The organism is Vibrio sp. Vb1729, assembly GCF_033338655.1.
Taxonomy (GTDB): Bacteria; Pseudomonadota; Gammaproteobacteria; order Enterobacterales; family Vibrionaceae; genus Vibrio; species Vibrio alginolyticus.
Map to the genome: position 1 here is coordinate 1 of NZ_JAWOTB010000002.1, position 57,671 is coordinate 57,671.

Sequence of the window (57,671 nt, forward strand, 5' to 3'; positions counted from 1 at the left end):
TTTATAGGACACACAAATACCTAAAGTGAATACTAGTTATCACGGCAATAAGCAGTAAGCATGCCATTAACTTTCTTCTGCAAAATCAGCTAGGTAGGATGATAGTAGTGTATGCCGATACAATTTTTTATTTATCGAGCCAAAAAGTTGGGTATAAATCCAAGAAGTTGGTCGGTGTTGGCTGTGGTCTTTGTGTACGGTCGCTGTTTAGCTGAAGCGATACATATGGTGTTTTTACCCGTGAACACATTCGTAGTGGGCACGTTGTGGATGTAATAGTTCTAAGAAGTCTTTGCCCCATTATAAGACAGAGTAAATACTCATTCATATCCTGTTAGTTGGTTTTTTCCTTACTAAAAGTAATCCATTCTCTAATGCTATTGTTGTTAATCCTCGTGTTGTATTACGGGGGCTCTTAAGTTATCAACATCGTACACAGAACCACCATGTTGTATTTATTCAACATGGTGCATTTAGAAAGAACGTCTTCCCCCAACGGTATCCTTAAACCTTGCTCGAGGAGCTTTGCCATCCATCATCCGTTTAAGGTTCGCAGGTATAAATTGACTTGAATCGAGAGTTTGCCAACTTGCTTCACCGTTTTCTTCTGGCGTCCAATTGATGGTTGGTACGTTATCTTCAATCGCAATGGACAAAATATTGAGTTCACCGAGAGCAACCATAAGGTTCTGACACAAGAGGATTTTGAGCGGATTTTAGAGCAGGCTGAGGAATGGGAATGGGAAAAGGCGTCATTGTGACGCCTTTTATTTTTTACTCTTTGAAGCAAGGAAGCCCCTGCTCTTGGTACCACCTTTTAATTTCATTAACAACTCCCTCTGGCGAGTCATCTTGATCAGGTTTAGGCCAAAATATTAGGTCGGTCCCATCAGGGTGTTTAACAATTTCTGAAAAATGTAAGATAAGTTTGTCCTCCTCACTTTCAGGTAAATCGTTATCACATATTGTGCTGACAAAATCTTTAAATTCAGCAAATGTATACTCGGAAATATTATTTTTTAACTTCATTTAATTCTTACCAAAGTGGATTCTCTTGTGATGTTTAGGAGTAACGACTGCAAGGTTATCAACATGGAAAACAGCTCCCCCCTTAGATATCTCATGTTGGTGATGGATCTCATATCTGATCATTTTTCCATAGTGTTCACCTTTTGGAGCTATAGGAGATTTACCGGAACTAATTTTCTTTTGGTTCGTTCTGTTGAATTGCGCCATAAGCACACTATCTTTAGAAACCTCTATCCAGAAAGCTTTTCGGAACGCATCAAAATTACTAAATTCTTTCCCTCTCAGCTTATCAGCTATTTGAGAGGGTATTGGGGCTCCTAAGTCCTTACCTGCACCTGCCAACCAAATGCCAAAGATATCTTCGCCTTTCCCGGTAACGACTCCGGGCTTATCTCTCGGGCTTTCTTTGTAAACCACATAGAGCGGAGCAATACCTGAGCTTTCAGGGAATACCAAGATCGCATCGCGCCAGTCTTTCTCTTCTGGCGCAGGCGTAACGGTGACGTTAGCATCGCTATCCGAGTGGATTGGCGTGACCAGTATATCGTCTTTTTCAAACCCATCACTATGATCGGGGGTAGTTTGCCAACTTGCTTCACCGTTTTCTTCTGGTGTCCAATAGATGGTTGGTCCGTTCTCCTCAATCGCAACGGACAGCTGGCTATTATTTCCCTGTTTCACGTATTTGATGGGGATGCGCGTGTCGTCTACATGATAGCCCTGCACGTGCGGATAAAACTCCCCATCTTGGGGCTCGGTAATGTGGACACGAACACGGCTTTGCGCCGTGGTCACTTGGCGTAAATCTTGGTCTGTATATTGGGTGTTATCGCCAAACAAGCTTTGCTGCATGGCAAACAAAGCGCCAATGCCTTCTACTTGCCAGCGGTAGCCCTCAACTATCTTATCTTTCAATGTGCCGGCCAGTTTATCCAACTGCATCGCCGCAGTTTGGGTTTGTTGCGTTTGCTCTGGTGAGCCAGCGACAGCGGCGGAACTTCCCATGGCCATTTGTGCTTGTGTTGCTTGAATGGCGGGTATGACAGCAGCTGGGGTCGCATTCGCTTGCGCAAAGAAGAATGACCAAGGCCCGAAGTTACTGATTGACTCTTGTTGGTCGCCAATTTCAATACACCCTTCTGGCCTGATGCAGGATTTAGCGAACACGAGCGAGCTTGTGGCGTCTTTTAAGTTAAGGATGGCGACATCACCTTCTACAAAATCGGCAGCGTTGATAGCTCGATATTTGGTCAACCCAAGTAAAGGATCGCTGTGCTGGTAATGACTGTTGCGGATGTTGTTGTAGGTTTGCGGGTGCAGAGGCGGAAAAGTGTTCTTTTTGTCTGGTGCTTGTTGTTGCTGTGCTTCAGCAACAACAATTTCATCACCAATTGCGAGTGATAGAGGGTCGGCCTCAAACACTGGGTTAAGCGAGAGCAAGGCTTTAGCTCCCATACCATACCGTTCAGCTATGCTCTGCCAGGTTTCCCCCGCAACTACGATGTGCGTTGCTGCGGTTTGTTCTGCTTCCGCTTCATCGTTGTAATCTTCTGCGCGTGCTTCTTCCGGCTGTTTACCTGCATCAAACAGTGCAGGAATATCCAACTTTATCCCGTTTTCGCTCAGCCAATCTTCACTAAGATTATCGAGCTCTTCACGCGTGATTTGGCGCTCAAGATAAATGATGTATTGGTTCTCAAGGACTTGGTTGGCCAACTTCCAATACACCAAAATAGCGCTTTGATCCTTGGTAAAACCGCGCTCGTCATTGAGCGTCTCTTGTGTCGATCGCGTAGCGTAAAATGCCCATTTTTCTTGTCCGAGAATTTTGTACTCTTGGACCAGTTCACCATCATTAAAGTGGTAGTAATAGCCCTCTGTCGGCAAGCCTAGGCGTTCGCCCAATCGCACAGCCGGAACGACAGGTATAAAACCTTCCTCAGTTTTATGGCTGCCGGCTTTTTGTAGTGTGATTGATTCCAATGGTGTCAGCCCGAGATTGTCGTCAGCGATGTGGATATTTAAACGCTTTGGCTCATCAAACACACATAACGCTGTGTAGCGGGTACCTTGCTCGGTATTGGCTTGCTCCCAGCGGGTTACCGCGTTCTCTTTTTCAGTTTTCGCTAAAGCAAAGTCATTGTGCACCATTTTCTTTATGGTGGCATCCGAGCAGCCGACTTCGAAGCTGTACTCAAATTCCTTGGTGATTTCCTCTTCACTTTCGACTGCGATCGGCTGTGGCGTATAAGCTCGTTCGAGTGCCGCGGTCTCTCCAATACGTGTGCTGTATCCTCCCGTTGCTCTGGAGATTTTCGTCTTTGCTAACAACTCCTCAGCCGCATCATCCGAAAATGCAGAGATAACCTCAGAGTTCAGCCGCCATGTTTTAGGACCAATTGGGTCGTTGTAACTCAGAAGTGCGGGAATTTGAGGTGTATCACTCACGAGTACGAGCTTACCCTCGTGGAGGTGGTGTTTTAGCTGATCAAAGGTAAGATGAGCAGGAATGGCAGAGGCGATATCTGCTTCCGCGAGGTTGTGGAAGTTGCCCTCTATCAACCCGAATTCATGGGACATTACTTCCGACAGTGGAAGGGTTTTATACGACACACAAATACCTAAAGTAAAAGCCAAATATCACGTCAAAAAGCGAGAAGCGTGCCATTTAATTTTTTAATAAAATCAATTGTTTGGAATAATAGTAATGTACGTCTATCCAATTTTTTGGTTATGGTGCCAATAAATTGGATATAAATCCAAGAAGTTGGTCGGTGTTGGCTGTGGCCTTTGTGTACGGAATCTGTTTAGTTGAAGCGATACATATGGTGTTTTTTCCCGTGAACACATTCGTAGTGGGCACGTTGTGGATGTAATAGTTCTAAGAAGGTTTTGCCCCAAAATTCGTTAGGTTAAATACCCTATAAAGTTAAAGAGCCTGCGTTTACCCTACAAAAAGTCATTTAGTAGAATGAAACTTTCACGATTTGGGCCTTTTATATGTATGTTTTGCTTGTCAAAGCGTCCGTTTTAGTAGCGAAACTAGCTAAACAACTTGTTGGAAGTGGACTAACTGCGGAAAGTATTGCTACCTTACGTTTATCTCAAAATAAAGCTGACTACCTGTGAACGCTTTTATGCGTTGGTAGAGGGTATTTGACGGTCTTAATAAAATACGGGAACAGCCATGACATTATCAAGAACAAGGCTCATGAAAGCAACAGCTCAAATTCTTGGCACTTTACTCTGTTTAGCCTTTCTTACTGGCTGTGAACGAGCAACGGAAGGGTTGCAATATGCCAAAAATCGTGATGGTTCAGATGACAAGTCAATACTTATTGGCTACAACGGTAACGACACAGATGTCGTCATCCCAGATTCGGTCGAACTTATTAATGGGGGGACATTTTATGACAAGCAGCTCACCAGCGTGGTCATCCCAAAATCGGTTACTATAATTGGAAGACAGGCATTTGAAAAAAATAAACTTACTAATGTGGTTATACCAGATTCGGTGACCTCCATTGGGGAGCGGGCGTTCGCTAAAAATAATCTCACTAGCGTTACTATTCCTGATTCAGTGACCTTCATTGGGGAGCGGGCATTTAATAAAAATGCAATATCAATAGTTAACAATGTCCCATCAGATGGTATTATTTTTGCTCGTAATGATGATGGCACTGAAAACAAAAAGATCATAATTTCCTATGGTGGAGCAAGAAAAGAGATTGCTATACCAGATTCGGTGATTACTGTTGATAGTTGGATGTTTGCTGAAAGTCAGCTCACCAGAGTTACTATTCCTGATTCGGTGACCTCCATTGGGGAGCGGGCGTTCGCTAAAAATAATCTCACCAGCGTGACTATCTCAGATTCGGTGACAGCTATTGAGTACGAGGCATTTCATGACAACCAGCTCACCAGCGTTACTATTCCCGATTCAGTGACCTCCATTGGGGAGCGGGCATTTTCTGACAACCAGCTCACCAGCGTTACTATTCCTGATTCAGTGACCTCCATTGGGGAGCGGGCATTTAATAAAAATGCAATATCAATAGTTAACAATGTCCCATCAGATGGTTTTATTTTTGCTCGTAATGATGATGGCACTGATAACAAAAAGATAATAATTTCCTATGGTGGAGTAAGAAAGGAGATTGTTATTCCTGACTCGGTGACCACAATTGGAAAGTATGCGTTTTCTTCTAACAATCTCACCAGCGTAACCATCCCAAATTCGGTGACCACAATTGGAAATAGTGCGTTTTCTTTAAACAACCTTACCAGCGTAACCATCCCAAATTCGGTGACCACAATTGGAAATAGTGCGTTTTCTATAAACAACCTTACCAGCGTAACCATCCCAAATTCGGTGACCACAATTGGAGAGCATGCGTTTGGAGTGAATCAGCTCACCAGAGTGACAATCCCAGACTCGGTGACCTCCCTTGGTAACAGTGTGTTCGCTGATAATATGCTCACCAGCGTAATTCTCCCTGATACATTGACCTCGATAGGGAAGCGGGCGTTTGCTAATAACAGGCTCACTGATGTGGTTATACCAGATTCGGTGACCACCATTGAAACTAGGGCGTTTAAAGGCAATCAGCTCACTGATGTGGTTATACCAGATTTGGTGACCACCATTGGAAGTGATGCGTTTAATGGCAATCAGCTCACCAGTGTGGTTATACCAGACTCTGTGACCATCATTGGATATGGGGCGTTTCTTAACAACCAGCTCACCAGCGTGGTTATACCAGATTCGGTGACCACCATTCACAATTCTGCGTTTATGAACAACAAGCTCACCAGTGTGGTTATACCAGACTCTGTGACCACCATTGGAAGTGATGCGTTTTATAACAACCAGCTCACCAGCGTGACTCTCCCAGCTACGGTGTCTTCTCATTGGGCAGCGCCGTTTGATATTGGTGTAAAAATTAATGGAAATTAACAGTTTACAACTTATCTCAAGTGCTTTACAGAATCTAGAGATATGCCTTTCCCCTACTAAAAGTTATCTGAAACTAGCAATTGTCAAAACTAAACGGTGCTGTGTGACCCAACCCTTTTAATGGTTGCTATCTTATTGATTTATCGTTGAAGATTAAAAAAGAAAGAAGGCATTATTTCGCCATGGAATACGGACAATCGCAGTATAGAAAGCGTTAGCTGCAATCAGTATATAACGAGTATTATCGAAAATAATGTCTATGGGTTTAATCGGCACATAACAAGGCCTTAAAGTCGGATTCGTAACAGTTGGCTCGATTCCGCTTCGCTTCACATTATAGCCAACAATTACTCACCGTTTAAGGCTGCGTTAAGCGCTTACCAGAGATCACATAAACATAACTAGGAGTAATGATGAACAAAGAACAGGCTAAAAAACACATTGAAGAGAATCTGAATGACGGGGACTCGCTAATAGGTTTTTTTCAGGCTGTAAGCCCACCAAATATTTGGCTATTCTTACTGATTGGCCCTCTTTTCATTCTAAGCATGAGAACATACTTCTTAGCTGTTACTGAGAAAGGTGTATCTTTCCACAAATTGAGCTTGTTAGGTAAATTTAAGGAGCATGATTTTTTTGACTTTGGTGACATTGAAAGCGTAAAAATAGGAAAAGGGCTATTACAAAGGCCTATGAAATTCACATTCAAAAACAACCGAAAGATTAAAGTAAAAGCACAATTAAAGGGAGTAGAAAAGGTCGCAAAATTGTTGCCGGAAGTTCAAGAACATATTGAGAGCAATATACCTTTAGTCCAATGATTATATTTCTTATCGCAGTTGTGACTTATGTCGGCTTATTGATTTTCATAAAGCCTGCTCCGAGTAGTTTGAAGGCTGTTCCAATTACCTATAGTGAAAACTTTAAATTTGTTTGGGCTTCTATATGTTCAGGGGTTGTAATTCTTTTTATATTTCTTCTGACAACAAACTTTGGTTTCATTTCCGTAGATGAGAGCCTGTATCGAACGTTCGCACTGAGTAATGACATTGATCAGTTTTTAAAGTGGCCGTTACAGTCAGTATCGCACTTATTTATCCATGGTAACCTGATTCATCTCACTGCAAATGTTATTGGCTTAGGTCTAGCATCTGCTTATGAACGCAGGGTTGGAGCCAAGAGGTATTTGGCAGTACTTCTTGTGAGCGGCTTGGCATCTATACCATCTATACTATTCTATTCGGAAAATATTCTAGTCTGCGGGATATCGGGTGGTGTTTTCGGACTGGCAGCTGCTTATTTTACAGATGAAGAGGAATTAACCACCAAGGAGTGGCTTTTAGCGATTTCACTGTTCCTGGTTTTGGCAATAGTGCTTGCCCTAGATTCAGAGTTCAAAGGTGGTTCTAATAAAGCGTTAGATATGAAAATTGATCACATTGGCCATTTTTTGGGAGCATTAGGCGCAATTTTGTATTGCCGCTTAAAGCCACTGCGCTTAACAAGGGCAAGCACCGGAAAAATAAAAGCTCCGGCTTCACCTCCACTTTAATTTTCCGGTGTTGCCGGCGTTAGGTAGCTTGAGAATAGAATCTTGTTCAAAGTTAGAAGAGCTGAACTACATTGGAAACATGAATGAATCTGACTTAAAAACAACGCTCTCTGTTTATAACGAAATGGATTCGGCGAAGCTCACAGAGGAAGAATTGGTTTTTATAAAAGAACTCGATAAACGCCTTCAAAACTACAATCTAGAGACTGATTTATTGCTCATATACGAAAAGTTGAAAGTAGAACAAAAGAAGTGAAGTAACAAGAAGCATAATACAAGAGGTGGTTTTAACCACCTTTTCTTCGCATGGTATTAGAGAAGGAAATATAAACGCTAGATAAGAGGTAGATGGTAGCCCTATGAACAAGCTACCAATTCTGGCATTTGTCGGAAGGTCCACAAAAAGAAATAAGCCTATAGCGTACAAAAAAAATGTTACGCTAATCAATATATTATCTATTTCCATTTCTATTTGTTTCCAGAACAAAAAAACTATTAAAAATGGTAAAAAAATGAGTTCCATTTATATCTCCCCCTTCATATAAAAGATTATTGTATCACTATTTAATTACTAATTTAGTAAAATCGCTGGCAAGCCATTATCCAACTTTTAGTTAGCTGGTGAAGGTCGGTCATGGGGGTGATGATAATTTTCCAAAGCTTCTCAGATTGAACTTTTATCCATGGTACTTTCAAGCTAGAAAGTGTCAAAATATGAGTTATTGGTCATAAACAACTCGTTGGAGTATGCACTCACATGCTTAACAATATTATCTCTGCAAACTCTGCTTTATTGTGTTGTGTTTTTTCGCCCACTTTCTCAACCTCTGGAAGTGGGCTTTTTCATTTTCCCATACCTCAAGTTATTCATGTTTTACTAATGTTCAAATTTCCGAAACTCATTTGTGTCCAACTCTGAGTTATGCGGGGTGATAATGTTCTAGTACTTGCTCTATGCGAGAGGTTCGTATCCAGCAATTTCCGGTAGACAAAACATTTCTCTAGACCTCGCTCTGTCGAGCCATTCGAATGCTTCAGTGACACCATACGCCTCAACTAGAAACTCAGCTAGTTCATCATAAAGCAACGCAAAAAGACTCATCACGAGGTTGTCAAAGTAGTTTGTCTTGTCTGCGATATGCATGAAGTTCTCCCAAACATCAGCATTCCTGCTATTGAATGCTGCCTGTGCGTCTATTAGCTCTCTAGCATAGATTGTTACGTAGGTTTCAGAAAACTTCTTATCGTAACCAAAGTAGAAGAGAGCATTTAACCCAGCTAGTTTTTCCGGCGTGAGGTGTCCATCCACACGCTCCCAGAAGTTTTGCTTAAGCTCATTGTCTCGATATATGGATTCTAATATTGAGTTGATATCCGGATTTGTATCGCTTAAGTCAAGCTCAGTGCGCCTATTAAGTATTTGGGGATGCAGTTCCATCCAGAAATCTAGGAACCAAAGTAAGTCATTCTCGTCCAATCCTTTTAGGGGCAATGGCGCATCTATTCTATAAGCAAGTTCGTAATTAGATTGAATGATATTTATAGCACAAGATAGGTCTCGACTGCCGAGTGAATACTTGTCTCTTAGGGTTAGTTTGGTTTCTCTAAATGATTCGTTCACCCATACTGCTCTGGGGGGCAAGTCGTTAGCCAATGAGAATAACTGACACCTCGATAGTTTCTTGGTGAAGGTGTTTAGCGAATACTCTTCGGTTAGGTATTCCGTTAGCCTTAAGAGGCTATCCAAGCCTTGTTCAAGTGCATTAAACTTTGCCTTGAGTACAACAAAGTTGATTATTTGCACCTCAGTTAGATGCCGTTGGCTATCGATATCGAAAGCGTACCTAAAGGTTTGTCCGGTGGCATCAATCTCGGCAACGTCAAGAATAGTCGGTTCTATTTGGGCATTCACGTTCTTGTAGCGCATATCGATGTTTTCGGATGTACCTTTGAAGAACGCCCATATATTGCCTAGGTCATGAGAGCCAGAATAGTTAAACTCGACTTCTACACTTATCATTTTCCCAATGGTTTCCAATGCTTCTATTGCTCCTTTTAGACGTAACTCTATTGAATGACGCATATTGAAACAAACAGGGTAAACCATCTCATCTACGCTCAAGTCGATATCCCTCGTTTTTAGGACTTGGTCTATGATGAGGTTGGCTGCCTTTGAGAAGCCCATGGCATACTCCACATAACTCGGTGAGCCGTTATCACCAACACAAGCGTTAGCCCAAGCTGGCTCACCACCACAGAATGTAGCGTTATTTTTCCTCATGCTTTGAATTCCCGTTAAACGTGATTGATGCGAGCTGTACTGCTACTAATGATGCCTAAAACAAATTCCATCAGCAAAGAAAAATCATAGAGTTAAGTAAATAAGAAACTTATGGGTGCAGGTCTTTCTTCTTATCAGTGTTTGGCATACCTGATTTAATTTATTGCAATTTATCTTTTGCTAATTTAGCAAGGTCACTGGTTTAGTTCTGTCCAAGGACGTGTTGACGTCCATCTCGACAAACACGTCCTTGCCCCAAAATAAGCTAGAACAAATACTCTAAAAAATTTGGTGCTTGCGTTTCACCCTACGAAAAGTTATCCGATAGAATGTAACCCAACACTATTGAGCCTTCATTGTGTTTGTTTAATCTGTCAAACTTCCTATTTAATTGGTTAAATCGTCAGGTTATCTTGTTGAGGATAATAAATTACTGAAAATATTGTTATTATCCTTCTTATTCATCAGTAAAACCGACTTCTATGAGATATGAATCCGCTCCTGTAACCCCTGTAGAAAGGCCAAAAACCACTAGAGAAAGAGCAGCTCACCAACGCCGAGAGCGTCAGGAAGAGCTGAGATATACCGCGAGCGATGAAAAACGATGGGCTGAAAATAGAGAGCGCGTTCTTGCTGAACGAAAACCTGCTCAACAAGCGTACGACCTTACGAAAGAAGAATGGAATAAGGACTTACAGGATCAAGCGAAAGAATACCAGTGGGACACCTCACAGCAAGAGAACGTCAGTATTGCCGTACTAACAGTTGAAGAAGCCAACGAGTATTTAGATTTGCTCATCAAAGACACACACGGTCAGCTTTCTACAGGTAAGGACTACACTGGCGTTGGCGTAGGACTCAAAGGGGCTTATGAAGTCGCTAAAGAGCTTGGTGGATGGGGAGCAACCGCCAAAGCCGTCAATATCAATGGTGTAATGAATATTGTGGTTGAGAACTACAAGCCTCGATATTTAGATCTCGGTATCCGTTGGCAACAAGCAACGCCTAAAATGCTTAAGATTGGTCACGCATTGAATACTGTCCAAGGTAATGTCCGTTTTTTGAGAGGCAACATCTATTTAGAGTTTGTGTTTAGTAGTGCGGTCAATGCGGTTGATTACATGCTGCACGATGAGAAGACGCTAAGCGAAGTCGTAGGCCAACTTACGGCGGATGTTGCTAAAGGTGTAGTTGCTGGCGTGGCCGCTCAGGGAGTGCTTTTGGTTGCTCGTGCTGGTGCTGGGATTTTGTTTGGGTTTTCTTTACCTGCCGCAGTTGGGTTAGGTTTGTTTGTTTATTCAGCATTTAAGATCGGTGGATATGTATCGGAATTAGATAATAAGTACAAATTCACTAAGCCAATGAAAGAAACTGTAGAGGCATTAATTGACTGATCATGTTAGATTTTTTAAAGAAACTTACATTTTTAATATTTTTTACAGGATTTGCGTTATGGTGCGGGTTGGGAGCTTATAATTTAATTCATACTGTAGAAAATGTAGGAATTAACCCCGTAATCAGAGTATCGGGATACCTTAACAATACGTCGTCATTTGTATTGTTTGGTTTTTTTCTTCCTTCTATCCCAATGGGATTACTCAACATTGCCAATGGGATTCAACTACCAAAGTTAACTCTGAGATTAATGCTATTCGGAGCATTAATCTTTGCTTTAATCGGACACTATTTCGATACCTCGTTAAGAAAAGGTATAGAAACGTCAAACTACATCGAATGTACATCTAAGCGAGAACTTACATTGAAGCACTCAAGCCGTATTTATGTTCTTCCACCTGCAAAGTGCGATGATTTAACTTAAAGACTTTTTACTGCGAACCCAGCCAATACTTTTTCTGGTGCGATGTTATTCATCGCATCAGGACTTCATAAGTAAACTTACCATACCTGTAGTTATTGATAGTTTGCTAATCTAACAAAGTCACTAGCAAGCTTTTGTCCAGAAACGTGTTTCATCGAGTGAGCAAGAAAAATTATAAATGCCTAGTGAGCAGTGCGAGCGTAAGGAGTGGCTTTATTATTTTACTACCATTCCCCTTAAATACCCTTTTGGCAAGGTGATGGTTTCACGCAGTGAGGCCATCACCTTGCTAAGCCTTCAGGGATAAAAAAGCGTACACACCAATATACATAGTATGTACGCCTTTCATATTGAAAATAAGCATTGCCAGTAAGGGGCTACCACTCACTCTTTCATAAATAGACATGGTTTTTACTGTATACTTAGCGCTGCACCCTTTTTTTGGTTTAGTTGAACCCAACTACACACGGTTTTGCGCGTAAGCGGCTAACTCATCCATTGAGGTTTGTGCAGCAACTTCACCATCAATGTAGTAAGTAACAAACTCACCATCGCGTACACCCATGAGTGTCGCCTTTTCACCGTTGCTGTAAGTAATATCCATTTGAACAGTGTTCTCATCGATTTGCTGCATTCGCCCCTGCTCAATGACACGGTTATACGCTAATGGTGCAATTGGTGCCGTCGTTAACGATTTATCTAACTGGTGATTGACATCAATGTAAGTATCTACCTTTGTATCGAAGATATGTGGCTTACCATTTAACGGGTTCTTACCCGTCCAAAATTCTAGAGAGTTAAACACGATATAATCCGCTGCGATCGCGACACCATAAACAGGCGCTAAAAGCATATTTAGGCCACCTCGAGCGTAACGGTTGTCAACAGCTTTCAAGTTAAACCCCATGACATAACCTGTCACGGCATTACTACCTACGCAACCTGAAAGTGAAACTGCTACCGCAGTCAATGCACCAATTTTAGCAATTGCCTTTTTCATCAAAACCTCTAGTTAGAAAGTGTGAAACCTCAAATTCGGCGCGGATATTATCGGATAAAAAGTAGGGTTAAAAGTCCGTTTTTTTGTCCTCCATGAACAGTATTATTTTTAATACAGTCACATTTTTTAAGGCTATTATTGCGCTCTCTTCTCTATGTCTTGTTATGTATTAAACTGATAGAAAAGATCATATTGAAAACAAAAACTTCACACATACCAAAATTTCACGCATGACGATTAAAGTAATTTGTCGTGTCCTTAATGAGAATGATTAGTGCGATTTTGCAGCAATTGTTACATTGCTGATGACGCATTTGACAGAGATGGTTTATGGCCAGAAGTAAAAAAAGCAAAGTGTTTGAGCTCTTAGGACATCAAATACAACCAGGACAACGATTAGAGATCGAATTTGAAGCAGCGAAGCTATATACACATTCGCCTTTATCTATTCCTGTGGAAATCATCCATGGGAAACAAGAAGGACCAGTGTTAATGGTGAATGCTGCTATCCATGGTGATGAGCTTAATGGCGTAGAAATCGTTCGTCAGATCATTAACCAACTGGATCCACAAAAACTGAAAGGCACTGTCATTGCAGTACCTATCGTTAACGTTTTTGGTTTCATCCATAAATCTCGTTACTTGCCCGACCGACGAGATCTCAACCGTTGCTTTCCTGGCAGTGAAAAAGGCGCACTTGCATCTCGTATGGCACACGGGTTCTTTAACAACATTGCCAAGCGTTGTGACTACATTTTGGATCTACACACAGGGGCAATTCATCGCACGAACTTGCCACAGATCCGCGCAAACTTAAGCAACCCAGAAACTCTGCGTATTGCTCAAGCATTTGCAACGCCAGTGATTGTTGATTCAGCATTGCGTGATGGCTCTTTACGCAGTGAAGCAGAAAAATGTGATATTCCAGTGCTCACCTACGAGGCTGGCGAAGCATTGCGCTTTGATCCACTTTCGATCAGCGCTGGTGTGTTCGGGGTTCGGCGCGTAATGCAAGCCATTGGTATGTTGCGAGCGAGCAGGAAAAAGCTGCCTGAGCCTATCATAGCGAAGTCCACCAGCTGGGTTCGCGCGTCAGGTAACGGCATTTTGCGTACTGTCGTTAATCTGGGAGACAAAGTAGAACAGGGTGAAACGCTCGCTTATATTAGCTCTCCTCTTGGTCATGATGAGATAGAACTAAAAGCCCCGAAGCGTGGTTTAGTTATCGGTCAACAAACATTACCATTGGTGAACGAAGGCGATGCAATTTTCCACCTTGCCTATTTTAACCAAGGTGATAATGCTTTAGAGCAAGCAGTCGAAAGCTATATTGAAGGCCTCACTGAATTCGATGCCGAGCCGCTGACCACCGGACAGATACCGTTAGAAACTCAGTAATTCCTACCAAGTAGGCGCCTGATTAGCTCAAAAGGAGCAACAGTGCTCGCACTATCTTGTTTAAAGCCAATAAGCTCAGCGTCCATGATGCTGGGCTTTTTGTTTTATGTACGCTAACGATACTCATCGCAGTTTCCACGAATGGATAAAAAACTTTACAATCCGTCGCAAAAACACATTTGATAATTAATCTCATTATCATTTATTAATCGTAATAATGTTCTTATAATCCGAGCTTCATAAAAACACTATAAATCATCAATATGAAACGATTAAAAAGTCATCCATTCAAAGTAAATCTCATTTCACTGGCTTTGCTCTTCCCTCTTTATTCATATGCCGAGACAGCGCCAAATGAAGAGCTTGAAGTCATAGGCGTTCGTTATGCCAAACCTATTACCATTGCTGAGCCTGCGCAAACCACCATTAATTGGTCAGAGATTGAAGAGCAACAGTACTCTAATTTTGCCTCAATGATCGATGCCGTTCCCGGTGCATCAATAGATGGTGGCGGTCGTTCTGGTGGCGAACGTATTAACATTCGTGGTTTTGATGATCCAAGCGATATCGCCGTCTTTGTCGATGGCGCTCCAATTGGCTTTCAACAATACCGCTACGGTACCTTCTTTTTTGATCCGTTCTTAATTGGCGAAGCAGAAATTATCAAGGGCGCGCACGACTATCGAGCACTCAACGGGAAGTTTGGTGGCTCCATTCGCATTAAAACCAAAAGTGTCGATGATCTCCTGTACGGCGAAAGAAACTTTGGTGCCCGCATCTCAAGTGCATACAACACCAACGGCGATGAGAACGCCTACACGCTAACACTCTATGGTAAAAACGATACTGGTTTTTATTTTCTAGCGAATGGCTCGGTAAAAGATTCTGATGACATTAAAGTCGGAGGTGGTGAAACGCTAGATTACTCAGGTTATGAGCAAGAAAACATGCTCGTAAAGGTCGGTTATGAAAACAACGATCACGAGTTTGAAATTAGCCACACTCGCTACAAAGATGAAGGTCGTAAACCTTGGGCTAACCGCCGCGGAAAAATGCCTAACATCACCGAATACAATATCAAGAAATACGGCTCATTAGAAAAAGCCCAATACGCTTACACCGTCGATAACAAATACACGGACAACACCACAACCATCTCTTACCACTACATGCCGACTAACCCGTATATTGATTTCAATATCAAAATGGCACGTTCCGAAAACGATCGTCATTGGGTTCGCCCTGACGTAGCATTCGAGAAAATGTTCGTTTCTGTTGGCAGTTACGGTCATGAGTCATGGCTGAGTTACGAGCGTGACTACGTTGATGTGTTTAACCAAGCGCAATTCGGAGACCACACTCTAGTCACTGGGCTTCAATATCAAAAAACCGATAGAGACTCGTTGGTATTCAACGCATCATACGACAGTAATGAAGCGAAAAACTACGGTTGGTACACCCCTTACTACGAACCATCTGGCACGCAGTCAATTTATGCCGCTTACATTGCTGATCACTATCAAGCAACAGACCGCCTAACAATCACACCTTCTCTGCGTTACGAATACATCAAGAGTGAAGGAAAAGGGAACGCAGCGCCGGATTATAATGATCCAGCTGCCGGACATAACTACGGTGAAACGACGCATAAAGGCTTTAGCCCACGTTTGGATATCGACTTTGATGCGAGCAATAATACGCGTTTAAACGCCTCCTACGCCTACGCTTTAAAAGCACCAACCGTTGATAACATCTACTCAGTGCAATATGCGCGAGCTACCGCTACGGCTACTGCTTTGAATCTGGACGTGTCTCGTATCCATGCTTATCAAGCAAGCGTTATCAACTTAACGGAAGGGCTGGTGAACTCTCGCGATAACCTCGCAACAGAGTTAACTATGTTCTATAACGATGTTAGCGACACAGTTGATATACGAACGGGCGAAAACCTCGACAAAAATACTACTGAGTTACAAAGCTGGAATACAAACCTAGATGGCTTTAAAAACTATGGCTTTGAGCTAATTTCACAATACCGGATTGAAGATTTCTACAGTAATTTCTCAGCAAGTTACATTCGCGGCAAAAACAAAGGTAGCCTATCTGACTCTACAGGTTCAGATGATGATCATCCTGATGTACCGCCATTAAACATTAATCTGGGTTTGGGTTACGAATGGATTCCTGGTTTACGTACGGGCTGGGAAGTCCGTTGGTATGATGCGCAAACCAAAACCAAGGCAAGCGGTAATAATTTAAAAGTGAAATCGCCAAGTGAGCAATACACGCTACAAAACGCTTACGTGGTTTGGGAAATACAACAAGTCGAAGGCTTGAGCGTTGGCGCGGTTGTGAAAAACTTAACCGATCGTTACTACGAAGCATACCTATCTAATGGCGTGCCTTCGCCTGGTCGCGAAGTCAAACTGCACCTCACTTATCAATACTAACCATACCTAAAAGATGCAGGGCAGACATTAACTGCCCTGTTATATCGTATCCAATGGCCATAATTGCACGCCGTTTTATTTATCAGTATTATCATTTCCTTTTGCTTGCATACACATTATGAACAATCTAAAAACACGGCTTCTTCTGATTTGCTTCTTCCCTGTAGGTAGCCTAGCGCAAGCTTCTGAGAACATTGCAGACTACTTACAAGAACAAAGCAAGCACCAAGTTTCAGAAGATTTTTACGCACAGCCAACAGCAAATAACCTGAATCTAGATGCAAAAACTAACTCTTTAACTTGGCACGAAGATGGTAAGCCGGATCACTGTCGTTACGCCAAGCAGCCCAAAGACGTCGCAACACATTTCGACTACGGTGAAGCAAACGATCTATCTGACGGCTTACAACACTTTGATTTACCGGAAAGACATTCTGCAAAGGTCAAATCGACACATCGCACTTATGCTAATAACCCTCACCTTCTTCCTGGCAATAAACAATTTGCAGCCCCTGAAGACGGCACGTTTAGCTTGTCCGTATCGTCGGATTGTTTTTAGCCGATATAAATAAAAAATGCCCTGAGACAAAACTCAGGGCATTTTCACTATTTGTTTGATGGGTAACGTCACCATCTCACCGATTTAAACTTATTCTTCGTCAGTGTCTACTTCGGTTTCACGTGCTTTGCGGGCTTCTTCTTTACGAACTTTTGCCGCTAGTTGTTCTGCTTCACGCTCTTGACGTTGCGCTGCTTTACGCTCGTTACGAACCACTTGGTTTTGGATAAATCCAGCCAGTTCTTGTTCAGCCCAAGCTTGTGCTTTCTCTTCGCTGTCAAAGCCTGTTTCACGCTTTGATACTACAGTCTTACGAGATGTCACTTGGCGAGTGATTTCTGCGCTCCAGCCGTTACGTTTTTCAGTGACGCGGATAGCAAATTTTGGATTCTTAGACATTTCTTTCATTTCCTAAGGGATTTAGGGATCAATCAGGGATTCGGTCAACTTGATAACTCCATCTAAGCTGAGCTGTTTAACACCATCCCTTGGTAAGCGCGGTATTAGAGCATAAAAGTAATCTAAACGCTGCAAGTTTTTTACGCTAGATAATAGATGACAAAGAAGAGGCAGAACAAAGCAACGTTTCGCCAAGTCACTAGAAAGAGCGACGAAGAAAAAAGAGTGATAAGAAAAAAGAAAGCGCTGGTCTCTCAACCAACGCTTTACTTAAGCTAGATTAACCTTGGTTAATTAACCGATATTCTTACGGGCATTTTGGAACATACGCATCCAAGCGCCATTTTCACCCCAACCTTCCGGAGCCCAAGAATTTGCAACTGTGCGGAATACGCGCTCTGGGTGAGGCATCATGATAGTTACGCGACCGTCTGCTGTTGTTAAACCGGTAATCGCGTTTGGCGAACCATTCGGGTTGTTCGGGTATTGTTGTGTTGGGTTACCGAGGTTATCCACGTAACGAACCGCAACCGTACCTGATGCTTCAATCGCTGCTAGGTGCTCTGTATCACGTACTTCTACACGCCCTTCTCCGTGGGAAACCGCGATTGGCATGCGCGAACCAGCCATGCCGTCGAAGAATACAGAATCAGATTTCTGTACTTCGACTAGGCTAAAGCGCGCTTCAAAACGCTCAGATTCGTTGCGAACAAAACGTGGCCACAAGTCTGCACCAGGGATCAGTTCTTTCAAGTTCGACAGCATCTGACAGCCGTTACACACACCTAAAGAGAACGTCTCTTCACGGTTGAAGAACGCTTGGAACTGCTCACGTGCTTGTGCGTTAAACAGGATAGACTTAGCCCAACCTTCACCCGCACCTAGTACGTCGCCGTAAGAGAAGCCACCACAAGCTACTAGGCCATGGTATTCATCCAGTACCGCTTGGCCTGTTAGGATATCGCTCATATGGATGTCGGTTGCTTCAAAGCCTGCTCTGTCAAACGCTGCTGCCATTTCGACGTGGGAGTTAACGCCCTGCTCACGTAGGATTGCCATCTTAGGTTTAGCACCTTTCGCAATGTACGGTGCTGCAACGTCTTCATTTACGTCGAAGCTGAGCTTAACGTTTAGACCCGGGTCAGAGTTGTCTTTCTTAGCTTCGTGCTCTTGGTCTGCACACGCTGGGTTATCACGTAGACTTTGCATCTTATGCGTTGTTTCAGCCCAGATAACGCGTAGTTCGGTACGTGAACGTTCAAGCACAACTGCATCACCAGAAGTGATAACAAAGTCGTCTGAAGCTTCAACAGAACCAATCACATGTGAGCATGCCTCTAAGCCGTTTGCCGCCAGAGTAGATAGAACTGAATCTAGATCATCATTCTTAACTTGAACAACCGCACCTAGCTCTTCGTTAAATAGAACGGCTAGCGCATCGTCACCCAGCTCTGCGATGTTCGCTTTTACGCCACAGTGACCCGCGAACGCCATCTCAGCCAGTGTAACAAAAAGACCGCCGTCGCCTTTATCGTGGTAAGCCACTAGCTTGTCATCACGTACTAACGCTTGCATTGCATCAAAGAAGCCTTTTAGCTGCTCTGCATTATCTACGTCAGCAGGTTTGTCACCCAGCTGTTTGTATACTTGTGCCAATGCTGTCGCACCTAAGCGGTTTTTTCCGTTACCCAAGTCAACAAGAACTAGAGAGGTATCTCCTTTGTCAGTGCGTAGTTGTGGAGTCACGGTCTTACGTACGTCTTCCACACGACCAAATGCCGTGATAACTAGCGACAGTGGAGAAGTGACTTCTTTGCTCTCGCCGTTTTCTTCCCACTTGGTTTTCATCGACATGGAGTCTTTACCAACTGGGATCGTCAAACCTAACGCAGGACACAATTCTTCACCAACCGCTTTCACTGCTTCGTAAAGACCCGCATCTTCACCTGGGTGACCCGCTGGAGACATCCAGTTCGCAGACAGTTTAATGTGTTTAATATCACCGATGTCTGTTGCCGCAATGTTCGTTAGTGACTCACCAACGGCTAGGCGAGCCGATGCTCCAAAGTCTAGTAATGCCACTGGCGTGCGCTCACCCATCGACATTGCTTCGCCATGGTAAGTGTCGTAGCTTGCCGCTGTTACTGCGCAGTTTGCTACTGGTACCTGCCAAGGGCCAACCATTTGATCACGAGCAACCAGACCCGTTACTGTTCGGTCACCGATAGTAATTAGGAATGTTTTTTCTGCAACAGCAGGAAGACGAAGTACGCGATCCACCGCTTCATTAAGCTCAATACCATCACGAACAATGGCAGGGCTTTCAACTTTTAGTGTGGTTGCGTCACGGTGCATCTTCGGTGGCTTACCAAGCAGGATATCCATTGGCATATCGATTGGCGTATTGTCGAAGTGAGAATCTTCTAACGTTAGATGACGCTCTTCTGTCGCCACACCCACCACTGCATACGGTGCGCGTTCACGCTTACAGATTGCGTCGAATGCTTCCATGTTTTCTGGCGCTACCGCTAGAACGTAACGTTCCTGTGATTCGTTACACCAAATTTCCAGTGGGCTCATGCCCGGCTCATCGTTTGGTACATCGCGTAATTGGAACTTACCGCCACGCTCGCCGTCGTCGACAAGTTCAGGCAATGCGTTAGAGATACCGCCTGCACCCACATCGTGGATAAATGCGATTGGGTTGTCGTCACCTAACTGCCAACAACGGTCGATCACTTCCTGACAGCGACGTTCCATCTCTGGGTTTTCACGCTGTACTGAAGCGAAGTCCAGATCTTCTGCTGACTGACCAGATGCCATCGAAGATGCCGCACCACCACCAAGACCGATGTTCATTGCCGGACCACCAAGTACGATTAGGCTCGCACCCACTGGAATCTCTTTCTTCTGTACGTGTTCATCGCGGATGTTACCCATACCACCAGCAATCATGATTGGTTTGTGGTAACCACGAATTTCTTCACCCGCATGAGAAGTGACTTTTTCTTCGTAAGTACGGAAGTAACCCAATAGATTTGGACGACCAAATTCGTTGTTGAATGCCGCGCCGCCTAGAGGGCCTTCAAGCATGATGTCTAACGCATTCACAATACGACCCGGCTTGCCGAAGTCGGTTTCCCATGGCTGTTCAAAACCAGGAATACGTAAGTTAGAAGTTGTAAAACCAACCAGACCCGCTTTTGGCTTACCGCCGATACCCGTCGCGCCTTCGTCACGGATTTCACCGCCTGAGCCAGTCGATGCGCCCGGCCATGGAGAGATTGCCGTTGGGTGGTTGTGCGTTTCTACCTTCATCAAGATGTGCGTATCTTCATGGTGGTACGTGTATTGACGAGATTTAGGGTCAGGGAAGAAACGCCCCGCTTTAGAACCTGTCATAACGGCTGCGTTGTCTTTGTATGCAGACAGCACATAGTCAGGTGTCGTTTCAAAAGTGTTTTTGATCATTTTGAACAAAGACTTAGGTTGATCTACCCCGTCGATAGTCCAATCTGCGTTAAAAATTTTGTGGCGACAATGCTCTGAGTTCGCCTGAGCAAACATCATCAATTCAATGTCGTTTGGGTTACGCCCAAGCTTGGTAAAGTTCTCGACCAAGTAATCAATTTCATCTTCTGCGAGTGCCAAGCCAAGGGAAACGTTTGCCTCTTCAAGCGCAAGACGACCGCCAGCTAAGATATCAACATGTGCGACAGGCTTAGGCTCTGCAACAGTAAATAATGCTGATGCGGCTTCAAATTCTGTGAATACTGTTTCCATCATGCGGTCGTGAATTAACGCTTTAACAGCGTCAGCTTGAGCTTCTGAGAGAACAACTGAAGATTCGACATAATAAGCCGTACCACGCTCTAGACGTTTCACTTTATCCAGACCACAGTTAACAGCGATATCGGTAGATTTAGAAGACCAAGGCGAGATAGTGCCTGGACGAGGCGTAACAAGAAGTAGAAGACCTTCAGGCTCATGCTCTTCGATGGTTGGGCCGTAAGTTAGTAACTTTTCAAGTTTTTCTAACTCTTGGTCATCAAGGTCTGACTTTAGATCGGCAAAGTGCATAAACTCGGCATAAATGCCAGTTACGGGCAGATCTTGTTCACGACAAAGTTCCAGTAGTTTATTAACACGAAACTCAGAAAGAGCTGGGGAGCCACGCAAAATTCTCATGTGCTTAGGTCTCTTATGCAATTGATTAAGGTGATATTGGAATAAATTCAGACACTTAAAATAAGCCCTGTCGAACCTATGCCGATTCCACCTCGTCATTGCGAGCGCATTATATAGTAATTGTTTTTGTGATGTAACACCAAAAGCAACCGTTTGCGTCATTTTTTTTGTCAAATTTGAATTACAACTAAAATGTCGATAAAACACACAATGTCACGTTATAAGTGTGTGATTCACTTTGCCCCATGAGCTCGCTTTGATATAAAGGCAAATAGAAATTTTCCAAGATGTATCTATTAATGCAAATAAGTCACTTCAACCGGCTCAAGCGCAGCGCTCTAATTTTAGTTTCTGTTCTTTTACTCTCTGCTTGCCAGATTGAGTCGGAGCCCAAAAGTGAATTTGAAAAAATTCAAGAACGTGGTGTGCTTCGTGTTGGCACGCTAAACAATCAGCTTTCCTACTACATAGGTCCCGATGGTCCCGCAGGGTTGGATTACGAATTGGCGCGTCAGTTTGCGGAGCAGCTCGGCGTCAAACTCGAGATTAAACCAGCCTTTCGCCAGGCTGAGCTTTTTCCTGCTCTTAAGAAAGGAGATATCGATATCATCGCTACGGGTTTAAATCAAACGTCACAAGCAGTCAAACGATTTAGACCAGGCCCTGCCTATTATTATGTAAGCCAACAAGTGGTATATAAAAAAGGGCAACTTCGACCACGTGATATCGAACAACTCATTGAATACCAAGCCTCGAAAGACGACGAGTCCGACGAAGATACAAATGCAGGCGCTCAAACATTAAAGATCGTTGAACAATCGCAATATGTTCCGACCCTAACAGCGTTAAAGAAGCAGTATCCAGAACTTCAGTTTGAAATTGTTGGTGATGCTGACACGAGAGACTTACTCAAATACGTATCGAAGGGTGAGTTACGTTTTACTGTGACTGATTCGGTGGAACTTTCCCTAGCTCAACGCCTTTACCCCGATCTTGCGCTCGCGTTCGAACTTACAGAAGATCAACCTGTGTCTTGGTTTACTCGACGTTCTGAAGACGAAAGCTTGTATGCAATGCTGATAGAGTTTTTCGGTAACATCAAACAATCAGGAGAACTGTCCACCCTCGAAGAAAAGTACATTGGTCATATTGAAGCATTTGACTACGTTGATACTCGCGCATTCATTCGAGCTCTGGATGACAAATTGCCTAAATGGGCACCTTTATTCCAAAAATACAGCGAAGAGTTCGACTGGCGATTAATTGCAGCATTGGCTTATCAAGAGTCACATTGGAAACCAACAGCAAAATCGCCAACGGGTGTTAGGGGGATGATGATGCTTACTCTGCCAACAGCGAAAAGCGTCGGGGTAACAAACCGTTTAGACCCTGAGCAATCTGTTCGTGGTGGTGTCGAGTACTTACGTCGTATTGTAAGTCGCGTGCCTGATAGCATTAACGAGCATGAAAAAATATGGTTTGCGTTAGCTTCATACAATATTGGTTACGGCCACATGATGGACGCACGACGACTCACCAAAGCACAAGGTGGCGATCCGAACGCTTGGGCCGATGTAAAAGACAGGCTGCCTTTACTTCGTCAGAAGCGCTATTACAGCCAAACTCGCTATGGGTACGCCAGAGGCGATGAAGCGCGTAATTACGTAGAAAATATTCGACGTTACTACCAATCCATCATTGGTCATGTCAGCCAACAGCCAGCGATTGATGAGAATAGCGATGACTTACAAGTGATTCCGCCGCTCACCCCCGACATTTTGATATCGGGCGCAGTAGAGACCGTCGTAGAACAAGTCTCTGGCGCTTCTGACGTCACGGTTGAAGAAGACACCGAACAAAAAAGCATTGAAGAATAAACCCGCGGTAAACTAAAAAATGACGAGCCCATGAGCTCGTCATTTTTATTGAGTCCTAACGAAAACTTATCTAGAATCCAAGACTCTGAGTGACACCAACCACACTCAACCATTCCTTTGGTTGGTCGCCTTTTCTTCATCGTTAGTAAAACTGATTGCTTTGTAACAGATTGTTTTGCAACCACATGGTTTAGCTCACTTGATGAAGCGGCGCCTTCGGCTACACTCTGCCGAAATAACGTCACTCCTATTATTAAGCATCGTATTGAAATTGTTTGCTGGCTCTGTGCAATGCAGAAGTCAAATGAAGAACGTTTAAACCATACAATGTTTAGTGCGATTATCGAGCCTATTGCCAAGCATCGATAAGCCGCGCTTTACTGGTATAAGTCTTGTCTGCAGGAGGTTTTGAATATGAGAAGACGTAGAGTGCAGTCAAAGCGTTTAAATAACACAGTAGCTGCTATCCGACGTAAACGTAAACTGACATGTATGAAAAAGAAAGTAAGTTCACGTAATCGTGTTTTTGTACATTTAGTCAATCACTAGTGCGTCCAAGCAAACATCTACCACGTTGTAGGTGTTTGCTAGCCCTCACTACTCCCACTACTTTGTTCGCTCTCTCCATTTTCTAATGCTTTTTGTGCTTGCTTCTTCGCTTTAATTTCCTTTCGGCGGCGCTTAAAAAACGCTTGTAGCTGAGTGCGGCACTCATCTTCTAGCAGCCCCTTTTCAACTAAGGCGTAATGGTAAGCGGCTTGGCTTTCAAACAAATTAAGCACTGTTCCTGCTGCTCCAGCTTTTAAATCTGGCGCTCCAAAAACAACCCGCTTAACGCGGCTATGCAATAAGGCTCCGGCACACATTGGGCATGGCTCAAGTGTTACATATAACGTCGTATCCAGAAGGCGGTAATTTTCTAGCTTTTGGCCTGCTTTACGCAGCGTTTGGATCTCAGCATGTGCGGTAGCGTCATTAGTACCAATAGAGCGATTCCACCCCTCAGCGATAATTTCACCATCTTTGACAAGCACTGCGCCAACAGGTACTTCCCCCTCAGCTTCTGCTTGCTCAGCAAGCTCCATCGCTCTGCGCATAAACAATTCATCTTGAGGGGTAAACGGATGGTTAGACAAAGGAGGCTCCAAAGAAACAAAAATGATTGAAGTTGGGAATTTTATCACCAACTTCGGTTTCACTACAGCGACACATCACGGGACAAAGTTTGCAACTCCAAAAAACCTAGTTACAAGACCTATCGATGTTCGTTGTGCGAGAACAAAAAAGCGCAGATCGAAGACCTGCGCTTTTCGGCTGCCAATTAGTGGCTTTCACACCCTACACGTTTTTACATGGTGTAAGTGTAAGGAGCTTGAATGCCTAGTGGGATACCTACCATCCAATAAGCAACTAGGAAGATAGACCAACCGATCAGCATTGCGATCGAGAATGGCATCATTAGTGACGCAAGCGTACCGATACCAGCCGACTTCACATAACGCTGACAGTAAACCACTACAAGAGGGAAAAATACCATTAGAGGCGAAATGATGTTCGATACAGAGTCACCCACACGGTAAGCCGCTTGAGACAGCTCAGGCGAGATACCAACCGCCATTAGCATTGGCACTAAGATTGGACCAATTAAAGCCCATTTTGCCGATGCCGAACCAATAAGTAGGTTTACAGACGCGGTTAGAAGGATCATACCGATGATGGTCACTTCACCTGGTAGGTTCATCGCTTTTAAGCCTTCTGCGCCATACAACGCTAGCATCGTACCGATGTTTGACTGAGCAAATGCAGATAAGAACTGAGCACAGAAGAACGACATTACAATGTATGCGCCCATGGTTGACATGGTGTCAGCCATCGCTTTGATAATGTCGTTGCTGGTCTTGAACGTTCCAGACACTTTACCGTAAACGTAACCAGGAATGATAAACAGAATAAAGATCAGCGGAACGATAGACTTCATGATCGGTGCTGAGAAGGCCGTAATTTCACCTTCAGGCGAGCGTAGCGCTGATGTTTCTGGAATTAATGCTGCAACAAGTAAGGCAATACCCGCCATCATTGCCCAACCAGCATAACGGAATGCTTTTGATTCCAGTTCAGTAAATGAACCTAGGTTTGGCGCAGTTTCCGCATCGTCATCAATTGGCATTTTTGACAAACGAGGCTCAATGATTTTTTCTGTCACGTACCAACCAATCGCTACAATAATGATGGAAGATAGGCCAGTAAAGAAGATGTTCGCTAATGGGTTAACCACGTATTCAGGATCAAGAACCTGCGCCGCAGTTTGCGTAAAGCCAGCCAATAGCGGATCGATACCTGAAGGGATAAAGTTTGCAGAGAAGCCACCAGATACACCTGCAAATGCTGCCGCAATACCCGCTAAAGGGTGACGACCTGCCGCATGGAAGATAATACCGCCCAGAGGAATAACCAGAACATAGCCTGCATCTGCCGCAGTATGCGATACAATGGCAACCAAAATAAGCATTGGAGTAAGAAGCTTAGCTGGCGTGAAGTTCAGCATCTTCTTAAGACCCGTCGTAATAAAGCCCGAAGAATCTGCAACACCCACACCTAGCATTGCGACAAGTACGATACCCAGTGGCGCAAAGCCAGTAAACGTCGTCACCATGTTAGCAAGGAAACTTGCTAGCGCTTCGCCCGTAAGTAAGTTGGTGATAGTAAGAGCTTCGCCCGTTCGAGGGTTTGGAAGATCGAATGATACATTCGACAAAAGTGCTGACGCCGCCCAAGTAATGATCAATGCCCAGAAGAACAAAATCGCAGGATCAGGAATTTTGTTACCTGTCCTCTCGATAAAGTTTAAAAAGCGCTCCATCCCGCTCGGCTTCGATGATGGTGCTTTATTTACAGCTTGGTTACTCATGGTAACTCCATAGTGAATGATGTTGGTGCCAAGGCCTATTTGAATAATTATAACGGCCTACTATCCAACGAGTATTCTAGTAAACACTAATGGAGAAAGCACAAGGTTCTAGATTTTTTTTCATAATTGGAGACATATTTTGCAAAAAAACAAAACCAAAGATACAAGCCTGAAACATTATGGAAAAATCAACATATACATTTAGTAAACGAGCTGGCAAAAACAGAGGTTGCATAGAGCGATGAATAGATAGTTTTAAGAAAAGAAACTATACGTGATGAGAAGCAAGAAATAATTCTCTTCAATATAAAAAGGGCAACGCGGACAGTGAACACCTTATCCAGAACTCCAATCGGTTTTGATTGAATCGGCGTAAAACAGGAACCTAGACTATTTAATCAAATTCGCTATGTTTAGAGATCATGGTTTTCAGCTCTACCGATTGTATTTTACCGTGGCGATCTTGCCATAGAGCTTCCATATGTATCGTTTTAAGTGCGCCCGACAGAGTTGCCGTTGGCACAGACCAAGATAAAGTATACAAGGGGTGCGTAGTATCTTCCCCAGAGACAATATTTGTATCAAAATTAGCGGCGGGCATCGAGGGGACTGCAGAAATAGCCCCACGCGTACGAAACCACTCTAATTTCTGCTCAGCAAGATTTAGCGCTTCAATGCTATGCATCGCGTAATCTGCCCGCAGCTCAATGTAAGCTTGCAACTTAACCAATCCAAGAGCACCGACACCAATTAAAATAAAAGAAATCATTATTTCAATTAAACTAAAACCATGTTGTTTACTTGGCATTCCAACTTCCCTCTTGCCAACGAACATCATTTCTCCTTGTTGTAGGTCTTTTGCTGGAATCAAATAGTAACTCCATTGAGCCCGCAATTGAGGTTTTTAACCCATCAGTATCAAAACCATAACCACCCGTTGCGTGAAATGCCCCTGCATCAACATAAACAGTTTGTGTAAGATCAGTATATTGTTTACCAATGGTAAAATTAGTCGGTGAGCCATCAGCATTCGAGAACAAACTTTCCCAATAGCTTTTTAACTCATCAGGAGCAAACTGTGGTTTAGTTTTATCGACTAAATGAAAAAGCGAACCCTGAAATGTTGTTGAACCAGTATTGATAAAAATACCATCTTGAATAACTAACGTATATTTCTCATGGTTGCCTTGAAGTGCTAAATTCCCGTGAATGGCGCAGTCACCAGTAATCCAAACCTTATCTACTTCCTTAAAAGCATTTTCGATAGCTGATTTACACTGTGTCGCATTTGACAAATTGATTTTCCCAGCTTTCGGAAATGAAGCTTTGACTTTATCAATGTTTTCCGGTGTTTTTTTGTAATCAAAAAAGGTTTGGAATGGATCGACTTCAGAGTCATAAACAAAATCGCCTTTTAGCTGCGGATCAGAAGTTTCAGGTTTATTAGTTTTCGTAATTGCATTCCCAGCTTTTACTGTAACATTGGTTGTCGTTGCAGCGGTACACCCTCCAGCAGGAGAACCATCATATAAGCTATTCGCTCTTATTGATGCAGTGTTATATTTTGATCCTGTGCTTCCGCCTTCCATGGTATAACTATACCGATAAGTCAGTGATATGCATTCATACAGATTGTCAGAATTAAGATCACCTTTCGCATCTGGATGAACCTTTAAATCACCATAAGTAGTTAACTTGGATGTGGTTTGTATCGCTCCTTTTCCACGATTACTTAGTGTACTGAAAGTTTTATTGAGCTGGGCCCAACCATTGTGAGATATAGAATTAATACGATAGACTCCTGCCCCTATATCAGTAACGTTCAGCTGGCTAAGGTTTAATTCCCTCTTACATAAGGTATTTAAATTATTGTGATTAATTGGGATGAGCTCGTTCACTATGGATACATCATCTGTGACATAAGCAAATAGACACTCAAGCCCCCCTTCCGCTTCCCAGTGCTGTTGCCGAGAACTAACTTCATTCTGCGCACGCTTAATTTGATAAAATAGATTCTTATATGACCCTAACGTCACAACCAAAGCGACAGAGAGCAGTATGGAAGTAATAAGTAACGTGGCCACTCCTTGTTGATGCTTACGTATCATTGCCAATTCCTTTGCTGAACTTGTAATAAAATGGCGTGAGAAATTGCCGGATCATTTTTTAATTCAGCGGCCATTGAAATAGAAATAAACGCACTCTCTATTGACGAACCTGATAGTAATGTTCGACTAACACCAAATTGAGTTACTTTAATTTGCTTAGGATCAAAAAGATCAAAACATCCACTAGCAGCAGACACGACACTTAAAGGTGATGGTGAATCATCCTGGCAATATTCCAACATATTATCCTTTAACCGATATATCGTATTACTCACAGAGCTTGCTGTGTTTCGATAAACATAACCGATTTTTTCGGATTGTTGATATAGAACGCTAGGAGAACCGGAAAGCATCATTGATTTTGTCGTAATACCATCAAACCCTGCTCGCTGAATATCCTCTTTCACTTGTTGAATTACACTACTCATCTGCTGAAGTAGCATTATTTCCTTGCTTCGCTGCACAGCTGTTTTTTGGTTAGAAAGAAACACTGCGCCAACAATGCCCAAAGCGACAAGTCCTAACAACGCAGCAATCATAAACTCAACAAGTGTACTACCCTGCTGTTTAGCATTGTTCAAAGCCATATTTTGCCTTATTCATAGCGCACACTTTTACTCGCCCTGCTCCGTTATGAACAGTTACTTTTATCGGACTGGTATCCGCTTGAGATTTCTTCAGGTGAATACTTCCCGCATTTTTGGGATTCCCCATAACACGATCAAACTTGACGCTAGTTATATTACTCGACACCACCAGACCCCGATATAGATGACCTTGCAGCTCAGCAACAGTATTCATTGAAGTAATGTCAGTGACATTCGATACACTCGAGAGTGTGAGCTTCCAGCTTCCGGTGGATGAAGGCAAGCCTTGAATATGAACCCAAAAATCTTGATTTCTCATCACCGATTCCGATTTCGCTTGGATCAAAAAACCCTGTAATTCGTTGGCTAAATTCACTATTTTCATGTGTTGGCTAACTTTTGAAAAACTTGGGGCGACAAAAAGTAGTAGTACTGACAAGACAGCAACAGTAATAAGAAGCTCCAACAACGTAAACCCGCGAGGCATTTCCCAAATTCCTATGTAAACGGCAAAAGGGCCGTAATTCATCTTGCACAGATGCTATCACCTGCCAAAAATAGGCGGAAAAGTGAAAAGGAAACTACTCGTGATGATTCGAATTTCTCGTTGTAACGGCTACAAAAAAGGATTGAGAGGGATGACATTGATCGAATTACTGGTAGCTGTAGTGATTGTCGGGATCATTGCGGCTGTCGCCTACCCTTCTTACACCAATCATGTGCTCAAGTCTCATAGGACGGTTGCCTTGAGCGATCTTAGTCGAATTCAGCTAGAGCTAGAGACATCTTATGATGGTGGGTACGACTGGAGTCATATTATCTCTGGAGGCACATGCACTCTATGTGACTCAGACAAAAATAGATTTTCTTTCAATATTGCGAGCTCTGCAAGTACGGCCTATACCATTACAGCAACAGCAAAATCGGCTCTGGGACAAGACGACGACGAGTGTTTGACTGGCGCTAAAACGATTACTTTAACGTCAACAAATGTCGAAGAACCAAGTGATTGCTGGAATTAGAAGAACACCGAGATGCAAAAAGGCCTGCATTTTAGCAGGCCTTTGTATTTGTGCTTTTCACTAAAGTCTTAGCTGGTTAAATCATCAAAGAACTTTTTCACACCGTTGAAAAAGCCTTCTGATTTAGGCTTGTGCTTTGTCGCCGCTTCACCACCACAAGATTCTTCAAACTCTTTGAGCAGTTCTTTTTGGCGTGAGCTTAGATTTACTGGTGTTTCGACAACCAACTTAACAATCAAGTCACCGATACCGCCACCGCGAACGCCTTTCACACCTTTACCACGCATGCGGAACATACGACCTGTTTGCGTTTCTGAAGGTACTTTTAGGCTTACGCGACCATCTAGAGTTGGTACTTCAACTTCACCACCTAGAGCTGCCATCGCAAAGCTTACTGGCACTTCACAGTATAGGTTGTTGCCATCACGCTCGAAGATATGGTGCTCTTTCACGTGCACTTGTACATACAAGTCGCCAGCAGGCGCCCCCATTTCTCCCGCTTCACCTTCGCCAGATAGGCGAATACGATCGCCAGTATCAACACCTGCCGGGATCTTAACGTTAAGTGTTTTTGTTTTCTGCTTACGACCTTGACCATGACACTCATTACAAGGGTCTTTAATGATTTTACCTTTGCCGTGACAGGTAGGACAGGTTTGTTGCACTGCGAAGAAGCCCTGGCGCATCTGTACTTGACCATGACCATGACAGGTACCACATGTTTCAGCAGATGAACCTTTCTTCGCGCCACTACCATCACAGGTATCACAGTGTACTAGTGTCGGTACTTCGATCTCTTTCGTTACACCACGAACCGCTTCTTCTAGCGTCAATTCCATGTTGTAACGTAGGTCAGCACCTCGCTGGGCACGGTGGCCACCACCGCCACGACGACCACCACCAAAGATGTCACCGAATACATCGCCAAAGATGTCGCCGAAATCAGCACCGCCGCCGCCAAAGCCGCCGCCACCGAAACCACCGCCGCCTTGTTCAAAAGCTGCATGACCGTATTGGTCGTACGCCGCTTTCTTTTGAGGGTCGGTCAGAACTTCGTACGCTTCTTTTACTTCTTTAAACTTGTCCGCCGCAGAATCATCACCCTGGTTTCGGTCTGGGTGGAATTTCATCGCTAGACGCTTATACGCCTTTTTGATATCGCGCTCTGAGGCATCACGGCTTACGCCTAATACTTCGTAAAAATCACGTTTTGACATGTTCTTCGTCACCAGTTAATTACTACAAACGGCATCGATTCACCGCTTGGTGTTTGTATCGTTCTAGGTAAGTGCACTTGTCTGCAACATACTTAACTAGAAAGACAGCGTTTACAAACAGACGGGCGTAAGAGTTGCCCCAAACGCCCGCACACGAAGTCTTATCGACCCCAGATGGCTATGCAGCCATCTGGTTAAGAAATATTATTTCTTGTCGTCTTTAACTTCTTCGAACTCAGCATCTACAACGTCGTCTTCTTTAGACTGTGCACCTGCGTCAGCACCTTGTGCTTGCTGCGCTTGAGCTTGTTGTTGAGCGATTTCCATCAGCTTTTGAGAAGCGGTCATTAGTGCTTGAACTTTAGCATCGATAGCTTCTTTGTCTTCGCCTTTACGTGCTGTTTCTAGCTCAGAAATTGCTGCTTCAATCTTCTCTTTCTCTTCTGCAGGTAGCGCTTCACCAGCTTCTTCTACTTGCTTACGAGTACCGTGAATCATTTGGTCAGCTTGGTTACGTGCAGTCGCTAGCTCTTCGAACTTCTTGTCCGCTTCTTTGTTAGCTTCTGCTTCTTGAACCATTTTCTCGATGTCTTCATCGCTTAGACCGCCAGAAGCTTGGATAGTGATCTTCTGCTCTTTACCAGTCTGCTTGTCTTTCGCAGACACGTGTAGGATACCATCCGCATCAAGGTCAAACGTAACCTCGATTTGTGGCATACCACGTGGTGCAGGCTGGATGCCTTCTAGGTTAAATTGGCCTAGAGACTTGTTGTACATCGCTTGCTTACGCTCACCTTGTAGAACGTGGATAGTTACCGCGCTCTGGTTGTCTTCCGCTGTAGAGAAAACTTGGTTCGCTTTAGTTGGGATAGTTGTGTTCTTCTCAACTAACTTAGTCATCACGCCACCCATTGTCTCGATACCTAGAGACAGTGGAGTTACGTCTAGTAGTAGTACGTCTTTAACGTCACCAGCAAGTACACCACCTTGAACTGCAGCACCCATTGCTACTGCTTCGTCAGGGTTTACGTCACGGCGCGCTTCTTTACCAAAGAACTCAGCAACTTTCGCTTGAACCATTGGCATACGAGTCTGACCACCAACTAGGATTACGTCAGTGATGTCGTTTACTGATAGGTCAGCATCAGCTAAAGCTACTTTTAATGGCTCAAGAGAGCGTTGTACTAGGTCTTCAACTAGAGATTCTAGTTTTGCACGAGTCACTTTAATGTTCATGTGCTTAGGACCAGTTGCATCTGCAGTAACGTAAGGTAGGTTTACGTCTGTTTGAGAAGTAGAAGAAAGCTCGATTTTCGCTTTCTCTGCTGCTTCTTTAACACGCTGCATTGCTAGTGGGTCGTTCTTAAGGTTGATGCCTTGCTCTTTGTTGAACTCATCAACCAAGTAGTTGATTAGACGGTTATCAAAGTCTTCACCACCTAGGTGAGTATCACCGTTAGTTGCTAAAACTTCGAATGTTTTCTCGCCTTCAACTTCATCAATTTCGATGATTGAAATATCGAATGTACCACCACCAAGGTCGTATACCGCGATAGTGCGATCGCCGCCTTTCTTATCTAGACCGTAAGCTAGTGCAGCTGCCGTTGGTTCGTTGATGATACGTTTAACTTCTAGACCTGCGATACGGCCAGCGTCTTTTGTCGCTTGACGCTGAGCATCGTTAAAGTAAGCAGGTACTGTGATAACTGCGCCAGTTACTTCCTCACCAAGGAAGTCTTCAGCAGTTTTCTTCATTTTCTTAAGAACTTCAGCAGAAACCTGAGGAGCTGCCATTTTTTGGCCTTTCGCTTCTACCCAAGCATCACCGTTGTCAGCCTTAACGATTTTGTAAGGCATGATTTCGATGTCACGCTGAACTTCTTCGTCTTCAAAACGACGACCGATTAGACGCTTAATTGCAAATAGCGTGTTTTCTGGGTTAGTTACTGCTTGACGTTTCGCTGGTTGACCTACTAGCGTCTCACCGTCAGTGTAAGCAATAACCGATGCAGTAGTACGTTCGCCCTCTGCGTTTTCAATTACACGTGGTTTGTCGCCGTCTAATACAGCAACACATGAGTTAGTAGTACCTAAGTCAATACCAATGATTTTACCCATCTGGCTATCTCCGAATAAATTCTATTTTCGTTTGGTTATAACCCCAATGTGGGGGGAGGAGAATCGGGTTTCAACCCTTGCTCACAAACAAAAATAATCAATGTTTGCTTCTCTATGCCACATAGATAAGGGCGGCAAAATGCTTTTCAAGGGCAGAATTAAAAAAAAGCGTCTTTTTTCGAAATTTATGTGTTTCTTTCTGATTAGTTGGGAACTCGTCACACTGCTGTAGCGCAACAAAACGTCATTTCCCAGATAAATTTATTTATGTCCGACTCTTCCTAAATAAAAAACGAGCTCATAAGAGCTCGCTTCAATATTAGGGTTAAAATAAATTATTCAAGGTATTAGGCGTTCGCTTGAGCAGGCTCAGCATCAACACCTTCTTCTTTACCTATCTCACCTTCTGTTTTTGCAACAATGGTGTTCACTGCCGTGTCGCCGACAACGTTAGATGATGTACAGAACATATCATTTATACGGTCGACCGCTGCAATGATTGCTAAACCTTCAGGTGGTAAACCTAGTTGGTGAAGCAAAACGCCTACCATTACCACGCCGCCCCCAGGAACGCCGCCAGCACCAATAGATAACAGAAGAATAGTTAAGCCAAGTGTGAAGATGTCTGCGGTGTTAATTGGCTGGCCAAAAGCGTTCGCAACAAACATCGTTGCTAGAGCAATATAGATAGACACACCAGACATATTCATCGTTGCGCCCAGTGGTACACCGAAGCCAGCAACCGATTTAGAGACCTGAAGCTTTTCTGTCAGTGTGCGCATCGTTACCGGGATAGTCGCGTTTGAGCTCGCGGTAGATAGAGAGAAAAGAATCTGCTCACGAGTTGCACGTAGGAAAGTCTTTGGAGAAGTTCCTGTCGCAATACTCACTGCCATTGGGTAGAAGAAGAAGATCCAGAACACCAACATCGCAACCACCAAAGCCACGTAACCGGCAACGGACATTAATGTATTGGCGTTTAGCGTTGCACCTAGTTGAATCATTAGTGCGAACACACCATATGGTGCAAGACTCATCACTAATCCAACCAATTTCATCATGATTTCATTTGCCATTTTGAATGTGCGAATAGCTGGGCCACCACGAGAATCCAAAGCTTGAATTGCAAGCCCCGTCAAAATTGCCATAAAGATGATTTGCAGCATGTCGCCGCTAGCAAACGCTTGTACAGGATTGCTAGGAACAATGTTAACAACTAAAGAGAAAATGTCCGGCGTCTCTGTCGTTGTCAGCTGTACAGCCTCAGATACCGTTCCTGCTAGATTAGCGCCCGCTCCTGGCTGGAAGATCAAGCCGACAGTCAAAGCCGCCGTAATCGCAATGATGGTGTTAAGAATGTAAAGGGTAAAAGTTTTTCCACCAAGACGACCAAATGCACTGATGTCTTTCAAGTCAACAATGCCGCATACGATTGAAACGTAAACTAAAGGAACAACAAGCAATTTGATCAGTGAGACGAACATGCCGCCAACACCTTCTGCTGCTCCAAGTAGGTATGTATCAAAAATCGCAATACCGCTAAATAAGTACTGAATTGCTGTCCCCAGCACAAGGCCGGCAAACAAGCCTATAAAAATCTTACTAGAAAGCGATTTATCCATTATAAATCTCCGATATGTTGTGTTTACTATTTACATTTTTGTAGTTATATATGCTTACTTTTAAAGCATTAGTCGCAAATCATACACACCGAAGTTACAAAATAAAGTGATAATTTACATTTTTGTTAACGACATTGTTTTAGAAAAAATGACTATATTTACATTCCTATGCAGAACAAATATTCACACAACGAATGATTACAATCACTTATAGCCCTTTCCGTTAATAAACACGCAGCGAGATGAGAGAAAATCTCCTATAGGAAAATAATTAACCAATAGGAAAAAATATGAAGGGGATCAAATTTTCATTTATCGATATACAACGAAGTTCGATGCAGTCATTTATGTTTAAAACAAAAAAGCGCCCATCAAAAATGATGGGCGCTTTTATATTTAAAAAACAGGTAGTTAAAGTTACTTAGCAACCATTACCATTGCCGGACGAATCACACGGCCGTTTAGTTCGTAACCTTTTTGCATAACAAACATAACAGTGTTTGATTCATGATCAGGGCTCTCCTGAATCGACATCGCTTGATGGAACTCTGGATTGAATGCTTCACCTTCAGGGTTGATTGCTTTCAAGCCAAATTTCGCTACAACGTCTACAAACGTTTTATGTGTTAGTTCAACGCCTTCTAGGAACGGCTTCACAGTTTCATTCTCTGTATCTGCCGCTTGAATTGCACGCTCTAGGTTATCAATAACAGGAAGCAGCTCTTCTGCAAACTTGTTCAACGCAAACTTACGTGCTTTATCGATCTCTTGCTCAGTGCGACGACGCATGTTTTCTACTTCAGCTTTAGAACGCAACACCGCATCTTGTTGCTCTTTTACTTTTGCCTCGCTAGACAATAGTGCCGCTTCTAGTTGAGCAATCTTAGCGTCTGTCTCATCACCAAGCTCTTCAAGCTCAGCTTCAACTTCTTGTGCTTCAGCTTCTACTTTTTCAGCCTCTTCGATGATTTGATCAAGCTCTTCTTCTGTAACTTTGTTTTCTTCGTTGCTCATGATATCTCCAGAATTCAACATAATGCCCTTAAAGCCATGCGCGTTTTTGCGGGCTTTAACCACATAAAAATTCGCATATTTAGGTGACTTGCCATTATTATGGGGATGAAGATTCCTGATTCAAGCCTCTTTAATGCGGAAATGCTATGAAAAATCCATGTAACGTGATCGCGATTATCGGAAAACCAAGAGATCAACAAGCAATTCAAACTCATAAAGAGTTGTACCAATGGTTGACCTCTGAGGGCTATAAAGTATTCATTGACGATCGCCTTGCCGCAATACTGGATGATATCCCACAGAGTCAGTTTGCTAGCTTAGTTGAACTAGGAAAAAATGCCGATCTAGCCATTGTGGTTGGTGGCGATGGCAACATGCTAGGTGCAGCAAGAATTTTATCCCGATTTGATGTACCAGTTATAGGCGTGAACCGTGGAAATCTGGGCTTCTTAACTGACTTGAACCCAGACGACTTCCAAGCGTCTCTGCAAGCGGTACTCGACGGTGAGTATATTGAAGAGGAGCGTTTTCTTTTAGAGGCGGAAGTACACCGCCACGGACAAATAAAGAGTCATAACGCTGCGCTAAACGAAGCCGTACTTCACCCAGGGCAAATTGCCCATATGATTGAATTTGAAGTGTACATAGATGAAAGCTTCGCCTTCTCTTTACGGGCCGACGGTTTGATTGTCTCCACTCCGACTGGCTCGACGGCATATTCACTTTCTGGCGGCGGCCCAATTCTTTCTCCTAGCTTGAATGCCATTTCACTCGTGCCAATGTTCCCGCATACATTGTCGAGTCGACCTTTGGTGGTTGATGGAAAACGTCGAATTAAATTGGTGGTATCACCAGAAAACCGTGGAACACAAGAAGTTAGCTGTGATGGACAAGTCTCACTTCCAGTTACCCCTGGCGACGAAATTCACATCTATCAAAGTCCAAATGTACTAAAGCTCATCCATCCAAAAGACTACAGCTACTATCACGTCTTACGGAATAAGCTTGGCTGGTCTAGTAAATTGTTCTAACACTTGTTACTCAGGGTAATAACTTCAATAAAAAAGCCAGCAGCTCAATTGCTACTGGCTTTTGGCTTTCTTAGACAAGAAATAGACACAAAGTAGTGAGGCGACACGATATTTGTCATCATTAAAGAGAAGCTTATAAATTTTGATCCTGTGGGCAAACTTTACACAAAAGATAGAAAAGCAAATTCAATGATCTATGTCCGGTGATATTCTCACCATGAATAGAGTATTAACTCTATTTCATACAATCAATAAAGGACATATTATGAAGAAAACCATCATTCTGTCTGTTCTCAGTACATTAGCACTTATTGGCTGCCAATCAGAGGAAACGCAAGTCAACAGTGTGTCCAATGCAAAAGCGGAAGATATCACTAAGACGAAACGGGCCCTAGCTCAACAATTGAGTGAGAATTATGCTGCCATTGAACCCATGCTGAGAAGAGATATTACTCCGCAACAGACTAACGTGTCTGTATCAGCATTTGTTAAGCAAAACCCTAACTCAGAGTTCAGCCGCCAGCTTGTACAAGCTGACACTCAAATTCGTAGCTGGAAAGGTATTTCTGAATACTCTGATCAGTTGTTAGAAGTTCGCTTGGCAAATGAAGCCATGATAACAGCATGGCAAAGTGGCGAGGTCGAGCCATTATTTGCATTTGAACCAAGTGGTGATGATGAGAATTGGCAATACATCGAAGCATTTGATGTTTATGGCAACATCCATCAACTCGATGTTTACCAGCTCCCTGAGGTACCTGTACTTGTCGTTGATAACAATAGCTCTGCAGAGCTAAAAGCAGGCTTGCAAGCTATGCAAGCTGAGATGAAAAAACTCGGTCAACCAGCTTTAGTTCAACCATATATTGCTGATGAACAACGCCAAAATACACCGCTATTGTCAAGTAGCGCAGTGGGCGAAGCGGCTCCAATTCAAACCACGCAGTTGAAAAAGATCCGTCTAGCCGATGACAAAGAACCTTGGATCTCTGGCAAGGCAGAAATCTACGCTATCGTAACGGGCGTCAATCCAAGTCGTGATGAACCTACTCTCGATTTGGTGGAGCTTCCATACTTAGACTACGATAACCAAGATTACTATCCAAATCAGATCATTATTCACTGGTCTCGTTACCGCTGGGGTGCGGCAGACATTGTGCTCATGGAGCAAGATGACGGCACAGACTATAAACAATTGGCAAAACTCCTTGTTCAAGTTGCCGAAGAAGTATTGAAAGCGATTCCAGATCCAGAAGTTCAGGCTTACGCGATTATTCCGCAAATCACGAACAAGATCATCGACACTATCCCCGATGGTGTACTCACGAATGATGATGACTTCGTCGACGTTTACTACACTCTAATGCAAGATACTTCATACGTAGATCACCCAGGTGCAGGTGTGAATGCAGTCGTCACACTAGAACCACTAACGATTAACCCAACTCGTCCGTAACCTGTTCAATTTTAATGAGTCGTTGTAATCACATCGGCTCATTTTTCCCACTTCATCACAAAAAAACAGCCTACAAAGAAAATTTTCCCTACCTGACTTTACTGTATAAAGAAACAGTATATACTGTTCCCTTATACAGTATTGTTCAGTTATACAGGTAAATAAAATGCTGGCTCATCTAAGTGTTAATAATTTTGCGATTGTTAAGTCTTTACAACTCGAGCTTTCTAAGGGCATGACCACCATTACAGGTGAAACAGGCGCGGGTAAATCCATTGCTATCGATGCTTTAGGGCTCTGCTTAGGCGGACGAGCCGATGCCGGCATGGTGCGACAAGGTGAAGAGAAAACCGAAGTTAGCGCCGCTTTTTTATTGGACAACAACTTACATGCAACACGTTGGTTAGAAGATAACGATCTGCTAGATGGCAGTGAGTGTATTTTGCGTCGTATTATCACAAAAGAAGGCCGCTCAAGAGCCTTCATTAATGGCAGCCCTGTTCCACTATCACAACTCAAATCTCTAGGGCAGCTACTTATCAATATCCATGGGCAGCACGCTCATCATCAATTGATGAAAAGTGAGCACCAAATGGCCATGCTCGACCAATATGCTGGGCATTTAAACCTACTAAAAAGCACACGAAGTGCTTACCAGCATTGGCGTCAGGCGGATAATAACCTCAAGCAGCTAAAAGAAAATAGCCAGCAAAACCAGGCGCAAAAACAGTTGCTTGAATACCAAATCAAAGAACTGAATGAGTTATCGCTAGGTGAAGAAGAATTTGCAGAGCTCGAGCAAGAGCATAAACGACTATCCAACAGTGGTGAACTCGCCACTACCTGTCAGCAAGCCATCGAACTTATTTACGAAGGTGAAGAAGTCAATGCGCTTGGTATTTTGCAATCGGCCAATCACTCCCTAATTCAATTAGCCGAATTAGATGAAAAGCTATCTGAGCTACCTAACATGCTGTCAGAAGCGATGATTCAACTTGAAGAAACGAAGAATGAATTACGCAGCTACTTAGATGGCATCGATGTTGATCCAGCTCGTATGGCTTATGTAGAAGAACGTTTTTCTAAAGTGATGTCTGTAGCTCGTAAACACCACGTAATGCCAGAAGAACTCTACCAGCATCATCAAGATCTTCTGGCCCAAGTAGAAGCGTTAGATTGCTCCGATGAACGTTTAGATGAACTTGCTCAAGAAGTAGAACACAAGTACCAAAGCTTTCTAACACAAGCAGAAAAACTGCACAAATCACGCAGCCGTTACGCAAAAGAACTGAACAAACTGATCACACAAAGCATGCACGAATTGAGCATGGAGAAAGCAGTATTCAGTATCGAAGTTAGCAATGACAACACGCACCCATCGCCGCTTGGCATGGACAGCGTGTGCTTCTTAGTATCGACCAACCCGGGACAACCATTGCAACCTATAGCAAAAGTTGCGTCAGGCGGTGAGCTATCACGTATCTCTCTAGCTATCCAAGTGATCACCGCTCAGAAAGTAGATACACCAAGTTTAATCTTCGATGAAGTGGACGTAGGTATTAGTGGCCCAACAGCTGCCGTAGTGGGCAAAATGCTACGCAAGCTTGGCGAATCTACTCAAGTATTGTGTGTCACTCACCTCCCTCAAGTTGCCGGATGCGGCCATCAACAAATGTTTGTTGCTAAGCAAACCAAAGCAGGCCAAACCGAAACCCAAATGCACGCATTAGATGAACAACAACGTGTGGCAGAATTAGCTCGCTTACTTGGTGGTAGTCAAATAACCGACTCAACGTTGGCAAACGCAAAAGAACTGCTTATCGCCGCTTAATAAATCGACAAGGGATGAGATATGGATATCAGAGCAATACACAAAACCAACTGCTTAGATCTCATCCCTATTTTTATTGAGTTAGAACATTACTACTTCAAAGAAAAAGCTTCATCAAAACACGATCTGGTCCATTATCTAAAGAGCCAAGTCTTCTCTGAACATTCTGGTGTTAATATCATTGCGGTTTACGATAATGATGACGTCGTAGGCTTTGCATCTTATACCGTCATGTTCCCTGCCCCAAAACTCTCAGGGCAGATGTACTTAAAAGATCTGTTCGTATCTTCGAAGGTTCGAGGAAAAGGGGTTGGTCTCAAGTTAATGAAGTATCTGGCATCTTTGGCGATCAAGTGTGGATGCCAAAGGTTGGACTGGACAGCTGAAAGTAGTAACCCTACCGCAGGTCAGTTTTACCGCTCAATTGGTGCAACACTAATTCATGAAAAAGAGTATTATCGTTTTTCAGGTGATGCATTACGCGAATTCGCCAAAACCGACTAACGAGTCACTAGGCTTTGCTCACCGCTGAAAGCGTCCATCACCCTACTTCCGATTGAAATTTGCTCTTCGTCACCTAACTAATACGTCATGTGGTGACATTTACCGCCTAATATCGGTGAATAAATGCAACTCAACTCAAAATTCGTTGTCAGATTGTCTACCATACGACGCATAGCTTTTTACATCTGCGTCGAGCTTGTTTATTATCAGCGCAGTATTTTAAAGGTTACTAAGAAATTATTATGCAATTAAAGAAGTGGTTAGTTGCCGTACCATTAGCAATGACATTGCTGACAGGATGTTCGGTATTGGAAAGACTGGTTTATCGTATTGATATCAACCAAGGCAACTATGTAGAACAAAGTGCGGTTGATAAATTAAAGTTTGGGATGACTAAAGCACAGGTTCGCTTCGTATTAGGGTCGCCAATGCTTATTGAAAACGGCTATCCAAACACTTGGTATTACATCTATCATCATACTCCTGGCCATGGCGAACCAGTACAGAAAGATCTGATTGTAAACTTTAATGACCAAGGCACACTCGCAGACATCAGTGGTGACTTTCCAAAAAGTGACGCATTTTACGAGCAAATTCAGTAAACTGACTTTTGCAAAAAAACCTCCCGTTTGGGAGGTTTTTTATTATATAGAAATCACGTTAGTCAAACTTTGAGTAACTCACATGAGCTATTGGGTTTATATTAATCCTGCTTATTTTTACGTACAGAACTAGGCTTGCCACCGGTGACTGGGTCTGCACTCCCCTCGGCTTTAGCCTGCTCCGCCCGTTTACGGCGAATCTCTTTCGGATCGGCGAGTAACGGACGATAAATCTCTATTCGATCTCGATCTCGAACGGTCGCATCTAACTTCACGTTACGACTAAACACACCCACTTTGTTCTTGGACAAATCAATTTCAGGGTACAACTCCAATACACCGGATTGTCGAATGATCTCTTCTACCGTTGCGTGATTATTTACCACTAAGTTAAATACACGCTGTTCATGAGGAAGAGCATAGACAACCTCAACGTGAATCATATCTGACTCAATACTCATAACACTCGTAGACCTGTTTTGCGCGTTTAGTAAATGCATTTACCATATTACTAGTAAGCTCGTTAAAAATCTTACCGAAGGCCATCTCAATCATTTTACTTGAGAATTCAAACTCAAGCTTTAGTTCAACCTTGCAAGCTTGTTCATCTAGCGCGGTAAAAATCCAACCACCACGCAACGTCTTAAACGGGCCATCCACCAAGTTCATCATAATTGCCTGACCGGGGATCAACTCATTTGAAGTCGTAAACGTTTTGCTGATTCCAGCCTTCGCCACATCGACAGAAGCCACCATACCATTCCCCGAAGACTCAATGATTCTAGAGCCCGAGCAACCAGGCAGAAATTCAGGGTATTTAGCAACATCATTAACCAGATTGAACATCTGTTCGGCGCTAAAAGACACAAGCGCAGAACGGCTGACTTGCTTCATACATACTCCTATCGATACATGTACAGATTTAAAGCTACTCGCCAATTTTACTTTTATTCCACGATTGCGCAAATAAAAGGATTTCCTATCCGATATCCAACCCGTATAATGACGCTATTATGGCAAAGAAAAAAACGAAACAAAAAGCGGGTAGCAATACTATCGCGCTGAATAAAAAAGCTCGCCACGAGTATTTCATCGATGATGAAATCGAAGCTGGCTTGGAGCTCCAAGGTTGGGAAGTGAAAGCCCTTCGCCAAGGTAAAGCCAATATTTCTGAAAGTTACGTATTTATGCGTGACGGTGAAGCCTTTGTGAGTGGCATGACAATCACTCCTTTAAATCAGGCATCGACACACGTTGTGGCGAACCCTACACGTGTGCGTAAACTACTAATGAGTCGTCGTGAGCTGGATAACCTATTCGGACGTGTAAACCGTGAAGGTATGACATTAACGGCCCTCTCACTGTACTGGTCTCGCTCTTGGGTGAAACTAAAAATTGGCGTAGCAAAAGGTAAAAAGCTGCACGATAAACGTACGGATCTAAAAGAAAAAGACTGGGCAAGAGAAAAAGCACGCGTAATGAAGAGCGCGCTGCGTTAATCTTGACCACTTAAACGCATAGTACTGGACAGCCAATGCTTTTCTGTTACTATGCGAATATTACCTGGGGCTGATTTAGGATTCGACGGGAATTCAGAAGTCTGAGGTGCATGCCGAGGTGCGGTAGGCCTCGTTAACAAACCGCAAAAAAATAGTCGCAAACGACGAAAACTACGCACTAGCAGCTTAATAACCTGCTAAGAGCTCTCTCGCCCTAGCTTCCGCACGTAAGACGGGGATCAACGAGGGATCAAACCCAAACGCGCTAGCCCGGATTCTCCCGCCTGAGAGATGAACGGCGAATTTTAATTCAGGCTAGTCATTCATTAGCGTGTCGGTTCGCAGGTGGGTGGCGAAATTAAAGATCGACTAAGCATGTAGTACCAATGATGAACGGTTTTCGGACGCGGGTTCAACTCCCGCCAGCTCCACCAAACGTTTGGAAAAGGCCACCTTCGGGTGGCCTTTTTTGTATCAACTAAAATAGTCTCTTTTTTCAAACATTCATGCTTTCTGAAATCTTACTACATGGATTACCGCATACCTTTGGCCCATGTAGGTTTACAAACTCGTTGAGTATTAATCAGTAAACAAGAAGTTCATAAGTACTAATCAAAAAGGCAGAAAGCATGGTACTAAAAGCCCTGCAACTTAAAAGTCTTCTGCTTACCTATCCTTTCTAAGAGATAACTAGATCTAAGTCTAAAGCCTATACTCATCTCCCTCGATGAATTGATTGATGCATTCATTGTTAGTTCCTACTCGCTTGTTTCATTACAACTCTATCGATGTAATGACTACAAATAGTAGTTACAAAAAATAATGTAACTCTAATTACAAAATTAACCTTAGATATTGAATAGAAACACAACATATATAGATTTTTAAATTTCAAAATGAAAGTATTGTTGTGAAAAATTAAGTTGCTGGAATTATTACCGTCATATTGGTGAGCATTGTAATGAATTTTGAAGAAAGTAAATTGAATGACGAACACGTTAATCAATACACACCGAAAATCAATGGTGTGTTAACAAAGAAAGGAAAACCACTTAGTAGCCTGAAGGTTAGCCTTAGTATTGGTTTAAGCACCTCAGGGAAATCAATAGACTTATCAACATTCACAGACAGTACTGGTCGCTTTGAATTTTCTCCAGTCTATGAAAATAAAAACATCGTAAGCACTCCTCTTATTGAGCACTATGTAACTATTGTTTTAGTCGCAGAACTCAGTAATGATGAAAGTACTATTATTTGGGAAGGAAGCTTTGATGGTTATAAAATAGAGGATTACGTAAAAAATAACATGGCTAACCTTTCTTGTGACACTGAGAACCCTCTTAAGTACTTTGCTTTTTCAATTGATGATGAAGAAAACGATGACTACTACGTGAACAGTCAATGTAACTTATTTGGTTATATAGACTCTGACTTGTATGGAAATTAAATAATGCACTCATGATGCAACTCCAGTTCCTATGTCTCCTCTTTGGCCATTTACTCACGGTGGTATTGAGTATCGGCTAGATGGAAGTTCTGGCATCTACTTCTGCGCTCATGGACTAGGAAAAAAATCTGTTCCGGGTTATGTCAATACAGCTACAAGTAATGAGTGGTCGGCACTACAACCCAAATCTCAAGCTTACCTAGAACGCAACGTATTTCTTGACTTCAACAATAGATATAATGCTCGGATGACTGATGGTTGGGTAAGTAAAATAGTCTCTTCAACTTTGACTTTACTAAGAATTTCAGGTCTGGGTCATATAATACAACAGATGCGACCGTAGGCCTTGCTACTTGGGTTCAATTAGCTAATTTCAGAGCTAAAAGATGAATGTAACGAACACGTGCGCGGTATTATAGGCCACATAAATGTAATGTCAGGCAATGCGGAAATTAACCTATCTAATATTACTTGTAGAGCAATAAATCTTTGTTTTTCAAGGTTAGTAAAAGGCTAGACAGTCATGCTAGTAACGTATTAAATACCCTGGAGTAACAACAAAATAAATTAGCCATCGTTTTATATATACGCTTCATCGGTCTTAAATTATTTGAATCATAAATAATAAAAGTGCGAAGCTATTTTGCTTCGCACTTTTATTGAGTTCAGCACGGCTAACTATATTAGAAGCGATACTCTACACCTAGTGATGCTTGGTTAAAGTCTGTTTCCGTGTTTGCACCGTTCGCGACATTCTCCGCATTGAGTTCTACGTCGTACCACATATATTCTGCGTTAACTAAGAAGTTATCAGTAACTTTAAAACCAACACCGGCACCAGCGAATACACCTTCATCATCTTTGTTGCCTTGGAAGCCCGCAACGTTGTAATCCGTCGAGTACCACATTTGACCGCCTTTTGCGTAAAGGTCGACACGATCAGCAATAGGGGCTGTAACTTTTAGTGCTGCGGTGTAACCGTCCGTTTCGGCATTTGCTAGGTTATTACCATAGCTACCGAAATCAATGTAACCACCCTCCAACGCCAAGTAAGGATTAAAACGGTAACCAACTAAACCTTGAATAACATCGCTGTCATCATCAAAGTCATCTTGTCCATCAACTTTTAAGTAACCGTAGTTGGCGCCAACATATACACCATGATCGTTGGAGTCCGCAGCATGTGATAAAGTACTAAACGTTGCTAAAGAAAAAAGGCTAATCAAAGTAACAACATTGCTTTTCATTTCGTTCTCCTAATATAAGTTCCATTGAAGGTTCGAATAGTAAAGAGCAAATGCAATGCCAACTTTAAATTAATGAAAAATATATTTAATTTTATAGAATACTGACAATCCTCTAAAGAACGCCAAACAAAAATAGAAAAAAAGAGCTGTCTGTTTACTTTATATAAACAATACTAAATTGAGGTTAATCGCTGATGTGAAAAAGATTCTTGTTAATTTGTAGATTTTTCAAAGAAATTAAATAAACATCTAAAATACTCTTGTAGATTAATCCTTCAAAAAACGCTTAGCTAGTTTTTATAAGAAAGGAAGCTAATCACACATACGTTGCATCTTACTTTGCTTCAAGCCGTGAATATTCTACTCTTTGCCTAAGCAGAGTTTAATGGAACTGAAGTATGTTAAAAGGCAGTGAATACCCTTCTATTCGAGCATTAAGGACGTTTGTCGCGGTCTCTAATTACCTCAGTTTCTCTAAAGCAGCGGATGCCCTATGTATTACGCAAAGCGCAGTAAGCAAACAAATCGCATCGCTGGAGCAATTGGTGGGTTTACCTTTAATACAAAGAGGGGCGAGTGGTATTGAGTTAACCGAAGAAGGCAAGCGTTATCTGCCGCAAGTCACAGAAGCTTTGGAGCTTATTCAGCATGCAACTGCCAACTTAATCCAGTCAGATTCAAAGCAAGAATTACTCACCGTGGACGTAACCCCTTCTTTTGCCAGTCTTTGGTTGATACCTAATATTGATGACTTCCACCAGCAACATCCTAACATCCGAGTAAGAGTCTGTACTGGGGATGGGAACGTCAAAGATTCGAGCAACGAAAGTGACTTACATATTCGCTGCCTTCCATTATCCACACATTATGAATACAGCCACTTACTGTGCGAAGAAACATTGTTATTAGTCGGTTGCACAAATGCTCCTGCAATTGAGAGTGTGCACGCTGTTAGTAATTATCCGTTTATACCTCAAATCACTCGCCCTCAGCTATGGGAGCAATTTAAAACTGTCTACACTGTAGAATCTCCCGTTACCTATCAACCTGTAGGCGTCGAACATTTTTACCTAGCTTGCGAAGCTGTCAGAATGGGAAAAGGGCTCGCCTTGCTTCCTGATTTTATGGCGCAGTATTCGATTTTAAGAGGGGACATTCAGCATGTTCTCAACCTCTCTTTACAGAGCGGTTATGGTTATTACGTGATGATTCCAAATTATCGACTTTCAGCTAAAAAAGTAGTGGCATTTCACGAATGGCTGAAGAGCAAGCTAAGTTAATGTTGTTTCTTTAAACTCGTTTAGGTAAACCAAAACAACTCAAAGACTTCGGTATCTGTCTGCTCAAATTTATGGCATTCTCATCCATACTATTTAAAAAGGATAAATGGATAGTAGGATATGGACAGCAACACGCCAAGACTCTCTTTACGCACCATTGAGCCGACCGATTACCCAGAGCTCGCGGAATTAATGGACCTTGTTTTTCCTGATGTTGGTGGCTCATGGCCACGCCTGACCATCATGGATCTTATTCATCAGTTTCCTGATGGACAAATCTGTATTGAGGATAACGGAAAAATTGTCGGCGCAGCGCTAACAATCAAAGTGGACTACAACCGGTTTTCACTTCCTCACCTGTACACCGACATCATCACCGAGAACAACGTCATCCAAAACCAAGTGACCGGTGACGCAATGTATGGTCTCGATGTATTTGTTCACCCGGACTACCGTGGGCTGCGTTTAGGTCGCCGTCTGTATGATGCGCGTAAAGAACTTTGCCGGAGTAAGAATTTCAAAGCAATTTTAGCCGGTGGTCGCATCCCGAATTACCACAAATATGCTGACGAACTGAGCGTGGCTGAATACATCGACAAGATAAAACGCCGTGAGCTTCACGATCCTATTTTGTCTTTTCAGCTTGCAAACGACTTCGATGTCAAACGTATTATGCGTGGTTACTTGCCAGAGGATAGTGCTTCTAAAGGCTACGCAACTCTGCTGGAGTGGGATAACTTCTTCTACGAAGAGGATATTCAATCCGTACATGATGTAGAAAAAACGCTGATTCGTATTGGTGTTGTGCAGTGGCAAATGCGCGCCATGAATGACTTAGAGGACTTGCTCGATCAGGCTGAGTTCTTCATTTCTTCTCTTGCGAACTACAAAGCCGATTTCGCCCTATTCCCTGAATTCTTTAACGCGCCGCTGATGGGCTTGCAAAACGACCAAAATTCCGTCGAAGCAATTCGCTTTTTGGCTAGCTTTACAGAAGAGATCAAAAACCGCTTCTCGCAGATGGCAGTCACCTACAACATCAACATTATTGCTGGCAGTATGCCCGTCATCGAAGATGGCAAGTTGTATAATGTGGCCTACTTACTGCAACGAGATGGTGAAATAAACGCTCAATATAAGATTCACATCACGCCCCATGAGCAAAAAGACTGGGTGATCGACGGTGGTGACAATGTTCAGGTGTTCGAAACCGATGCAGGCAAAGTCGGCATACTGATTTGTTATGACAGCGAGTTCCCAGAGTTGGGAAGAATGCTCGCCGAGCAAGGCGCACAAATTGTGTTCGTTCCTTTCTGGACAGACACAAAAAATGGCTACCAACGAGTACGAATCTGTTCCCAATCACGAGCCATCGAAAACGAATGCTACGTTGCAATTGGGGGCAGTGTCGGCAACTTACCTCGTGTTGATAATGTCGATATCCAGTACGCACAATCTGCCGTATTCTCACCGTCGGATATCTATTTCCCACACGATGCGACCTTGACAGAAGCAAGCGCCAACACCGAAATGATAATCTTCGCTGATGTTGATTTGACTAAGTTGAAACAGCTTAATACCGAAGGCTCTGTCACCAACTTACGTCATCGCCGCCTTGATTTGTATGGCGCATTCACCAAAGCCAAAGAGTCATAAGGATCTCCCTAGTTCGCCGCTACCAAAGAGCGTGGCGGCGAGTAAAGCCAGCTGCAGGTTGATTCTGCGCAATTATCAGAGGCATGTCAGTTTTTCTCAACGGTGAGAAACAAGAATTGACCCAATAGGACATTCGGAGTATCACTCCAACTTCGTTCCGCTTTTATTAGGGGAAAGCTTTTGGAACATATTAACGAACTTCTCATGTCAATGAAGCCTTTGCTTGAGCAATACGGCTACGTTGCGCTGATTGTCAGTATATTTCTAGAAGGGATAGGTATCCCGATGCCTGGTCAATCACTGATGATCGCGGCATCTTTGCTCTCGTCAGAACAAGTCATGAACCTAAGTATGGTAATGATGGTATCGTGGCTGAGCTGCTTTTTTGGTAATACCTGTGGCTACTTAATCGGTTATTACTTTGAGGGGTGGTTAGATAAAAAAGGCTACATTTCCGGCCCGAAGATGCAAACGCTTCAATTGACTATCCAGAAATACGGCCCTACGTGCTTGGTGGTCAGCCGCTTTATTGAAGGAATGAAGCAATTTATGCCTCTTGCATGCGGTATCGCGAAAATGCCACGTAGAGAGTTTTTGCTCGGTAACGCCCTCGCGGCGACGGTTTGGGTATTGGTATTCAGCTTGTTAACTCACTTTGCATTTGAACATTTAAGCGTGTTGAGCAACCTGTACACCGAATACAAATATCTGGTATGGGCATTTGCTGCTGTCTTATTTACGTGGATGGTTTTAGGTATTGTTAAACGCAAAAAAGCCAAATCAATGCAATAACGACAGTCTCTTCATTAGCGCATAACTAAAGCTCGTGGTATCAGTGAGATACGCAACACGAGCTTTTATCTTTTTCTTTACGTGTAAAACTTAAACAGCCATTTAGACGTCTAGACGTTGACAATGCGTAAATGTGATATTAGTCTGCTCTTCTCTCTTATTATTAACATTGTCGTTTACATGTCCGGTTCCCAACAAACAACTAAAACAGTTGCACCGTCTGCGGTCGCACTGATCCCATTAATTGTATTCCTTGCGCTATTTATTGGCGTAGGCACTTACTTATCTTTGCAAGGCGTGGAATTTGCCTTCTACCAGCTGCCTGCACCCATCGCGGTATTACCAGCCATCATCATTGCGTTTCTTTTAAGTAAAGAGAAACTTAACCGCTCAATCGAACACTTCATGCGTGGTGTTGGCCACCCAGACATCATCGCAATGTGTATGATCTATCTGCTTGCTGGTGCCTTTGCTGCGGTAGCAAAAGCCTCTGGCGGTGTTGATGCAACGGTGAACCTTGGTTTATCCGCAATTCCAACCAGTATGATTTTACCGGGCATTTTTCTGATTTCTGCTTTTATCGCAACAGCAATGGGCACTTCGATGGGTACCATCGCAGCCGTTGCACCCGTAGCGTTAGGCATTGCTGAATCAGCCGGGATGAGCTTACCGTTAACCGCAGGCGTTGTGCTGAGCGGCGCTATGTTTGGTGACAACCTTTCTATCATCTCTGACACCACGATCGCGGCGACACGCTCTCAAGGTTGTGAGATGAAAGACAAGTTTAAAGAGAACATTCGTATTGCTTTGCCTGCCGCGTTGATCGCGATTGCAGTGTTCGCTTTCAACAGTACCGCGACTCAAGTGCCTGAAACTGGCGATATTGAGTGGCTAAAAGTCTTGCCGTACATCACTATTTTGATCCTAGCGGTATCTGGTGTGAATGTGTTTGTGGTTCTGTCGATTGGCATTCTTTTGGCTGGCGGCGTGAGCTTGGCATCGATTGACAATTACGGACTAACTAATCTAGCCCAAGACGTTTACAAAGGCTTTGGTAACATGCAAGAGATCTTCTTGTTATCCATGTTGATTGGTGGTTTGAGTGAACTGATGCGTCGCCAAGGTGGTCTTGCTTTTCTAACAAATTTCGTTAGTAGCCTTATCCACGCGTTTGGCTCTAGCCACTCTAAGCATGCGAACAGTCGTGCAAGCGAGCTAGGTATTGCAGGTTTGGTTTCAATGGTCAATGGCTGTACGGCAAACAACACCGTAGCCATCATTGTATCGGGCAGCGTTGCTCGCCAACTGGCGGAAGAGAATAATGTCTCTCCTCGCCGCTCAGCAAGCTTATTAGACATTTTCTCATGCGTGGTGCAGGGCGTGTTGCCTTACGGTGCTCAAGTACTGCTGCTAGGTTCCGTGTTCAACCTCTCGCCACTTGAAGTAGTTGCCAATTCTTACTACTGTTTTGCATTAGCGATAGCGGCTGTTGTCGCGGTGTTTATCAAACATCCCGCTCGTCAACCTGTAGCGCAAACTGAGAACTAACGACAAATACCGAAAAGGCTCCGATGGAGCCTTTTTACTTTCCGTTCTTCTTTTTTTCTTTTCCGCGAGCAGATTTACTTCAAAGCTGAACGCAAACTTTGCGCACTGTGTAAAGGAATCGCAAAGCGATACGCCACATCGCGTAGAGCTTCCACCTGAGCCGCGTTACTGATTGCTAATTCGCCTGCCACATCGACGTGGTTATTCTCAAACCCCACTCTCACATCGAATCCAAGTAACATCGCACTCGCTAAACAGTCTTGCTCTCGCGCGCCAAAAGCACAAATGGCACATCGAATTTCTTCCTCGACAAAACGCGCCAAATTCAAACCTCGTAAATCCCATGGCGAAGACTGTTGAGCTTGGTGATAACGCCCTAACACCACTAATGCATGCTGATGCGTTTTAGGTAACACGCCCGCATCACGCAGTTGGAAATAACGTTCAATGTCGGTTGCATCGTAGAGAATAATTTGGCTCACGATGTTGTTTTCTGCCACCCAATGGAAAAAGGCATACCCTTCTTTCTCACTTGCTCGATCAGGGATTAACTCCCTCAATGCGAAAGAAGCCGCTTCTGGTTTCACAGCTTTAACTAACGCCATCTGTTGTGGCGGAGAATACAAGCCCACCGCCTCTGTGGTGAGCTGTACCATCATGTTTTGTCCCACCGCTTCTTTCACGGCATAGTAAATTGCCATGTTGTCGTCGATGTCTAATGAATGACGTCCGTTGGCGTCTCTAGCATGTAAATGGATCATGGCAGCCCCTGCCGTTTGACAAGCGATAGCCTCTGCAACCAGTTCGTCTTTTGTCATGGGTAAGCTGGCGTGATCGTGCTTAGTTTTTCTTGCACCGTTTGGGGCCACGATAATAGCGATAGGCTCTCGTATACATCGATTTTCTAATTCCATTCCTTCGCTACCTCTTTTAGCGTTAATGAGAGTTTGCCAACTAGCTCATCAATATGGTGAGGCTGAATAATGAATGGCGGTGCAAGCAAGATATGGTGCCCATTAACGCCATCAATCGTTCCGCCCATTGGGTAGCACATTAAGCCATTTTCCATTGCTTGCTGTTTGATGCGTTTGTCTGCCAATGTGGCTTTACTCAGAGGCGCCTTGCTTTCTTTATCCGCCACCAGCTCAATGCCAAAAAATAAGCCTTTACCACGAATGTCGCCAATGTACGGTAAATGGGCCAATTCAGAAGTAAGCTCATTACGCAGCAAAGCACTTTGCTGATTCACCGCCGTTAATAAATCATCTTGGAAGATGGTTTGAATGGTTGCCACGGCAGCAGCGCACGCCACAGGGTGCGCCATAAAGGTATGGCCATGTTGGAAAAAACCGCTTCCACCGGCAATAGCTTGGTAGACTCGATCATTCGCAACCACCGCGCCAATAGGTTGATAACCCGCACCAAGCCCTTTAGCCATACACACCAGATCGGGTTCTGCCTCTTCTTGCTCAAATGCAAAAAAACTACCACTGCGTCCAACGCCACACATGACTTCATCCAAGATCAATAACACATCGTATTGGTCGCATATTTCGCGAATACGTTTGAAGTAACCTTGAGTCGCAGGCACAGCTCCAGCGGTGGCTCCCACAATGGGCTCAGCGACAAAAGCCATGACATTCTCAGCCCCCAACTCAAGAATTTTTGCCTCTAGTTCATTCGCCGCTCGCAATGAGTAATCCAATTCCGACTCATGACTCTGCTGACAACGATAAGCATAGCAAGGGGCAATGTGATGACTCGGATGCAAGATAGGTTTGAACGGTTCACGTCGCCATTCATTACCACCGACCGCCAGAGCTCCCAACGTATTGCCGTGATAACTTTGCTGACGCGCAATGAATTGCTTCTTCTCTGGCTTACCTGATTCCACAAAATACTGCCGCGCCATTTTTAGTGCCGACTCCACCGCTTCTGATCCGCCACTGACTAAATACACATGGTTGAACTGCTCAGGCATATGCTGACAAATCAATTCCGCTAGTCGCTCACTGCTGTCACTAGTAAAAAATCCAGTATGAGCAAACGGCACTCGCTCGAGCTGTTCCAACATAGCTTTTTTAACGGCTTGATGACTGTGGCCAAGGTTTGATACCGCAGCGCCGCCACAAGCATCGAGATACTGTTTCCCTTGTTTATCGAATAGATAAACACCTTCACCTTTATCGATGATTGGCAACGTGGCATGGCAATGACGGTGAAATACGTAAGACATTTGAGTCCCTTCCAATGTGTAAGATTTGCACACATCATCAGGAACAACCCCAAATGCGACAAGGGAATAAATTTCATCCACCATGAGCTTTTGGAATACCACAATCCAAAAACACTAAAACCCTTGATATTTAAACAATAAAATAAAAATAGGCCAGCTTTTTTAAAGGCTGACCTATGGGTAACCCAAAGCTAAAAACAGAATCGTTTTACGCGTTTAGTGCCTGTTCTAAATCGGCTAGAATATCGTCAATATGTTCAATACCCACCGATAAACGAATCATCTCTGGAGACACACCAGCTTGTTTTTGTTCTGCTTCGCTCAATTGACGATGAGTCGTCGATGCAGGATGGCAAGCCAATGATTTTGCATCGCCAATGTTCACCAAACGCTTAAAGATTTTCAAAGCATCATAAAAACGCACACCAGCGTCATAACCATCTTTTAAACCAAACGACAAAATCGCAGAAGGCTTACCTTTCATGTATTTTTCGGCGAGATGGAAGTGTTCAGAACTTGGCAATCCGGCATAACTTACCCAACTGACTTTGTCATTCTGTTCCAAGAATTCAGCCACTTTGAGTGTGTTCTCGGTATGGCGCTCCATACGCAGCGGTAACGTTTCTAGCCCTTGCATAAGCATAAATGCATTCATCGGTGATAATGCGGCTCCGGTATTACGCAGTGGTACGGTACGCGCACGCCCGATAAATGCCGCCTCACCAAACGCTTCGGTATACACCACGCCGTGGTAAGAAGGTTCTGGTTGGTTGAAAACAGGAAAGCGGTCTTTGTGCTGCGCCCAAGGGAATTTACCTGAATCCACAATCACGCCACCCAATGTGGTGCCATGCCCACCAACGTATTTAGTGAGAGAGTGAACTACGATATCCGCACCGAACTCGATGGGTTTGCACAGCACTGGCGTCGCGACGGTGTTATCCACAATCACAGGCACGCCTTGTGCGTGAGCAAGCTCCGCCACACGTTCTAAATCGATGATATTACCTGCAGGGTTACCAATGCTCTCGCAGTACACCGCTTTGGTATTTTCATCAATTAACTCGGCCAAACTTTCTGGCTTGTCATCTTTAGCAAACTTCACCTGAATACCCTGATTTGGCAGCATGTGCGCAAACAAGGTATAAGTACCGCCATAAAGTTGCGGCGTAGAAACGATGTTATCGCCCGCTTGCGCTAAGGTCAGAATCGCATAGTTAATCGCTGCACTCCCCGCACTCACGACCAATCCAGCAATGCCGCCTTCTAACGCCGCCATGCGTTTTTCCAGAACATCGTTAGTCGGATTCATGATGCGAGTGTAGATATTCCCCGGCACTTCCAAGTTAAACAGATCAGCGCCGTGCTGCGCGTTGTCAAACTCGTACGCGACTGTTTGATAAATCGGTGTCGCGACAGATTTGGTGGTCGGGTCAGTTTCGTAACCAAAATGGATGGATAGCGTTTCGTCTTTCATGTTCTTCCCTGTCTTTCATCACTCAAATAGCGGCAAGCAAAGCACTTACCTTGCTTATAAAACTTATATTGCCCAATTTTTCAACAAATAACGTAGGGATAAATCACAGAGATAAAACGCTAATTCAACTGTCCAAGTAACCAGTGACGAAACGTTTCTGTCGCATTCGTACGTGTGTTCATGATCAAGTAATACCCTGCATTGGCAGGAATCGGTTTGAATGGAGAAACCAAACGCTCTGTCGTCAATTCATCCTCAATCAATGCCATTCGAGCCATCGCAATCCCAACGCCAGCTTCGGCTGCAGACATCGCCATATCCGTTCGATTAAAAAAGTGTCCGACATCGGTTTTAAAATCCAACCCCATCGCTGACGCCCAATATAGCCACTCATAGTCACGCGTCGCTTTTTCCCATGGCATCGCATCGTGTAGTAGCGTCGCCTCTTGCCATTGCTTCACTGGCATTGAGTTTTTTTGCTCACCAAACAACGTTTTTAGCCAGCCATGATCCTCAAGGTATTTTGGACTCATCACCGGTAGCAGATGCTCATCCAAAATCAGCTCCGCGTTAGCATTTCTATAAGGATGAAGACCATAGTCAATTGCGACGTCATAGTCTTTTATCTCACTATTTACCAGCGCACCTTCCGCAAAGATTTGTACTTGGATATCCGGATTATCATGATGGAAGCTTTCGAGCTTTGGGACTAACCATTTGAAAGCAAAAGAAGGCGTCAACTTCAAACGAATTTCATTGGTTTGCTTTTCTACTTTGAGCTCATCAAGCAATTTGCTCAGTTCCGAAAAGTGAAACTGCGTCGCTTGGTGTAACTGAGTGCCTTTTACGGTTAAACGAATACCGCGAGAGTGGCGTTCAAATAAAGTAAAACCTAATAACGCTTCCAAATGAATAATTTGTTGGCTTATGGCACCAGTGGTGAGGTGTAAATGTCTTGCGGCACCAGTAAAGCTACTGTACTCCGCGACTTGGCTAAATAGGCACAAACCACTTATCAGATTACTTTTCATCCTTGAGCCTATAGTTTTTCTAAACACTGTGTGTAATTTATATCGATTGTTAATAAAAGGTAAAGAAAAGAAACTGAGCACTCTGATAAATGTGTGGAGTGCATCAATGGAAGTCATCGTATTAGGCAGCGGCGTTATCGGCTTAACCTCTGCTTGGTATTTATCTCAAGCAGGCTATCAAGTTACCGTCATTGACCGCCAACCAAGCAGTGCCATGGAAACGAGCTTCGCCAATGCCGGGCAGATCTCGTATGGCTATTCTTCGCCTTGGGCTGCGCCTGGTGTTCCTGTTAAAGCCATTAAGTGGTTAATGGAAGAGCATGCTCCACTTAAAATCAAACCCACTCTGAATGCCGACATGATCCGCTGGGCGAGTAAAATGGTCGCGAACTGCACCCTACCTCGCTATCAAGTTAACAAGGCTCGCATGCTTTCGATCGCTAACCACAGCCGTATTTGCTTAGAACAGTTACGCCAAGAACACGCCATTGAGTATCAAGGACGTCAGTTTGGGACCTTGCAAGTATTCCGAACACATCAACAGCTGCAAGCTATTGAAAAGGACATGCAGCTCCTTGAACAAAGCGGAACCCGATTTAAGCTAATGGACGTCGAACAATGTATTGAACAAGAGCCAGGGCTTGCACTTGTGAAAGACAAACTGGTTGGTGGCTTGCATCTACCTGATGACGAAACGGGCGATTGCCATCAATTTTGCCAACAACTAACGGAGCTTGCTAAGGCACACGGTGTCCGATTTGAGTTCGATACTGAAGTAAGCAATTGGGTTACAGTAGGCAAAAAGATCATAGGTGTCCAAACGAACCGAGGACAATTTAAAGCAGACCAATATGTAGTGGCCTCTGGCAGCTACTCTACAGCGCTACTCAAGCAACTCGATATTGATATTCCGGTCTACCCTGTCAAAGGCTATTCACTCACCATCCCGATGGAAGATGAACACTTCTCTCCTCGATCTACTGTGATGGATGAAACCTATAAAGTCGCTATGACTCGATTTGATGACAGAATTCGCGTAGCTGGCACCGCAGAATTAGCAGGGTTTGATACTTCCCTTCCACAAAAGCGCAAAAACACTATCGAAATGGTCATCCGTGATCTTTTTCCTCGTTGTGGTGACTTCAGCCAAGCTGAGTTTTGGAGCGGCTTTAGGCCAATGACGCCTGATGGCACACCAATTATCGGCGCGACTAAATACGATAACCTTTTTACTAACACCGGACACGGAACTCTGGGTTGGACGATGGCTTGTGGTTCAGGTCAATTGCTAGCAAGCGTAATGAAAGGTGAAAAAACAAAAGTGATGGATAATGCGGAGCTTAACCTTTGTCGTTACGCCTGAGGACATGACTGAACAAAAAACAGGCAGACACTTACTCCACAAAATGCATAACCACTGGCATTTTTAACTCATCAAAATCGCAGCACATTTAAATGACAATGTGCTGCATAATTAATCATCAGGCAAATCTTCTACCTAAAAGGAGCAAATAAGCAACAAGAACCAAATTTTAACAACTACTCTCCATTCTGTGTTCATCATCACGCTACAAAGGATTTGTAGCTAAAAAAGTTAACAATTGCATTACATAAAGGGTAATGTATTGTGTGAAAAACAACCACAAACACAACTAACAGGGAAAATACTCATGCAGTCATTAGTTGATTTTCTGAATGGAATTATTTGGAGCCCGGTACTGATCTATTTGTGCCTTGGCGCAGGTTTGTTCTATTCAATCATGACGCGTTTTGTACAAATTCGTCACTTCTTTGAGATGTGGCGCTTATTACTTTCAGGGAAGAGTTCAACAAAAGGGATATCATCATTTCAGGCACTTGCCGTTTCACTGTCTGGCCGTGTAGGTACAGGTAACATTGCTGGTGTTGCTGCTGCTATCGGTTTCGGTG

47 protein-coding genes and 1 other RNA gene (1 of these 48 running past the window's edge) are annotated in these 57,671 nt (G+C 43.5%); 24 read left to right on the top strand and 24 right to left on the bottom strand.

The window, feature by feature from the left end:
- Positions 1-473: 473 nt before the first annotated feature.
- From R7E29_RS00750 to R7E29_RS00760, 3 genes are all read right to left on the bottom strand, one after another.
- Complete coding sequence (locus tag R7E29_RS00750) at positions 474-683, bottom strand: hypothetical protein (RefSeq protein ID WP_228010021.1); 210 nt, start codon at positions 681-683, stop codon at positions 474-476.
- Positions 684-774: 91 nt separating this feature from the next.
- Positions 775-1,029: a bacteriocin immunity protein gene (locus R7E29_RS00755; protein WP_054576354.1), complete on the bottom strand. Its 255-nt coding sequence runs from the start codon at positions 1,027-1,029 to the stop codon at positions 775-777.
- A complete protein-coding gene (locus R7E29_RS00760) occupies positions 1,030-3,642 on the bottom strand; it encodes an S-type pyocin domain-containing protein (RefSeq protein WP_258630631.1) in 2,613 nt (870 codons plus the stop codon).
- Between the two features lie 598 nt (positions 3,643-4,240).
- On the opposite strand from R7E29_RS00760, the gene R7E29_RS00765 reads away from it, so the two are divergent.
- From R7E29_RS00765 to R7E29_RS00775, 3 genes are all read left to right on the top strand, one after another.
- Entirely contained in the window at positions 4,241-5,986 is a 1,746-nt protein-coding gene (locus R7E29_RS00765) for a leucine-rich repeat domain-containing protein (protein ID WP_318082373.1), read from the top strand.
- A 410-nt stretch (positions 5,987-6,396) separates the two neighbouring features.
- Positions 6,397-6,807, top strand: coding sequence for a hypothetical protein (locus tag R7E29_RS00770; RefSeq protein ID WP_250158481.1), 411 nt, complete (start codon positions 6,397-6,399; stop codon positions 6,805-6,807).
- Complete coding sequence (locus tag R7E29_RS00775; RefSeq protein WP_054576351.1) at positions 6,804-7,538, top strand: rhomboid family intramembrane serine protease; 735 nt, start codon at positions 6,804-6,806, stop codon at positions 7,536-7,538. The genes R7E29_RS00770 and R7E29_RS00775 overlap by 4 nt, the downstream gene beginning before the upstream one ends.
- Before the next feature lie 952 nt (positions 7,539-8,490).
- Here the strand turns inward: R7E29_RS00775 and R7E29_RS00780 are convergent.
- Complete coding sequence (locus tag R7E29_RS00780; protein WP_213906737.1) at positions 8,491-9,819, bottom strand: hypothetical protein; 1,329 nt, start codon at positions 9,817-9,819, stop codon at positions 8,491-8,493.
- A 482-nt stretch (positions 9,820-10,301) separates the two neighbouring features.
- Here R7E29_RS00780 and R7E29_RS00785 point away from each other — a divergent pair, with 482 nt between their 5' ends.
- The gene (locus tag R7E29_RS00785) at positions 10,302-11,213 is read left to right on the top strand and encodes a hypothetical protein (RefSeq protein ID WP_025816241.1); all 912 of its coding nucleotides are present in this window, start codon (positions 10,302-10,304) and stop codon (positions 11,211-11,213) included.
- A 2-nt stretch (positions 11,214-11,215) separates the two neighbouring features.
- On the top strand, positions 11,216-11,638 hold the full coding sequence (locus tag R7E29_RS00790) for a hypothetical protein (RefSeq protein WP_213906735.1): 423 nt from the start codon (positions 11,216-11,218) through the stop codon (positions 11,636-11,638).
- A 460-nt stretch (positions 11,639-12,098) separates the two neighbouring features.
- Here the strand turns inward: R7E29_RS00790 and R7E29_RS00795 are convergent, their stop codons facing one another.
- Positions 12,099-12,638 carry a DUF3332 domain-containing protein gene (locus R7E29_RS00795; protein ID WP_054576938.1) on the bottom strand — a complete coding sequence of 180 codons (540 nt, stop codon included), beginning with the start codon at positions 12,636-12,638 and terminating at the stop codon, positions 12,099-12,101.
- A 330-nt stretch (positions 12,639-12,968) separates the two neighbouring features.
- Here R7E29_RS00795 and R7E29_RS00800 point away from each other — a divergent pair, with 330 nt between their 5' ends.
- The 3 genes from R7E29_RS00800 to R7E29_RS00810 all read left to right on the top strand — a co-directional run bounded on the left by R7E29_RS00800 (position 12,969) and on the right by R7E29_RS00810 (position 17,045).
- Positions 12,969-14,036, top strand: a complete 1,068-nt coding sequence (locus tag R7E29_RS00800) for a succinylglutamate desuccinylase/aspartoacylase family protein (RefSeq protein ID WP_054576939.1) — start codon at positions 12,969-12,971, stop codon at positions 14,034-14,036.
- Between the two features lie 263 nt (positions 14,037-14,299).
- A complete protein-coding gene (locus R7E29_RS00805; protein ID WP_053306531.1) occupies positions 14,300-16,486 on the top strand; it encodes a TonB-dependent receptor domain-containing protein in 2,187 nt (728 codons plus the stop codon).
- A 118-nt stretch (positions 16,487-16,604) separates the two neighbouring features.
- Complete coding sequence (locus R7E29_RS00810; RefSeq protein ID WP_005381599.1) at positions 16,605-17,045, top strand: hypothetical protein; 441 nt, start codon at positions 16,605-16,607, stop codon at positions 17,043-17,045.
- Between the two features lie 90 nt (positions 17,046-17,135).
- Here R7E29_RS00810 and R7E29_RS00815 read toward each other — a convergent pair whose 3' ends face one another.
- Positions 17,136-17,444 (bottom strand): DUF3622 domain-containing protein, encoded by a 309-nt coding sequence (locus R7E29_RS00815; protein WP_025998700.1) that lies wholly within the window; start codon positions 17,442-17,444, stop codon positions 17,136-17,138.
- 294 nt (positions 17,445-17,738) lie between these two features.
- The gene (gene purL / locus R7E29_RS00820) at positions 17,739-21,632 is read right to left on the bottom strand and encodes a phosphoribosylformylglycinamidine synthase (RefSeq protein WP_054576940.1); all 3,894 of its coding nucleotides are present in this window, start codon (positions 21,630-21,632) and stop codon (positions 17,739-17,741) included.
- Positions 21,633-21,931: 299 nt separating this feature from the next.
- On the opposite strand from purL, the gene mltF reads away from it, so the two are divergent.
- Entirely contained in the window at positions 21,932-23,509 is a 1,578-nt protein-coding gene (gene mltF / locus R7E29_RS00825; protein WP_054576941.1) for a membrane-bound lytic murein transglycosylase MltF, read from the top strand.
- A 587-nt stretch (positions 23,510-24,096) separates the two neighbouring features.
- Here the strand turns inward: mltF and tadA are convergent.
- The 6 genes from tadA to R7E29_RS00855 form a co-directional block, all read right to left on the bottom strand.
- The gene (gene tadA, locus R7E29_RS00830) at positions 24,097-24,606 is read right to left on the bottom strand and encodes a tRNA adenosine(34) deaminase TadA (protein ID WP_374041321.1); all 510 of its coding nucleotides are present in this window, start codon (positions 24,604-24,606) and stop codon (positions 24,097-24,099) included.
- 251 nt (positions 24,607-24,857) lie between these two features.
- The gene (locus R7E29_RS00835) at positions 24,858-26,417 is read right to left on the bottom strand and encodes an AbgT family transporter (protein WP_005383758.1); all 1,560 of its coding nucleotides are present in this window, start codon (positions 26,415-26,417) and stop codon (positions 24,858-24,860) included.
- A gap of 394 nt (positions 26,418-26,811) precedes the next feature.
- The gene (locus tag R7E29_RS00840; protein ID WP_017635696.1) at positions 26,812-27,225 is read right to left on the bottom strand and encodes a prepilin-type N-terminal cleavage/methylation domain-containing protein; all 414 of its coding nucleotides are present in this window, start codon (positions 27,223-27,225) and stop codon (positions 26,812-26,814) included.
- Positions 27,215-28,525 carry a hypothetical protein gene (locus R7E29_RS00845; protein WP_006741845.1) on the bottom strand — a complete coding sequence of 437 codons (1,311 nt, stop codon included), beginning with the start codon at positions 28,523-28,525 and terminating at the stop codon, positions 27,215-27,217. Before R7E29_RS00845 ends, R7E29_RS00840 begins: the two co-directional genes overlap by 11 nt.
- Positions 28,522-29,112, bottom strand: a complete 591-nt coding sequence (locus R7E29_RS00850; RefSeq protein WP_017635697.1) for a PilW family protein — start codon at positions 29,110-29,112, stop codon at positions 28,522-28,524. The genes R7E29_RS00845 and R7E29_RS00850 overlap by 4 nt, the downstream gene beginning before the upstream one ends.
- Positions 29,093-29,599 carry a GspH/FimT family pseudopilin gene (locus R7E29_RS00855; RefSeq protein WP_017635698.1) on the bottom strand — a complete coding sequence of 169 codons (507 nt, stop codon included), beginning with the start codon at positions 29,597-29,599 and terminating at the stop codon, positions 29,093-29,095. Before R7E29_RS00855 ends, R7E29_RS00850 begins: the two co-directional genes overlap by 20 nt.
- Positions 29,600-29,702: 103 nt before the next feature.
- Here R7E29_RS00855 and R7E29_RS00860 point away from each other — a divergent pair, with 103 nt between their 5' ends.
- Positions 29,703-30,134, top strand: coding sequence for a type IV pilin protein (locus R7E29_RS00860; protein WP_017635699.1), 432 nt, complete (start codon positions 29,703-29,705; stop codon positions 30,132-30,134).
- Positions 30,135-30,202: 68 nt separating this feature from the next.
- On the opposite strand, the gene dnaJ is transcribed toward R7E29_RS00860, so the two are convergent.
- From dnaJ to grpE, 4 genes are all read right to left on the bottom strand, one after another.
- Positions 30,203-31,351 carry a molecular chaperone DnaJ gene (dnaJ, locus tag R7E29_RS00865; protein WP_017635700.1) on the bottom strand — a complete coding sequence of 383 codons (1,149 nt, stop codon included), beginning with the start codon at positions 31,349-31,351 and terminating at the stop codon, positions 30,203-30,205.
- Positions 31,352-31,555: 204 nt separating this feature from the next.
- On the bottom strand, positions 31,556-33,469 hold the full coding sequence (gene dnaK, locus R7E29_RS00870) for a molecular chaperone DnaK (protein WP_005381623.1): 1,914 nt from the start codon (positions 33,467-33,469) through the stop codon (positions 31,556-31,558).
- Positions 33,470-33,816: 347 nt separating this feature from the next.
- Positions 33,817-35,091, bottom strand: coding sequence for a dicarboxylate/amino acid:cation symporter (locus tag R7E29_RS00875; protein ID WP_005381625.1), 1,275 nt, complete (start codon positions 35,089-35,091; stop codon positions 33,817-33,819).
- Positions 35,092-35,508: 417 nt separating this feature from the next.
- Positions 35,509-36,105 carry a nucleotide exchange factor GrpE gene (gene grpE / locus R7E29_RS00880; protein WP_021034134.1) on the bottom strand — a complete coding sequence of 199 codons (597 nt, stop codon included), beginning with the start codon at positions 36,103-36,105 and terminating at the stop codon, positions 35,509-35,511.
- A 146-nt stretch (positions 36,106-36,251) separates the two neighbouring features.
- Here grpE and nadK point away from each other — a divergent pair, with 146 nt between their 5' ends.
- From nadK to bamE, 5 genes are all read left to right on the top strand, one after another.
- Positions 36,252-37,136 carry an NAD(+) kinase gene (nadK, locus tag R7E29_RS00885; RefSeq protein ID WP_005381631.1) on the top strand — a complete coding sequence of 295 codons (885 nt, stop codon included), beginning with the start codon at positions 36,252-36,254 and terminating at the stop codon, positions 37,134-37,136.
- A gap of 265 nt (positions 37,137-37,401) precedes the next feature.
- Positions 37,402-38,592 carry a DUF3103 domain-containing protein gene (locus R7E29_RS00890; RefSeq protein WP_005383752.1) on the top strand — a complete coding sequence of 397 codons (1,191 nt, stop codon included), beginning with the start codon at positions 37,402-37,404 and terminating at the stop codon, positions 38,590-38,592.
- A 166-nt stretch (positions 38,593-38,758) separates the two neighbouring features.
- The gene (gene recN, locus R7E29_RS00895; RefSeq protein ID WP_005383750.1) at positions 38,759-40,423 is read left to right on the top strand and encodes a DNA repair protein RecN; all 1,665 of its coding nucleotides are present in this window, start codon (positions 38,759-38,761) and stop codon (positions 40,421-40,423) included.
- Between the two features lie 21 nt (positions 40,424-40,444).
- On the top strand, positions 40,445-40,927 hold the full coding sequence (locus R7E29_RS00900; RefSeq protein ID WP_005381636.1) for a GNAT family N-acetyltransferase: 483 nt from the start codon (positions 40,445-40,447) through the stop codon (positions 40,925-40,927).
- A 242-nt stretch (positions 40,928-41,169) separates the two neighbouring features.
- Positions 41,170-41,529: an outer membrane protein assembly factor BamE gene (bamE, locus tag R7E29_RS00905; protein WP_017820585.1), complete on the top strand. Its 360-nt coding sequence runs from the start codon at positions 41,170-41,172 to the stop codon at positions 41,527-41,529.
- A 101-nt stretch (positions 41,530-41,630) separates the two neighbouring features.
- Here the strand turns inward: bamE and R7E29_RS00910 are convergent, their stop codons facing one another.
- Together R7E29_RS00910 and R7E29_RS00915 are read right to left on the bottom strand one after the other, a co-directional pair.
- Positions 41,631-41,990 (bottom strand): RnfH family protein, encoded by a 360-nt coding sequence (locus R7E29_RS00910; protein ID WP_005381640.1) that lies wholly within the window; start codon positions 41,988-41,990, stop codon positions 41,631-41,633.
- A complete protein-coding gene (locus R7E29_RS00915) occupies positions 41,980-42,423 on the bottom strand; it encodes an SRPBCC family protein (protein WP_005381641.1) in 444 nt (147 codons plus the stop codon). The genes R7E29_RS00910 and R7E29_RS00915 overlap by 11 nt, the downstream gene beginning before the upstream one ends.
- A 119-nt stretch (positions 42,424-42,542) precedes the next feature.
- Here R7E29_RS00915 and smpB point away from each other — a divergent pair, with 119 nt between their 5' ends.
- The 3 genes from smpB to R7E29_RS00930 all read left to right on the top strand — a co-directional run bounded on the left by smpB (position 42,543) and on the right by R7E29_RS00930 (position 44,475).
- On the top strand, positions 42,543-43,028 hold the full coding sequence (smpB, locus tag R7E29_RS00920; protein ID WP_005381642.1) for an SsrA-binding protein SmpB: 486 nt from the start codon (positions 42,543-42,545) through the stop codon (positions 43,026-43,028).
- Positions 43,029-43,094: 66 nt separating this feature from the next.
- Positions 43,095-43,462: a transfer-messenger RNA gene (gene ssrA / locus R7E29_RS00925) on the top strand.
- Between the two features lie 527 nt (positions 43,463-43,989).
- On the top strand, positions 43,990-44,475 hold the full coding sequence (locus R7E29_RS00930; RefSeq protein WP_318082376.1) for a DUF6795 domain-containing protein: 486 nt from the start codon (positions 43,990-43,992) through the stop codon (positions 44,473-44,475).
- 683 nt (positions 44,476-45,158) lie between these two features.
- On the opposite strand, the gene R7E29_RS00935 is transcribed toward R7E29_RS00930, so the two are convergent.
- Positions 45,159-45,722, bottom strand: a complete 564-nt coding sequence (locus R7E29_RS00935) for a porin family protein (RefSeq protein ID WP_005381668.1) — start codon at positions 45,720-45,722, stop codon at positions 45,159-45,161.
- 398 nt (positions 45,723-46,120) lie between these two features.
- On the opposite strand from R7E29_RS00935, the gene R7E29_RS00940 reads away from it, so the two are divergent.
- From R7E29_RS00940 to R7E29_RS00955, 4 genes are all read left to right on the top strand, one after another.
- Entirely contained in the window at positions 46,121-47,002 is an 882-nt protein-coding gene (locus tag R7E29_RS00940) for a LysR family transcriptional regulator (protein ID WP_176310825.1), read from the top strand.
- Between the two features lie 120 nt (positions 47,003-47,122).
- On the top strand, positions 47,123-48,658 hold the full coding sequence (locus tag R7E29_RS00945) for a bifunctional GNAT family N-acetyltransferase/carbon-nitrogen hydrolase family protein (RefSeq protein ID WP_005381670.1): 1,536 nt from the start codon (positions 47,123-47,125) through the stop codon (positions 48,656-48,658).
- A gap of 204 nt (positions 48,659-48,862) precedes the next feature.
- Positions 48,863-49,450 (top strand): DedA family protein, encoded by a 588-nt coding sequence (locus R7E29_RS00950; protein ID WP_005383738.1) that lies wholly within the window; start codon positions 48,863-48,865, stop codon positions 49,448-49,450.
- A 180-nt stretch (positions 49,451-49,630) separates the two neighbouring features.
- The gene (locus R7E29_RS00955) at positions 49,631-50,998 is read left to right on the top strand and encodes a Na+/H+ antiporter NhaC family protein (protein ID WP_017635705.1); all 1,368 of its coding nucleotides are present in this window, start codon (positions 49,631-49,633) and stop codon (positions 50,996-50,998) included.
- Between the two features lie 74 nt (positions 50,999-51,072).
- On the opposite strand, the gene R7E29_RS00960 is transcribed toward R7E29_RS00955, so the two are convergent.
- The 4 genes from R7E29_RS00960 to R7E29_RS00975 all read right to left on the bottom strand — a co-directional run bounded on the left by R7E29_RS00960 (position 51,073) and on the right by R7E29_RS00975 (position 55,742).
- A complete protein-coding gene (locus R7E29_RS00960) occupies positions 51,073-51,912 on the bottom strand; it encodes a 3-keto-5-aminohexanoate cleavage protein (protein ID WP_042521187.1) in 840 nt (279 codons plus the stop codon).
- The gene (locus tag R7E29_RS00965) at positions 51,903-53,234 is read right to left on the bottom strand and encodes an aspartate aminotransferase family protein (protein ID WP_042521241.1); all 1,332 of its coding nucleotides are present in this window, start codon (positions 53,232-53,234) and stop codon (positions 51,903-51,905) included. Before R7E29_RS00965 ends, R7E29_RS00960 begins: the two co-directional genes overlap by 10 nt.
- A 208-nt stretch (positions 53,235-53,442) precedes the next feature.
- Positions 53,443-54,711, bottom strand: a complete 1,269-nt coding sequence (locus R7E29_RS00970) for an O-acetylhomoserine aminocarboxypropyltransferase/cysteine synthase family protein (protein WP_005381677.1) — start codon at positions 54,709-54,711, stop codon at positions 53,443-53,445.
- A gap of 119 nt (positions 54,712-54,830) precedes the next feature.
- Positions 54,831-55,742 (bottom strand): LysR substrate-binding domain-containing protein, encoded by a 912-nt coding sequence (locus tag R7E29_RS00975; protein WP_042521185.1) that lies wholly within the window; start codon positions 55,740-55,742, stop codon positions 54,831-54,833.
- Positions 55,743-55,848: 106 nt separating this feature from the next.
- Between R7E29_RS00975 and R7E29_RS00980 the strand changes: the two genes are divergently transcribed.
- The gene (locus tag R7E29_RS00980; RefSeq protein ID WP_042521183.1) at positions 55,849-57,105 is read left to right on the top strand and encodes a D-amino acid dehydrogenase; all 1,257 of its coding nucleotides are present in this window, start codon (positions 55,849-55,851) and stop codon (positions 57,103-57,105) included.
- A gap of 307 nt (positions 57,106-57,412) precedes the next feature.
- On the top strand, positions 57,413-57,671 hold the beginning of the coding sequence (locus tag R7E29_RS00985) for an alanine/glycine:cation symporter family protein (RefSeq protein ID WP_005381681.1). 1,289 nt of this gene lie beyond the right edge of the window; 259 of the gene's 1,548 nt are visible here — the first part of the coding sequence; the start codon lies at positions 57,413-57,415; its stop codon lies off the right edge, out of view.

Excerpts from the sequence above, each read along its gene's own strand:
- R7E29_RS00750 (WP_228010021.1), bottom strand. The coding sequence starts at position 683 with ATGGTTGCTCTCGGTGAACTCAATATTTTGTCCATTGCGATTGAAGAT.
- R7E29_RS00755 (WP_054576354.1), bottom strand. The coding sequence starts at position 1,029 with ATGAAGTTAAAAAATAATATTTCCGAGTATACATTTGCTGAATTTAAA.
- R7E29_RS00765 (WP_318082373.1), top strand. The coding sequence starts at position 4,241 with ATGAAAGCAACAGCTCAAATTCTTGGCACTTTACTCTGTTTAGCCTTT.
- R7E29_RS00770 (WP_250158481.1), top strand. The coding sequence starts at position 6,397 with ATGATGAACAAAGAACAGGCTAAAAAACACATTGAAGAGAATCTGAAT.
- R7E29_RS00775 (WP_054576351.1), top strand. The coding sequence starts at position 6,804 with ATGATTATATTTCTTATCGCAGTTGTGACTTATGTCGGCTTATTGATT.
- R7E29_RS00780 (WP_213906737.1), bottom strand. The coding sequence starts at position 9,819 with ATGAGGAAAAATAACGCTACATTCTGTGGTGGTGAGCCAGCTTGGGCT.
- R7E29_RS00785 (WP_025816241.1), top strand. The coding sequence starts at position 10,302 with ATGAGATATGAATCCGCTCCTGTAACCCCTGTAGAAAGGCCAAAAACC.
- R7E29_RS00790 (WP_213906735.1), top strand. The coding sequence starts at position 11,216 with ATGTTAGATTTTTTAAAGAAACTTACATTTTTAATATTTTTTACAGGA.
- R7E29_RS00795 (WP_054576938.1), bottom strand. The coding sequence starts at position 12,638 with ATGAAAAAGGCAATTGCTAAAATTGGTGCATTGACTGCGGTAGCAGTT.
- R7E29_RS00800 (WP_054576939.1), top strand. The coding sequence starts at position 12,969 with ATGGCCAGAAGTAAAAAAAGCAAAGTGTTTGAGCTCTTAGGACATCAA.
- R7E29_RS00805 (WP_053306531.1), top strand. The coding sequence starts at position 14,300 with ATGAAACGATTAAAAAGTCATCCATTCAAAGTAAATCTCATTTCACTG.
- R7E29_RS00810 (WP_005381599.1), top strand. The coding sequence starts at position 16,605 with ATGAACAATCTAAAAACACGGCTTCTTCTGATTTGCTTCTTCCCTGTA.
- R7E29_RS00815 (WP_025998700.1), bottom strand. The coding sequence starts at position 17,444 with ATGTCTAAGAATCCAAAATTTGCTATCCGCGTCACTGAAAAACGTAAC.
- purL (WP_054576940.1), bottom strand. The coding sequence starts at position 21,632 with ATGAGAATTTTGCGTGGCTCCCCAGCTCTTTCTGAGTTTCGTGTTAAT.
- mltF (WP_054576941.1), top strand. The coding sequence starts at position 21,932 with ATGCAAATAAGTCACTTCAACCGGCTCAAGCGCAGCGCTCTAATTTTA.
- tadA (WP_374041321.1), bottom strand. The coding sequence starts at position 24,606 with ATGCGCAGAGCGATGGAGCTTGCTGAGCAAGCAGAAGCTGAGGGGGAA.
- R7E29_RS00835 (WP_005383758.1), bottom strand. The coding sequence starts at position 26,417 with ATGAGTAACCAAGCTGTAAATAAAGCACCATCATCGAAGCCGAGCGGG.
- R7E29_RS00840 (WP_017635696.1), bottom strand. The coding sequence starts at position 27,225 with ATGCCAAGTAAACAACATGGTTTTAGTTTAATTGAAATAATGATTTCT.
- R7E29_RS00845 (WP_006741845.1), bottom strand. The coding sequence starts at position 28,525 with ATGATACGTAAGCATCAACAAGGAGTGGCCACGTTACTTATTACTTCC.
- R7E29_RS00850 (WP_017635697.1), bottom strand. The coding sequence starts at position 29,112 with ATGGCTTTGAACAATGCTAAACAGCAGGGTAGTACACTTGTTGAGTTT.
- R7E29_RS00855 (WP_017635698.1), bottom strand. The coding sequence starts at position 29,599 with ATGCCTCGCGGGTTTACGTTGTTGGAGCTTCTTATTACTGTTGCTGTC.
- R7E29_RS00860 (WP_017635699.1), top strand. The coding sequence starts at position 29,703 with ATGATTCGAATTTCTCGTTGTAACGGCTACAAAAAAGGATTGAGAGGG.
- dnaJ (WP_017635700.1), bottom strand. The coding sequence starts at position 31,351 with ATGTCAAAACGTGATTTTTACGAAGTATTAGGCGTAAGCCGTGATGCC.
- dnaK (WP_005381623.1), bottom strand. The coding sequence starts at position 33,469 with ATGGGTAAAATCATTGGTATTGACTTAGGTACTACTAACTCATGTGTT.
- R7E29_RS00875 (WP_005381625.1), bottom strand. The coding sequence starts at position 35,091 with ATGGATAAATCGCTTTCTAGTAAGATTTTTATAGGCTTGTTTGCCGGC.
- grpE (WP_021034134.1), bottom strand. The coding sequence starts at position 36,105 with ATGAGCAACGAAGAAAACAAAGTTACAGAAGAAGAGCTTGATCAAATC.
- nadK (WP_005381631.1), top strand. The coding sequence starts at position 36,252 with ATGAAAAATCCATGTAACGTGATCGCGATTATCGGAAAACCAAGAGAT.
- R7E29_RS00890 (WP_005383752.1), top strand. The coding sequence starts at position 37,402 with ATGAAGAAAACCATCATTCTGTCTGTTCTCAGTACATTAGCACTTATT.
- recN (WP_005383750.1), top strand. The coding sequence starts at position 38,759 with ATGCTGGCTCATCTAAGTGTTAATAATTTTGCGATTGTTAAGTCTTTA.
- R7E29_RS00900 (WP_005381636.1), top strand. The coding sequence starts at position 40,445 with ATGGATATCAGAGCAATACACAAAACCAACTGCTTAGATCTCATCCCT.
- bamE (WP_017820585.1), top strand. The coding sequence starts at position 41,170 with ATGCAATTAAAGAAGTGGTTAGTTGCCGTACCATTAGCAATGACATTG.
- R7E29_RS00910 (WP_005381640.1), bottom strand. The coding sequence starts at position 41,990 with ATGAGTATTGAGTCAGATATGATTCACGTTGAGGTTGTCTATGCTCTT.
- R7E29_RS00915 (WP_005381641.1), bottom strand. The coding sequence starts at position 42,423 with ATGAAGCAAGTCAGCCGTTCTGCGCTTGTGTCTTTTAGCGCCGAACAG.
- smpB (WP_005381642.1), top strand. The coding sequence starts at position 42,543 with ATGGCAAAGAAAAAAACGAAACAAAAAGCGGGTAGCAATACTATCGCG.
- R7E29_RS00930 (WP_318082376.1), top strand. The coding sequence starts at position 43,990 with ATGAATTTTGAAGAAAGTAAATTGAATGACGAACACGTTAATCAATAC.
- R7E29_RS00935 (WP_005381668.1), bottom strand. The coding sequence starts at position 45,722 with ATGAAAAGCAATGTTGTTACTTTGATTAGCCTTTTTTCTTTAGCAACG.
- R7E29_RS00940 (WP_176310825.1), top strand. The coding sequence starts at position 46,121 with ATGTTAAAAGGCAGTGAATACCCTTCTATTCGAGCATTAAGGACGTTT.
- R7E29_RS00945 (WP_005381670.1), top strand. The coding sequence starts at position 47,123 with ATGGACAGCAACACGCCAAGACTCTCTTTACGCACCATTGAGCCGACC.
- R7E29_RS00950 (WP_005383738.1), top strand. The coding sequence starts at position 48,863 with ATGTCAATGAAGCCTTTGCTTGAGCAATACGGCTACGTTGCGCTGATT.
- R7E29_RS00955 (WP_017635705.1), top strand. The coding sequence starts at position 49,631 with ATGTCCGGTTCCCAACAAACAACTAAAACAGTTGCACCGTCTGCGGTC.
- R7E29_RS00960 (WP_042521187.1), bottom strand. The coding sequence starts at position 51,912 with ATGGAATTAGAAAATCGATGTATACGAGAGCCTATCGCTATTATCGTG.
- R7E29_RS00965 (WP_042521241.1), bottom strand. The coding sequence starts at position 53,234 with ATGTCTTACGTATTTCACCGTCATTGCCATGCCACGTTGCCAATCATC.
- R7E29_RS00970 (WP_005381677.1), bottom strand. The coding sequence starts at position 54,711 with ATGAAAGACGAAACGCTATCCATCCATTTTGGTTACGAAACTGACCCG.
- R7E29_RS00975 (WP_042521185.1), bottom strand. The coding sequence starts at position 55,742 with ATGAAAAGTAATCTGATAAGTGGTTTGTGCCTATTTAGCCAAGTCGCG.
- R7E29_RS00980 (WP_042521183.1), top strand. The coding sequence starts at position 55,849 with ATGGAAGTCATCGTATTAGGCAGCGGCGTTATCGGCTTAACCTCTGCT.